Origin of the sequence: uncultured Reyranella sp. (assembly GCF_945957355.1) — a bacterium.
GTDB lineage: Bacteria > Pseudomonadota > Alphaproteobacteria > Reyranellales > Reyranellaceae > Reyranella.
Genome location: NZ_CAMFKM010000003.1, coordinates 272,394 through 327,928, shown reverse-complemented (window position 1 = coordinate 327,928; position 55,535 = coordinate 272,394). Strand labels below are relative to the sequence as shown.

Genomic DNA, 55,535 nt, shown 5'->3' with positions numbered 1-55,535 from the left:
CCGCCGTGAGCTGGCCATCCTCGCCTTCGAGCCCGTGGAGCTGGTACGGCACGACGAGGTCGACCTTGCCCTGCTTCGCCAGCGCCTTGAGCCGTGCCTCGCTGTCGGGCGCGGCGCGGAACCTGTCGCGGCGGTGGATCACCGACACGCGGCCGGCGATCTCGGCCAGCGACAGCGCCCAGTCGACCGCCGTGTCGCCGCCCCCGGCGATCACCACGCGCTTGCCACGAAAGGCCTCGCGCTGGGTGACGTAGTAGAAGACGCTCTTGCCTTCGTAGGCCTCGATGCCCGGCAGCGGCGGACGGTTGGGGCCGAAAGCACCGACACCGGCGGCGATGATCACCGCCTTGGCCTGCAGCACGGTGCCCTTGGACGTCGTCACCCGCCAGAACCCGCCGGTCAGCGGCTCCAGCGCCTGAACCTGCTCGCCCAGGTGATAGACCGGCCGGAAGGCCGCCGCCTGGGCCTTCAGGCGGACGATCAGCTCGGCTGCCTCGATCCGGGGGAAGCCGGGAATGTCGTAGATCGGCTTCTCGGGATACAGCGCCGTGCACTGACCACCGGCATCGTCCAGCACATCGATGACATGGCAGTTCAGGCGGACCATGCCGCACTCGAAAACGGCAAAGAGGCCAACCGGCCCCGCCCCAATGATGATGACGTCGGTCTGCTGCGCGTGTCCGTGGGCCATGGTCACAAATTGGCCCACCTGCTGCGCAAATGAAAGGCCCTTGGCCGCACCTCAGAGGCGCAGAACCAGGGCCGGAATTGGTAGCTGGCGGCGACCTTTGCCGCAAAAGAGGACATCAAGGACTTTGCCGCTCCCCCGGGGAGCCCTAGGGCTAAGGCATGTGAAGCTTTCCGTCGTCTCGACCAAAGCGCGCAGCGCGAAGTGGAAAGACCTTCGCTCCACCAAACGCTGGCTATTCGCGGAGTGAAGGTCTCTCCACTCCGCCTCGACGCTCGGCTTCAGTCGAGACGACGGGTAAACGGGCGACATGCGATAGCCCCCGGGGAGCCCGGGGCATTGCGGCGCAAGGATTTGCCGCAAGTGGCTCCCACCGCTCAGGCGAGTCCATACTGCGGCTCCTGTGCCGGCAAAGGCAAAAGGTGGCTCCTGCCGTCGTTCACGTCAGTCCATGAGTTCAAGGGAGTGTCAGTTTGATGTTTGGTCCTGCCTATTTTCTTTCAGGCGATTCATTCCTGAAAAGAACGGCTGTCGAGGATGCAGCTCGGCAGCGGCTTGCGCCGGTGTTCTCCAGGTGGATCGGCAGAGAGGAGATAAAAGTTCGAAGCGAGGAATTGCCTTCGCGCCTCGATGTATCGGAGCGAGTGGCGCTCCTGGAGAAAATGGTTCCAGCGCATGGCGAAGCAGGGCAGGAAGTGTTGATCGGAAGATCATCCGGCGGCCGCGTGGCGACCGTGTTTGCCATGCGTCGGCCGGTCAAAGCGGTCATCTGCTTCGCTTACCCGTTCCGACATCCGAATAGTGTGTTGGAGCCGATCCGCTTCAGCCACCTCGCGCATATCACGGTCCCTACGCTGATCTTCCAGGGGACGCGGGATGCCTACGGAGCAATCGACATCACCGAAAACTACGCGCTTTCGCCGGCAGTAACCGTGAGATTTGTGGACACCGACCATGATTTTGATTTGCCACCGTCCGGGTGGGACGCGGTTGCCCAGCAGGTGATAAAGTTTCTGGATAGCGTTCAAAGACAGTTGCCGGTCAAGGGGGCGCGTTTCGACGAGGCCTTCTACCTGAGGACTCATCCCGATGTGGCCGCGGCAATTGCCGCCGGGGAGTACGTCTCCGGTGAACATCATTTCAAATTGAAGGGACGTCGGAAGGGTCGACGCTTCCGGCTTCTGGCAGACACCTGAGATTTGAAGTCTGGGTGCAATTCGTCGTTTCGCAAATCGCTGCGAAACCGCCACGCGACGCCCATGCTGGGCACCAAACGTCGATCGGCTCCCTCCGATCAGGCTCTCCCTGCTCCCACCAACCGATTGTGGAAGGTTTTCAATCGGTTGGTGAGGGAGTTGGTAGCTGGGGGCGGACTTGAACCGCCGACCCCGGCATTATGAGTGCCGTGCTCTAACCAGCTGAGCTACCCAGCCACGGGTGCGCGCTTTTATGCGGCCGAGCCTCGATCTGTCAAGAAACGAGCGGCATCGCTCAGGCGCCGACCGGGGCGCCGTCCATGTCGCCCGCCGCCTCCCCCAGGAAGCGCAGGATCGTGGGCGCAATGTCGACGAGGCTCGTCGGCCGGCCGGCCTCGCCCTGGCCGAACGCGGTATGGATGAAGGTCAGGAACGGACGGGTTTCGGCCGGTCCCAGGCCGCCATGGTGGCCGCAGCCGATTTCCGGCGTACCCTCGCCGTCCTCGACCAGCCAACGCGTGCCGGCGACGCCATGGTCGTTGCGTTCGTCGTGACGGGTGGTGTCCACGGCGGCCACCAGCGCGTCAGCCGTCAGGCCGGTCGCGGCCAGCGCCTCGCCGGTCAGGATCGAACCGGCCCACGGTTCACGGTGCATCTTCGGCAACAGATCTTCGACCGCCGCTCTGGCCGCACCCATCGCGTAGATCAGTGCCGAGGTGCCCTGCGACGCGACGCCAACGCGGGCCTCGCTCCGTTCGCGCTCGAGGCCGTTCTCCGCCAGCCAGTTGCCGATATGGACGGAGCGGCCGATCGTCTCGTGGCCGTGGTCCGAACCGACAGCCAGCAACGTATCGAACCGCTGCTCATGCGCCGCCACCGTCTCGACGACCTGCGCCACCAGCCGGTCGGTGATCTCCAGCGCATGGATATGCGCGGGCGAGCCCAGCGGATCGTGGTGCAGGGTGAGGTCGGGGTTCGCGAGCCACAGGATGGCCAACCGGAAGCCGTCGGACGGCACGACCTCTTCGCAGAAGCGCCGGGTCATCTCGATGTCGCCGTCGAGATCGTGGCTCACGTCGAGATGGGCGTCACCGGTGAGCGACGTTCCACCGGGGCCGAACGAGCCGGCGCGGTGCAGCACCGTGCCGAAATGATCGGGATCGAGAAAATACGCCGCACCGGGCGAGACGTTCGAATAGGCGACCTGGCCGCCCGACTTAGCCAGCCGCTCGGCCATCGTGGGAACACGCAGGGTGCGGCCCGTCACGCGGCGCATGGTCTGTCGGAAGGACGGCGCGCCGACATTGTGCACGGTGATGCGGCCGTCCTCGACCAGCGCCATCTGGTTGCCTTCGAGGCCGTGGCGGCCGGGAAAACAGCCGGTCGCGATCGAGGCGGCGGAGACGCGTGTGACCGAGGGAAAGACCGCGCGATGATCGTCGGCGCGGAAATGGCCGGCCAGCAGGCGCGCCAGGGTCGGCGTGTGGGCTTCGCTGACCCACTCGGCACCGAGGCCGTCGCATACGATCAGGATCGCCCTACGGGGCCGGGAAACGTTCATCAGACCATGATAGACCATGCCCGGCCTCGGGAAATCGTCATTCCGGCTGGATGCCTGCCTGCGAAACGATGCGATCGCTCTTCGCCACCTCGTCGCGCACGAACTGGCGGAACTGCTCGGCCGTCGAGCCGACCGGTACCGCACCCTGGTCGCGCAGCGCGCTCTGGACCTCGGCGGCAGCCAGCGCGCCGACGAGCCCGACGCGCAGCCGATCCACGATCTCCTTCGGTGTACCCTTCGGCACCGCGACACCGACCCAGGTGTTGAACTCGTAGCCGGGGAAACCCAGCTCGGCCATCGTCGGCACGTCGGGCAAGGCCTCCGACCTCGCCGCCGAGGTCACGGCGAGCGCCCGCAGCTTGCCCGAGCGGACCAGCGGCACGGCCGGCGGCACGCTGCTCACGGCCATGTCGATGTGCCCGCCCACGGCATCCTGCACCAGCGGACCCGAGCCCTTGTAGGGAATGTGGAGAAACTTTGCCTTGGCCATGCTCGACAGAAGCTCGGCCGCGAGATGCTGCGGGCTGCCGCTGCCGATCGATCCGTAGCTCACCGTGTCGGGCCTGGTGCGCGCGGCTTCGATCAGCTCCTTCAGCGATCGCGTCGAGTTCGCCGGCGCGACGAAGACCAGGGGGAAAGTCGCCACCAGGGTCACCGGCTCGAAGTCGGTGCGCGGATCGTAGGTCATGTTCTTGAACAGGCTGGCGTTGATCGCCATTTCACTCGCCGCGCCGAACAGGACCGTGTAGCCGTCGGCCGGCGCCTTCGCGACGCTCGCGGCGCCGATCATGCCGGTGGCGCCGGGCTTGTTCTCGATGACCACGGTCTGCCCGAGCACGTCGGACAGGCGCGCCGCCATCGCGCGCCCGGTGATGTCGGTGCCGCCGCCCGGCGGGTAGGGAATGATCAGCTTGACCGGCTTGGCGGGATAGTCGTCCGCGCGCGCCCCGGAAGGGGCCGCCGCGGCAAACGCCAGGAGGAGCGCCGCGAGGGAATCGCGGCGCGAGAAAGGACGCTGGGTGTGTTCGCTCGTCATGCCCGGCCTTATCCGGGCAACCGGTGACGCGACGATTACAGCTTCATGGCGAGCGTCGGATGAAGCCGCCGCCCAGCACGCGACTGCCTGTCGCGGCGTCGTAGATCACGCAAGCCTGTCCCGGCGACACGCCGATTTCCGGCTCGGCGAAGCGCACGACCGCCCCCTCCGCCGTCAGCTCGATCTCCGCAGGACGCAAGGACTGGCTGGAGCGCACGCGAACCTGCACCGGCAGACGTCCCTCGTGAGGAAAATCCAGCCAGTTCACGTCATATAGCGTGATCTCGTCACGGCCGAGCGCCGACCTCGGACCCACGACCACGCGGCGGGTCTTGGGCTCGAGGCGCACGACATAGAGGGGATCGTTATCGGTGCCGTCGCGCCCGCCCAGCGCCAGGCCGCGACGCTGGCCAACCGTGTAGCGCACGATGCCCTCGTGACGGCCGACGACATTTCCCGCCATGTCGACGATGTCGCCCGGCTCGACGGCCTCCGGCCGCAACTTCTGGACGACCGACGCATAATTGCCCTGTGGGACGAAGCAGATGTCCTGGCTGTCGGGCTTGTTCGCCACCACGAGATCGAAGCGCCCGGCGAGCGCGCGTGTCTCGCTCTTGGGCAGGTCGCCGAGCGGAAAGCGCAGGAAGTCGAGCTGCTCGCGCGTCGTGCCGAACAGGAAATAGCTCTGGTCGCGCGCCGGGTCGGCACCGCGATGCAACTCCGGTCCCGCCTCGCCCATCACACGGCGGACATAGTGGCCGGTCGCCAGCGCCTCGGCGCCGAGCTCGCGCGCCGTGCGCAGCAGGTCGCGGAACTTGACGGTGCGGTTGCAGGCGATGCAGGGCACCGGCGTCTCGCCGCGCGCATAGGCATCGGCGAAGGACTCCATCACCTCGGCGCGGAAACGGCTTTCATAGTCGAGCACGTAGTGCGGAATCCCGAGACGCTCCGCCACCTGGCGCGCGTCCTGGATGTCCTGGCCGGCGCAGCAGGCGCCCGCCTTGCCCACCGCGACGCCATGGTCGTAGAGCTGCAGGGTGACGCCCACGACGTCGTAGCCCTGCTCCTTGAGGAGTGCCGCCGTCACCGACGAATCCACGCCGCCCGACATAGCGACCACCACGCGGGTATCCGCGGGCGGCTTGTCGAGGCCGAGGGAATTCAGGGAAGAGGGAGGTGACATGGCGCGGCCTATATAGGCTTCGCCCCCTGGCCCCGCCAGCCGCGGCTAATCGCGGCGGTAGCCGCTGTCGCGGACGACCTTGGCGACGCCATTGCGGTCGTAGACGATGGCGACACGGTCGCCCATCTGGATGTCGCCGTCGTCGGGCTGTGCAACGGTCACGCGCTGGCCGTCGTCGCGCTGCACCGTGACTTCGATGCCGCGCCGGGGGGCGTTCTGGTCGATTGCCGTGCCTGCAATGCCGCCTGCCACGGCCCCCAGCAGGCCGCCGACCACCGCGCCGCCCGCCGAGTTGGTGATGGCACCGCCGGCCACGGCACCGCCGACCGCACCCAGGCCGCCGCCAATCAGCGTGCCGTCGCTCACGCCCGAGCCGCGGCTTCCACGCACCTGCACTTCACGGATCGAGACCACCCGTCCCTGCTCACCGCGATAACTCGCGCCTTGCGAGGAAGTGTTGACCACGCCGGGCTGTACCGTGCCGCTGCTGCCATTGCAGGCGCCCAGTCCCAACGCGAGGACGGCTGGAACGAGAAGGCCGACACGCCATGAGCCGAACATCAGAAAGACACCTTTCGCACTCTTCGATCAGAAAACGTGAGGAACTCAATCCGGGTTGCGCGACGTATCCCGCACCACCCGCGCCACACCGCGACCATCCTGCACGATCTGTACGCGGTCACCCAACTGGACGTCCCCGTCATCGCGCTGCGCCACGGTGACGCTCTGCCCGTCGTCACGCTGCACCGTGACCTCGATGCCGCGACCGCCGCTGCGCTGACCGTCGGCGATGGTACCGGCGATCGCACCACCGACCGTGCCGAGCAGCAGGCCGACCAGACCGCCACCCACCGTCTGACTGGTGATGGCGCCGATCGTGGCACCGACGCCTCCGCCGATGATGCCGCCCATCAGGGCCCCGTTGCCGCTACCCGAACCGCCGCTACCCGCCAGACCGACCTCACGAATCGAGACGACGCGACCTTGCCCACCAACCGGTGTGGCGTAGGCGACCTGGGTCGACGCGCCTGGCGGCGGCGGCGCGCTCGCCGGTCCGCCATAGACCGGCCCCGTAGAACTGACGATGCCGGGCTGAACGGCGTTGGACGCACAAGCGCCCAGTCCCGCTGCCAGCACCAGCGGCAGCAGCAGAGGACGCACTCTCGACGCCATCATGGGGACCCCTCCCGGATCATTATGTGTCGCCCATATTTCCGGCCAAATTGCGGCGCCAGGCAAGCGCCGACCTAGTCGCGCTCGTCGATCCAGGCCGCCTGGATCGCTTCCAGGATCTTCTCGTTCGAGCGCGCGGCATCGTCGGCGAAATCCGGCAGCTCCATCACCCAGCGATGCAGGTCGGTGAAGCGCAGGTTGACATTGTCGACGTCGGGATGACGCTCCTCAAGCTCGATCGCGATGTCCTGCACGTCGGTCCAGCGCAACTTGCGGGCCATCGGCCTCTCCTACTTGTCGACCATCATGTTGCGGGTCGCCGCCGGCAGCTTGACCACCAGCCCGTCGAGCGCTTCGGTCATGCGGATCTGGCATCCCAGGCGCGACGTGTGCGTGAGACCGAACGCAAGGTCGAGCATGTCCTCCTCGTCGTCGCTGGCGGGTGCGAGCTTCTCGAACCAGACGTTCTCGACCACGACATGGCAGGTCGAACAGGCGAGCGAGCCCTCGCAGGCGCCCTCGATGTCGACGTGGTTCCGGTGCGCGATCTCGAGCACCGAAAGGCCCAGCGGCGCATCGACTTCCTTGCGCGTCCCGTCCCGCAGGACAAACGTCATCTTCGGCATCTCTCGCTCTCTTGCTCTGCTACTCGCCGACCCGGTTTTCCAGCTCGCCCATGGACATGCCTGACAGCGCCTCCCGGATGCCGCGGTCCATGCGCCGCTCCGCGAAAGGCTTGGCCAGCACCTCGAGCGCCTCGGCCGCTGCATTGATCTCGTCCCGGCTCTCGCCTTCCATCGCCGTTTCCAGCCGCGCCCGCGCCGCATCGATCGCCGCGCGCTCTTCGCCCGACAGCAGTTTGCCATCCTTCGCGAGGGCTGCCTCCAGCGCCAGAATGCCACGCCTTGCCTCGACCCTCGCCTCGGTCAGGAGGCGCAGGTTCATGTCGGCCTCGGCATTGTCCATGCCGTCGTAGAGCATGTCGGCCATGTCCTCGTGGCTGAGGCCATAGGACGGCTTCACCTCAACGCGCTGGGCAACGCCGGTCGTGCGCTCCTCCGCCGAAACGGTGAGCAGCCCGTCGGCATCGACCGCGAAGCTAACGCGGATGCGGGCCGCACCCGCCGTCATCGGCGGAATGCCCGAAAGCTCGAAGCGGGCCAGGCTGCGGCAGTCGGCGACCATCTCGCGCTCGCCCTGCACCACGTGGATCGCCATGGCACTCTGGCCGTCCTGGTAGGTCGTGAAATCCTGCGCGAGCTGCGCCGGGATCGGCGTGTTGCGCGGCACGATCTTCTCGACGATGCCGCCCATCGTCTCGAGGCCGAGCGACAGCGGCGTCACGTCGAGCAGCAGCGTGTCGCCGCCGCCGGTCAAGGCCTCGGCCTGCAGGGCGGCGCCCAGCGCCACGACCTCGTCGGGGTCGATGTCGGTGAGCGGCGGCTTGCCGGTCATTTCGGCGACCTTGGCTCGTACCAGCGGCACGCGCGTCGAACCACCGACCAGCACGACACCCTCTATGTCCGCCGCAGCCATGCCGGCATCGGCCAGCACGTTGCGCGAGATGTCGAGGGTGCGCGCGACATAGGCGCCCACCATCGCGTCGAACCCGTCGCGCGTCAGCGTGTGGAAGGACGGGACGCCGGCGACCTCGAGACGGCCCGAGGTCTGGTCGCGGTCGGAAAGCTGTTCCTTCATGTGGCGGGCCAACGCCAGCGCGGCCTTGACCGCGGTCTCGTCGACCTCGTCGGCCAAGCCATCGCGGGTGCGCTCACCCAGCATGCGCTCTGCGATGGCGCGGTCGAAATCGTCGCCCCCCAGCGCTGTATCGCCGCCAGTGGCGAGCACCTGGAACACGCCCTTTTCGAGCCGCAGCAGCGAGAAGTCGAACGTGCCGCCGCCCAGATCGTAGACCGCGTAGAGTCCCTCGGAGCCCTTGTCGAGGCCGTAGGCCAGTGCGGCCGCCGTCGGCTCGTTGACCAGCCGCAGCACTTCGAGACCGGCAACCCGCGCGGCGTCGCGGGTCGCGGTGCGCGCGGCATCGTCGAAATAGGCCGGCACGGTGATGACGGCCCGTTCGACCGGCATTTCCAGCGCGGCCTCGGCACGGGTGCGCAGGGCCTTCAGGATCTCGGCGGAAATCTCGACCGGCGAACGCGCCCTGCCGCCGATGCGAAGCTTGACCATATCGGTTTCGCCGGTGCCTGGCTCGACCTCATAGGGCAGCACGCCGGCCACGGCATGAAGGTCGGCGGCGCCACGGCCCATCAGGCGCTTGATCGACGCCACAACGTTGCGCGGCTCACTGCCCACCAGAGCGCGCGCATCGTCACCGACCAGTACGCCGCCCGCCTCGGGATAGGCCACCACCGATGGCACCAGCGCCCTGCCCGTCTCGTCGTGCAGCGCCGCGGGTGTCCCGTCGCGCGCGATGGCAACCACGGAGTTGGTCGTGCCGAGATCGATGCCGACCGCCAGCGAGCCCTCGCCGGCATGCGGCAGGGGCGTTTCACCCGGCTCGTGGATCTCCAGCAAGGTCATGAAGTCGACCGTTCAATATTCATGCGTCGTGCCCGCGCTTCCTCGGCGAACTTGTCGAGGTAACGCAGGCGAAGGAGCGTCTTTCTGATGGCGGCCCTGTCGTTTGCCAAGAACAAACTGGCGAGCCCCGCCAGCGCCTTCCGGACATCCTGGCGCGCATCAGCGGCCAGCGTGTCGACCGCTTCGAGCGTTTCGGCGTCATGCAGCGCCTCGCGCGCTTCCATGGCTTCCATCAGCAGGTCCGGGTCGTCGATGGTCTTGCCGTCGCCCGGCAGTTCCACGCCGGCCCGCTCGGCCATGTAGAAGGCGCGGCTGAGCGGGTCCTTCAGGGTGCGGTAGGCTTCGTTGAGAGACGCAGCCTCCGCCGAGGCTCGCGCCCGTTCCTCGGGCGACCGGGAGACGAACCGGTCGGGATGCCACTGCCGCTGAAGCGCGAAATAGGCCCTGTCCAGCGCGGCGGCGTCGAGATCGAGCGCCGCCGGCAGTCCCAGCCGCGCGAAATGATCCATGACCGGTCTTCAGACGTGGAAGGATTCGCCGCAGCCGCAGCGGCCCTTCTCGTTCGGGTTCCGGAACACGAAGCCCGACTTCAGCTTCTCTTCCTCGTAGTCCATCTCGGTGCCGATCAGGAACAGCGAAGCCTTGGGGTCGACCAGAAGCTTGATGCCCTCGGCCTCGATGACCTCGTCCATCGGCTCCTGCTTGTCGGCGAACTCCAGCGTGTAGCTCAAGCCCGAGCAGCCCTTGGTACGCACGCCGATCCGGACGCCCGCCGTCGGCTTGCCACGACCGTCGATCAGCGCCTTCACGCGCTCGGCCGCGAGCGGCGTCACCGTCATGAGCTTCGGACGGGGGCGGCGCGGCCGCGGCGCGGCCGCTGCGGGCTTGGGAGTCTCGGTGGTCGTGGTCATACGAATGTGCTCCGGAATGGCTACTCGGCCGCGTCGGCCTTGTCGTCCTTCTTAGCGGCCTTGGCACGATAGTCGGCAATCGCCGCCTTGATCGCGTCCTCGGCAAGGACAGAGCAGTGGATCTTCACCGGCGGCAGCGCCAGGTGACGCGCGATGTCGGTGTTCTTGATCGCCTCGGCCTCGTCGATCGTCTTGCCCTTCACCCACTCGGTGACGAGCGAGCTGGAGGCGATCGCGGAGCCGCAGCCGAAGGTCTTGAACTTGGCGTCCTCGATCAGCCCGTCGGCGCCGACCTTGATCTGCAGCTTCATCACGTCGCCGCAGGCCGGTGCGCCGACCAGGCCGGTGCCGACATCCCCGGCCGTCTTGTCGAACGACCCGATGTTGCGCGGGTTCTCGTAGTGATCGATCAGCTTCTCGCTGTAAGCCATGACATTCTCCTCAATTCTCGAGCAGCGCCCGAAACGTCAGTGGGCAGCCCACTCGATGGATTTGATATCGATGCCTTCCTGGGCCATCTCCCAGAGCGGGCTCATCTCGCGCAGCTTGTTGACGTGGCGCACGAGCTCATCGACCGCGGTATCGACCTCGTGCTCCGTCGTGAAGCGGCCGAGGCCGATACGCAGCGACGTGTGCGCCATGTCTTCCTCGACGCCCAGGGCGCGCAGCACGTAGCTGGGCTCGAGCGAGGCCGAGGTGCAGGCCGAACCGGACGAAACCGCCAGGTTCTTGATGCCCATCATCAGCGACTCGCCTTCGACATACGCGAAGCTGATGTTGAGGTTGCCCGGAATACGGTGCTCGAGGTCGCCGTTGACGACGATATCCGTGAGCTTGGCCCGCAAGCCGTTCAGCATGCGCTCCTGCAGCTTCTTCAGCCGCTTGGCCTCGGCGTCCATCTCCTTCATGCAGATCTCGGCCGCCTCGCCCAGACCGACGCACAGCGGCGTCGGCAGGGTACCGGAGCGGAAACCGCGCTCCTGGCCACCGCCGACGATCATCGGCACCAGCCGCACCCGGGGCTTGCGGCGGACGTAGAGCGCCCCAATGCCCTTGGGCCCGTAGATCTTGTGACCCGAGATGCTCATCAGGTCGACGTTGAGCGCCTCGACATCGAGAGGGATCTTGCCGGCAGCCTGGGCCGCGTCGGTGTGGAAGAAGACTTTCTTTTCGCGGCAGATCCTGCCGATCTCGGCCAACGGCTGGATGACGCCGATCTCGTTGTTCACGGCCATGACCGAGACGAGGACCGTCTTGTCGGTGATCGCCGCACGCAGCACGTCGAGATCCAGCAGCCCGTCCTTCTGCACCGGCAGGTACGTGACCTCGAAGCCCTGTTGCTCCAGATGGCGGCAGGTATCGAGCACGCACTTGTGCTCGGTCACCGTCGTGATGATGTGGTTCTTCCGGTCCTTGTAGAACTCGGCCACACCGCGGATCGCGAGGTTGTTAGACTCGGTGGCGCCGGAAGTGAAGATGACTTCCTTCTCGTCGGCCCCGATCAGCCTGGCGACCTGGGCGCGCGCCTTCTCCGTGCCTTCCTCGGCTTCCCAGCCGTAGGCGTGGCTGCGCGAACCCGAGTTGCCGAACTTGTGGGTAAAATAGGGCATCATCGCCTCCAGGACCCGCGGGTCCATGGGCGTGGTGGCCTGATAGTCCAGGTAGATCGGCTGATCGTTGCGCCGGATTTGGGTAATGGCTGTCATGCTAACCCCTTGAAACTCCTACGCCGCCCTGGCCCTACGATGGGTGTGGGAAATATCCGACTTATTCACTCGGATATATAGGTCCTGCCATGCGGCAATCAAGCGTTCGATATCGGCCGCCTCGGTATTCCATCCGAGACTGATCCGGATCGCGCAGGCCGCTTCCGCCGCCGGTACGCCCATCGCTTCGAGCACCGGAGACCGCTGCACCTTGCCGGACGAGCAGGCGGCGCCCGCACTGATGCAGACGCCGGCAAGATCGAGCGCCATGACCTGCGTTTCAGCCGGCACGCCGGGCATCGATATGCACGTGGTATTGCCAATCCTCGACGCCCTTGCACCGAAAACATTTGCCCCTGCCGCAATCTGGACAAGGGCAAGTTCGAGCCGGTCACGAAATCCCGATACGTCCAGGCCCGAGGCCGCCTCACTGGCAGCGGCGCCGAAGCCGGCAATGCCGGAGACATTCTCGGTCCCGGCACGGCGATTGGACTCCTGTCCTCCGCCCCGGCGATCCGTCGAGAATGGCGCACCGTTCCGAACCACCAGAGCCCCGACACCGGTCGGGCCACCCAGCTTGTGGGCGGACAGACTCAGGTAGTCGACGCCGAGGCCCCGGAAATCGACCGGCACCTTCCCCGCTCCCTGGACGGCATCGCAATGCACCAGCGCACCGGCCGCTTGCGCCAGGCGCACGATTTCGGCGAGCGGCTGCAGTACACCGGTTTCGTTGTTCGCCAGCATCACCGACACCAGCGCCGGCTCGGCCGGCGCCGCGAGCGCGCGCTCCAGTGCGGCGAGATCGAGAACACCGTCACCATCGACAGGCAGGATTTCCGCCTGCGGCACGGCTTGGCGAACGCTGTCATGTTCGATGGCCGACACCAGCACCCGCCGCCGCCCGGTACCCGCCAGGGCCAGGTTGTTGGCCTCGGTACCGCCCGACGTAAAAATCGTCTCCGTGGCGCGGGCCCCCACAAGCGACGCCACCTCCCGGCGCGCCCTGTCGACGATCGCCCGCGCCTTGCGGCCGGCCGTATGGACCGACGAGGGATTGCCGCCCGCGCGCAGCGCTTCCACCATGGCATCGAACGCCGCCGGCCTCAGGGGGCTAGTGGCGTTGTGGTCCAGGTAAGCGAGAGCGGACATCGGACTTTCGAAACCAACTGGCGAAACTAGCTGGCGGCGGCCAACGAGGATTCGGTGTTCGCCGCCGACGGCGCCTCGATGAACCGCGACGCGAGCTTGCGCTCCAGCACGTCGAGCAGGGTCACCGAGCTCAGGAAGAGGTGGATCTGGTTGCCGAGTTCCTCCCACAGGTCGTGCGTCAGGCACTTGCTGCGGTCGGCCCGGCAGCCGGTCGCGCCCATCTCGGTGCAGCGCGTGGCGCTGATCGGCTCGTCCACCGCCAGGATGATTTCCGACACCCTGGTGTCCGCCGAGCCCCTGGCCAGGCGATAGCCGCCGCCGGGACCACGGACGCTCTTCACGAGACCGGCGCGCCGCAGACGGGCGAAAAGCTGCTCGAGATATGAAAGGGAAATTTCCTGACGGGTGGCGATATCCGACAGGCTGACCGGCTTCGCCTGGGCGTGTCTGGCCAGATCAACCATCGCCATGACGGCGTAACGTCCCTTGGTGCTGAGCTTCACAGCATCCTCCTCACGGCCGGAATCGGCCGGTCTTCGCTATGGAAACGCCTAAAGTTCTTGAAAACCAAGGCGTTGCTACGATATGCCAGCGCCCCAGACAGGGGTTCTGGGAAAAAACCAACTGCGTCGCTCGGACTTAGTAAATCCCAGTGAGTTGGTCAAGTATCGAGAATCCCCATATGCCACTGTCAGATCAGTTACGACCGGAGGGTCGATCAGGGTGAAAAACCGGAGTCTCGATGCCTGACGTGATGTTCACCGGCCCCGAAGGTCGCCTTGAGGGTCGCTATCACCAGAGCAAGGAAGAACGCGCGCCGATCGCGCTGATCCTGCATCCGCACCCGCAATATGGCGGGACGATGAACCACAAGGTCGTGTTCTCGCTGTTCCACGTCTTCGTGAATCGCGGCTTCTCGGTGCTGCGCTTCAATACGCGCGGCGTCGGCCGCAGCCAGGGGCGCTTCGACAACGGCATGGGCGAACTGTCCGACGCTGCCGCGGCCCTCGACTGGCTGCAGGGCATGAATGCCGACGCCAAGTCGTGCTGGATCGCCGGCTACTCGTTCGGCGCCTGGATCGGCATGCAGCTCCTGATGCGCCGGCCCGAGATCGACTGCTTCGTCTCGGTGGCGCCGCCCGCCAATTCCTATGACTTCGCCTTCCTCGCCCCCTGCCCGTCTTCCGGCCTGATCGTCGGCGCGGAGAAGGACGAGGTCGTGCCGCAGGCCGACATCCAGAAGCTGGTGGCGCGCCTGTCGCTCCAGAAGGGCATCACGGTCGAGTCGCGCACCATCAAGGGCGCCAACCACTTCTTCCACGACTCGCTCGACAAGCTCGCGGTCGATGTCGACAAGTACGTCGCCAAGAGCCTGCTCAATCCGCCGGGTCGTGCGACGAGCAACAAGGAGCCCTGATCAGGGGCTGCTGATCAAGGTTGGCTGAGCCGGCCGCCCGTCATCGGATGCGGCACGCCGGTGGTCCCGGGAAACGTCAGCGGCAGGCCGCGCAGGGAACGCACCGCCAGGAATGCGAAGGCCTGCGCTTCCAGCGCATCGCCGTCCCATCCCAGATCCTCTGCCGTCACCACCTTGGCCGCCGTCTCCTCGGCGATGGCACGCAGCAGTGTCGGATTGCGCGCACCGCCGCCGCAGATCACCCATCGTGACACCGGCGCCGGAAAGTGCTTCGCCGCCAGCGCGATGGCGCGGGCCGTGCCGCGCGTCAGCGTCGCGGCGCCGTCGGCAACGCTCAGCCCTTCGGCCCAGGCATCGTTGAAGTCGCCGCGATCGAGAGACTTGGGCGGCGCCTTCGCGAAGAAGCGGTGCTCCGCGAAGCGTTCCACCCTGGCGCGATCGACCTTGCCGGCCGCCGCCAGCGTACCGTCCTTGTCGTAGCGTTGCCCGGCCCGGCGCGCGCACCAGTCGTCGATTGGTCCGTTGCCCGGGCCCGTGTCGAAGGCCAGCAGCGACCCGTCGGCGCCGATCCAGGTGACGTTGCCGACGCCGCCGATGTTCACGACGGCGAGCGGCCGAGTCAGGTCGGCCGCGAGGGCCGCGTGATATACAGGGACCAGCGGCGCGCCCTGCCCGCCCGCCGTCACGTCGGCCGTGCGCAGGTCGTTTATGACCCGCACGCCCAGCGCCCGCGCGAGCGCGGCGCCGTCGCCGATCTGCCAGGTGAAGTGGCGGTCGGGCTGATGCGTGATGGTCTGGCCATGGAAGCCCACGAGATCGATAGTGTCGGGCGCGATGCCCGTCCTTTGGGCCCAGGCGCGAACGGCCGCCACATGCATCTCGGTGACGACCCGTTCGGCGGCTCGCGTCGCTTCGGTCTCCGCCGTGGCGCCGAACGCCGCACGGATAGTGCGGCGGTCCTCGTCCGGATAAGGCACGGTCAGGGTCGGCCCGAACGCGGCCACGCGCTCGCCATCGGTCTCGATCAGCGCCACGTCGACACCATCGACCGAGGTGCCGCTCATCAGGCCAAGGGCCCGCAGGAAGGATGAAGCCATGGGGGGAATGTGTTACACCCCCGGCGCCTTCAGGGACAATCAGCCACGCAACGGACCGAGCGGAAGATGTCGGGTTTCAAGTCGGATTTCATGCGTATCGTGCACGAGCGCGGCATGGTGCATCAGTGCAGCGACACAGCCCGTCTCGACGAGCTGCTCTCGAGCGGCGTCCGCACGGCCTATATCGGTTTCGACTGCACCGCCGATTCGCTGCATGTAGGCCACCTGTTGCAGATCATGCTGCTGCGCTGGTGGCAGAAGAGCGGCCACAAGCCGATCGCGCTGATGGGCGGCGGCACGACCAAGGTCGGAGACCCGTCGGGCCGCGACGAGACGCGCCAACTCCTGACCACGGCGCAGATCGACGCCAACATGGCGAGCATCAAGAGAAGCTTCGCCAACTACCTCACCTTCGGCGAGGGCGCGACCGATGCGGTCATGGCCAACAACGCCGAGTGGCTCGATGGCCTCCTCTACATCCCGCTGCTGCGCGACGTGGGCCGGCACTTCTCGGTCAATCGCATGCTCACCATGGACTCGGTGAAGCTGCGTCTCGAGCGAGACCAGCCGCTGTCGTTCCTCGAATTCAACTACATGATCCTGCAGTCCTACGATTTCGTGGAGCTGAACAAGCGCCACAACTGCATCGTGCAGCTGGGCGGTTCGGACCAGTGGGGCAACATCGTCATGGGCGCCGATCTCGGCCGGCGCATGCAGGGCGCCGAACTCTTCGCCCTCACCTCACCCCTGCTGGCGACGGCGTCGGGCGCCAAGATGGGCAAGACCGCGGCCGGCGCCGTATGGCTCAATCCCGAGCGGCTCTCGCCCTACGATTTCTGGCAATACTGGCGTAACACCGAGGACGCCGACGTCGGCCGCTTCCTGAAGCTGTTCACAGACCTGCCGCTGTCGGAGGTGGCGCGCCTCGAAGCGTTGCAGGGCCAGGAGATCAACGAGGCCAAGAAGATCCTGGCGACCGAAGTCACCACGCTGGCACACGGCCGCGAGGCTGCCGAGAGTGCGGCCGAAACGGCGCGCCGCACCTTCGAGGAAGGCACCAAGGCCGACACGCTGCCCACGGTCGAAGTGCCGCTGGCCAAGCTCAAGGCGGGCATCGCGGCGTTCGAACTGATGCACGAAGCCGGCCTCGCCGACAGCCGGAACGAGGCACGCAAGCTGATCAAGGGCGGCGGCGGGCGCCTGAACGACAAGTCGATCGCCAGCGATACGGTGGTCGTCGGCGAAGGCGATCTCGATTCGGAAGGAACGCTGAAGCTCTCGGCGGGCCGCAAGCGCCACGTGCTGGTGCGCGCCGTCTAGCCTTCGTCAGGGCGCGCGCTGCCCATCCGATGATCCGGCCGGCGGCGGGGCGGCGGGGGCACCGCCCGTGCTGGCGGGCGGGCTGAACAGATCGCGTAGGGCGCCCGGCGCCATCGCCGACATCATGTTCACGTCGGTCTTGAGGTCGTCGAACGGACCATGCAGCTGATAGGAGACGGCGAACATGCCGCCGTCCTTGCCGCCGGTCAGCAGCGGCCCGAGAAGCGGCACGTTCGACAGAATATTGTTCAGCGCGAAGGCCGGCACGACGATGCCGTTGAGCCGCGCCGTATCGTTGCCCAGGTCGATGACACCCTGGGTGGTCAGCCCGATGGATTGACCGCTCGTCCGCCCGTTACGGACCTGGATCAGATCTCCCGTCTTGACCAGATTGGCGCTCAGGCTGTCGAACTGCTGCAGCGCATTCCCGGCGCTGTTCAAGCCGTCAATCGCGGAATTCAGCGTGCCGATGTCGCGACGGGCATTCACGCGCTGGAGCCGGAAGGGCCCCATCTTCAGCGTGCCTTCGAGCGGCGGGTCGGCCCAGGTATCGTTGAACTTCCCTTCGATGTGCAGGTAGCCGTTGACCAGTCCGTCGATCCAGCCCGCCTCCGTCAGCAGCTGGCCGAAATCGGCGACGTAGAAGAACAGCGTGCGGCCCTGCCCGGCCGGCGTCACCCGGAAGGTCGAGCCCTTGCCGCCGCCCATGGTGAGATCCGCCGAGGCCACGCGGTCGCCTCTCATCTCCAGGCGACCGTTGAGGTATCCGAGGGATCCCCGCTTCACGATCACGTTCTGCAACTGGATCGTCGCGCGCGTGCTCTGCCTCGATGTCGACGCCGCACCCTTCGGCTCGCGGGCCGCCGCCTCGTTGCGCGCGTGCAGCATGTCTCGAACGCGTTGCAGTTCGAGCGCCCGCCCCTTCACCGCAATCTCGACACCACCTGCCGTCCGCTGCCAGTCGACGGCCACGTCGGTCTGGTCCAGCCTGACCTGCGGCACGTTGATCTGCTGCACGCTGCCATCGGCTCCGAAGCGCACCTGACCCTTGGTCTGGAGACTCCCGCCCCGGGCATCGAAGTCGGCCGTCGTGATCTTGCCGCCCGCGGCGAGCTTCAACGTCATGGTGGCAACCGCGTCCGTGCCGGCCTCCTTGCTCCAGGCCAGGGGCGCCACCGACAGCTTGGCAGCCTTCATGTCGAAGCGGCCGCCGACCTCGCCCGTCCCGTTCGTCGCGACCTGATAGTTCAGGGTCGTGCCGATGGGGCCGACGACATAGGGTTCGACCGAAGGGAAGCCGGCCTTTTCGACGAGGGCCGCAGGCACCGTGCCCTTGACGTCGTAGCGCCGGCGGAACGGAGCCTTGGCCGCAAACATCTCGCGCCAGGTGACGTCGACCGTGCTGCCATCGAGCTTGCCTTGTCCGACCACACTCAGCTCGGAATTGCCATACTTCACACGCGCCGTGGCGTCCGTGAGATCGACATTGCCCAGTACGTTCTTCAGCGAGAAGGACGTGAGCTGGGCATCGGCTCCGACGTCGATCTCGGCGACCGTCAGGGCATCGATCAGCGGGAAGCTCAGCGACACGTCGACCGCCACTCGACCACCCAGCCGACGATGGTCGTAGAGCGTCTCCTTGGGCAGGCCGAGCTGCGGCCGCGCCAGGAAACGCATGACATCCTGCGCCGAACCGGTGATGGGCAGCCGGATCGCCGCCAGCTGCCCCTCCGGCTTGTCGAGTCCCGTCAGGTCGATCGTGCCGTCGGCCACCGTCAGGTTGACCGCGCCGCCGCGGGCAATATCGAAGTGCAGGCTCCCGCTCTCGTAGCGGGCCTTACCCGAGACGTCCTGCATTTCGGGCATGTGCGGCATGTAGCGCACGGTCAGGCCGCCGTAGTCGAGGAAGGCCACCATGCTGTCCATCCTGATGTCCGCGATGTGGTCGACGGGCGCGGTCGCCGTGAATTCGGCGGCCACGTCGACGGTCCCGGCAGTGATGTTGGCGATCGCCCACTTGCGGCCGCCTGCCGCGAATTCAAGGGGCCAGTAGTCTGCGAGCTTGTCGGCCGGGATCTGCCTGACCTCGGCGCGGCCGACGAAGTGGCGGGTATCGGACACGCGGTGGCCGGTGCCGGTTACGGCCACCCGCGCCGCTCCGAAATCAAAGTCGACCCGCTCGATCTTCGAGGTACGCGCGACGTTGTCGATGCTGAAACGCGCATCCATCGAGCGCACCGGGTGCGCCACCGGCAGAATGCCCGGCAGGGTCACGCTGCCGTTGGCGCCATTGATGTCGACGGCGACGGTATTGACCTCGCCCGTGCCCGTACCCTCGATCTGCAGGCGCCCCGAGAGGGCGAGGTCGACGCCGCGCAGGATGGCCAGATCAGGCGAAAGGTCGGCGAAGATCCAGGGCCTGAAGCCCGACACCTTGGCCTCGAGCGAAATGCGGCTGCGGTCGCGCGTATAGACGCCGGCCAAGGAGAGGTCGACGGGGTCGCCATGGCTGGCGAACCGGGCGTTGGCCGTGATGAAGACTCCCGCCGCGTCGCGCCGGAGTTCCGCGCCGGCGTCCGGCGCGTTCCAGCTGAGACCCGACTTCAGATCCCTGATCGTGACATTGGCTCGTTCGACCACCACCGAATCGAGCTGGCCGATCAGCGACTTGTAGTTGGGCTCCGCCAGAAGCTGGTCGACCAGGATCGCAATCGCCTCCCCCTGCGCGCCACCTTCGCGCGACGTGAAGATGCGCTGGAAGGTCCCGCCCTCCCGGGCGACATCGGCCTCGATGACGGGCCGGATGATGGAGATCGAGGTCGGCAGGAGCATGCCCTGGATGACCGACCGCGGTTCGAAGGTCAGAGCCGCCTCGGGCGCGGTCGCGATGACCTGACCCTGTCCGTTCGTGAACCGAAGGCCGGTGAAGGCCAGGCGGATCGGCCTGCTGATGCCGCTCCATTCGAAATATATCCGGTCGAAGTCGGGATGGATGTCGTTGTCCGGCGCGTCGATCAACCGGGCGATGCGCGGCTTCATGAAGTCGAGGTCGACGGGACCCGCCATCAGCCGCAGCGCCGCCACGACGACCAGCGCGGTTGCGGCAAGCACCAGACCAACCGTAACACGCAGAACTACCCGGCAGGTCCGCTTGACCAAACTCAACTCTTCCGTTTCTTGACGATGACGACACGCTTGGGCAAGCGTGTCACTGCAAATGAGAATTTACCCGTCGACACATTGAATGTCTTGGCTTTCGACTGCCCGCCTTCCACGTCCGCACGATCCGGAGCGGCTCGCCGTGGCGTGGACCCGCTGGGAAGAGCGGGCCGCGCGGCCTGACGATCCCGCGGCCGCCGCGCTGCTCGACGCTCTGTTCGGCAACAGTCCCTACCTGACGGAGACCGCGCTACAGAGCCCGGATTTTATGACCGATCTATGGCGTCGTGGGCCGGATGCCGCCGCTGCGGACCTGATGTCCGACCTCGCCGCGGCCCGAAGCGACGCCGGTGCGGGCGCGACACCGGCCGAGACCGCCTCCCGGCTCCGCCGCCTGAAGCGCCGGGTGGCGCTAGCCGTTGCCGTCGCCGACATCGCCGGCGCCTGGCCGCTCGATCGCATCACCGGCCAGCTGAGCGACTTCGCCTCGGGTTGCCTCTGCGCCCTTACCGACTCGATCCTTCTCCAGCTCGAGCGCGACGGTCAGCTCTCCCTCGGCGGAAAGCCCGAGGCCGCGGCCTTCACGGTGCTGGGCATGGGCAAGCTCGGGGCCGGAGAGCTGAACTACTCCAGCGACATCGACCTGATCCTCTTCTACGACCGCAATGCACCCGCGCTGGCCGGAAACGAGCAACTGTCGCGCCACTTCGTGCGTGCGGCACGGCTGCTGGTCCAGCTCATGTCGGAGACCTCGGCGGAGGGCTACATCTTCCGCACCGACCTCCGGCTGCGTCCCGACCCCGGCTCAACTCCGCTGGCCATGTCGGTCCAGGCGGCCGAACTCTACTATGAGAGCGTCGGCCAGAACTGGGAACGTGCCGCCATGATCAAGGCGCATCCCGTGGCCGGCAACGAAGCCGTGGGCGCCGCCTTCCTCGCCGACATGACGCCCTACATCTGGCGCAAGCATCTAGACTTCGCGGCGATCCACGACATTCATTCGATCAAGCGGCAGATCGATGCCCATCGCGGTGGCGGCACGGTGAAGGTTCTGGGCCACAACGTGAAGCTCGGCCGCGGCGGCATCCGCGAAATCGAGTTCTTCGCCCAGACCCAGCAGCTCATCTTCGGGGGACGCAACCCCTCCCTCAGGCTGCGCGCCACCTGCGAGACGTTGCGCGCGCTCGCGGCCGCCGGCCACATCACGGCCCGGGCGGCGGACGAACTGATCGGGGCCTACGGGTTCCTGCGCCGTGTCGAGCATCGCCTGCAGATGATCGACGACCGGCAGACCCATTCGATCCCGGCCGACGAAGCCGGTGTCGCCGCTGTCGCGACCTTCCTGGGCTACGAGACTTCGATGGACTTCCAGGAGGCGCTGCTGGCGACGTTGCGCCTTGTCGAAAGCCACTATGCCAACCTTTTCGAGGAGGCGCCGAGCCTCGCGGGCCCCGGGGGCAACCTGGTCTTCACGGGGACCGACGACGACCCGGGCACACTGGAGACCCTGAAGTCGCTCGGCTTCCGCGACCCCTCGGCCGCCGCTGGCATCGTTCGGCGCTGGCACCACGGCCGCTACCGGTCGACGGCGACGGCCCGCGCCCGCGAACTGCTCACCGAACTGATGCCGGGCCTGCTGAAGGAGCTGGGGGGCACGGCCGCACCCGACCAGGCCCTACTGAACTTCGACCTGTTCCTCGGCAACCTGCCGGCCGGCGTGCAACTCTTCTCTCTGTTCAAGGCCAACCCGGCCCTGCTCGAGCTTCTGGCGACGATCATGGGCAGCGCACCGGGCCTCGCCGCCCATCTCGCACGCCGCACCCTCCTGCTCGACTCGGTGCTTTCACCCGACTTCTATCGTCCCCTTCCACCGGTCGAGGACATGACGGCGGACCTCTCCGCGACGCTCGCCCGCGTCGACCACGAACAGGACATCCTCGACCTGGCGCGCCGCTGGACCAACGATCGCCGCTTTCAGGTGGGTGTCCAGCAGCTCAAGCGCATCGTGAAGCCGGCCGAGGCGGGCCTTGCCTATTCGGATATAGCCTCCGCCACCATCTCCGCCTTGTGCGATCGCGTCGAACGGCGCTTCGCCGAGACCCACGGCGGCTTCCACGGGCAACGACTGGCGGTGCTGGGCCTCGGCAAGCTTGGCAGCCGCGAGATGTCGGCCACCTCCGACCTCGATCTGATCTTCGTCTACGACATACCGGATGGCATGGAGGCGTCGGACGGCCCCAAGCCGCTGTCGCCGATCCACTACTACACCCGCCTCAGCCAGAAGATGGTGACGGCGCTGACCGCCCACACCAACGAGGGCGCGCTCTACGAGGTCGACATGCGGCTGCGTCCGTCCGGCCGCTCGGGTCCGCTCGCCAACTCGCTGGAAGGGTTCGAGACCTATCATGCGCGGTCGTCGTGGACGTGGGAGCACATGGCGCTGACGCGTATGCGCGTGATCCACGGCCCGCAGGCCCTGGTCGATCGGCTGACCACCATCGTGCGTGCAACGCTCTGCCGTACCCGCGACCCCGAGACGCTGGTTCGCGATGTGGCCGACATGCGCGACCGCATCGCCCAGCACGCACCGCCGAAGAGCCCGTGGGATTTCAAGCACCTGCCGGGCGGCCTGTTCGACATCGACTTCGTGGCGCAGTACCTCGCGCTTCGCCACGCCTGCGCCCATCCCGACATCCTCGACCCTCATCCGGCGGAGATGCTGCGGCGCATGGCGGCCACGGACCTGATCGCACCCGCGGATGCCGACACCCTATGCACCACGCGTACGCTTCTCTCGGACGTCCAGAGCCTGCTGCGCCTCACCCTCAACGGCGACGAGGCCGCGTTCGACGAGAGCCGGGCGCCCGAAGGCCAGCAGCGCCTGATCGCCGCCACCGAGGGAGCCGCCGATCTCGCGGGCCTGCGGGCCCGGATCGAGGCCGAATCGAAGATCGTGCGTGCTATATACGAACGCATCGTGGAGGCGCCGGCCCTGGCGGCCGGCTGGCAACCGAGGAGCAGGAAATGAGCGTCGTCGAAGGCAAGAAGGCCCCGGATTTCACCGCAGCGACCGATGGCGGCGGCAAGCTCAAGCTGTCGGAACTGCGCGGCAAGCCGGTGGTGCTCTATTTCTACCCCAAGGACGACACGCCGGGCTGCACGACCGAGGCCTGCGGCTTCCGCGACGGGGCCGCTGCCTTCAAGAAGCTGAAGGCCCAGGTGGTCGGCGTCTCGAAGGACAGCGTCGCCCGCCACGACAAATTCAAGGCGAAGTACGAGCTCAACTTCCCCCTCGTCTCGGACGAGGATGGAAAGGTCTGCGAAAAATACGGGACCTGGATCGAGAAGAGCCTCTACGGCCGCAAATACATGGGCATCGACCGCGCCACCTTCCTGATCGACGGCGAAGGCGTCGTCCGCAGGATCTGGCGCAAAGTCAAGGTCGCGGGCCACGTCGACGAGGTCCAGGAAGCGCTCAAGGCGCTTTAGCCAGCCCCCGCAGGGCACGGATCGTCTCGCGCAGTCCGAGGTGCAGGACCTTGTCGCGGCGGATCACGATCGCGAGCTTGCGGTAGAGACGCGGCGATAGCGGCCGCATGACGAGGTTTGTGCGGTCGCCCGCCTCCCGGACGGCAACCGCCGGCAGGATGGCGCACCCCAGGCCCGCTTCCACGAGCCGCTTGATCGCCTCGACGCTGCCCAGCGCCATCTTGGGCTTGAGCTCCACACCACCCTGGAAGAACCACTGATCGGCCACCAGCCGCGTGTGCCCGCCGGGCTCGAACATGATCACCGGCAGACGCGCCATGACCGCCGGACTGATCCGCCGCGGCAGTTTCACGCCATCGCGGGCGGTCACCGCCACGAACTCGTCGTCGAGCAAGGGCGTCACCTCCAGGCCACGGCCAGCCGCCGGCAAGGTCACCAGTCCGATGTCGAGCGCATTGTCCTGGACGCCTTTCACGATGTCCGGCGTGTTGCCGGTGGCGATGGTGATCTCCAGCTCCGGCAGGCGCCGGCGCAGCGCGCGCAGCAGCGGCGGCAGGCGGAAGATCGCAGCCGTGGCGCCGGTGCCGAGACGCACGCGCCCGACCTCGCCACTCCCGAACCGCGCCAGCGCTTCGAGCAGCGACGCCACGGCGCCGTCGATCCGGGCCGCGTGGTCCAGCAGTTCGCTGCCCGCCGCGGTCGGCATCGCGCGGCGCCCCATCCGTTCCAGCAGCCGCACGCCCAGCCGCTTCTCGAGCTGGCCGATCTGCTGGCTGATCGCCGGCTGCGTCAGGTTGAGATGCGATGCCGCGGCCGAAAAGGAACCCAGCCGCACGACCTCGGTGAAGGCATTGACGTGATCGAGGTTCAGGCCGCGCATCCCAAACTCCTGCTTATGCTTTTCATAACAAACAGAGATTTTCCTTATGCGCCTGTCGCCCGCAGATTGCACCCATGTCGCGTCGCAGCGGATTGGGAGAGGTCCTCATGGAGATCGGTCGGTACATCGGCGGTTCACCCTGGTCGCGCATCCGCCAGCGCGAGGCCCTGCGCAACCTGGACGACCGGCTGCTTTCGGACATCGGCCTGTCGCGCGAACAGATACTTTCGGAAGGAACGATGATGAGGACGGCCGTCGAGATTCGGGACGCCCGCGAAGGCGACATGCGCTTCGTGCAGGAGATCTACGCCCACCATGTGCTGCACGGGTTGGCGAGTTTCGAGGAGGAAGCGCCCGGCGTCGTCGAAATGATCGACCGGCGCGAAAATGTGCTGAAGCTCGGCCTGCCCTATCTGGTTGCCGAGATGGACGGGCGCATCGTGGGTTACAGCTACGCCTCGCTTTACCGCCCCCGCCCGGCCTACCGGCACACGATCGAGGACTCGGTCTATGTCCGCGACGGCTTCGCGGGCAACGGCATCGGCCGCGAGCTGCTGTCGACCCTGATCAGGCGTTGCGAGGGAGGCTCCTGGCGCCAGATGCTGGCCGTCATCGGCGACAGCGCCAATGCCGGGTCGATCGGCCTGCACGGCAGCCAGGGCTTCCGCCAGATCGGCAAGCTCGATGCCGTCGGCTTCAAGTTCGGGCGCTGGGTGGATTCGATCCTGATGCAGCGGCCCCTCGGGAAGGGCGCCATGGCCCTTCCCTGAGATCCGGATAAAGCTACTTCCCGGCCGGCGACCAGCCGTAGATCTTCTGCAGTGATCCGCCCATCAGGACCTCGCGGTCGCTGTCGGACAGACGGTCGGTCACACGGAAGGCGTCGACGCCCTCCTTGTAGGTGAGCAGCGCCACCGCGCGGGTCCAGTCGGTCCCCCACATGCAGCGATCGAGCGTGAAGGCGTCGAAGATGCGCCCCAGCGGGTCCCAGATGTCCTTGTAGGGGAACTTCTCGTGGCTGAGCGTGCAGGCACCGGTGATCTTCACGACGACGTTGGGGTGCTGCGCCAGCGCCAGCAGCTGCGGCAGCTCGCGCCACGGCTCCTTCGGCGCCGGCGGCGCCATCGGCTGTTCGAGGCCGAGATGATCGATCACCAGGGTGGTGTTCGGGTTGCGCCTGGCCAGCTCGGCCACCTGCGGCAGGCGCCCGCGCGCCATCAGGTTGACCGGCAGGTCGTGTTTGGCCGCGGCCGCCAGCACGCGGTTGATGCCGGGATCGGCCGCATCGGTCGAGATCTCCGGCGTGAACATGATGCGGATGGCGACCGTGCCGTCCATCGCCGCCCAGTCCGCGATCGTGCCCTCGACCTTGGGATCGTTGGCGTTGACCGGCTTGATGACGCCGAACCGGCCGGGATGCGCCTTCTGGACGCCGACGGCATAGCTCTCGTCCCAGCGGTACATCGTGTAAACCGAGACCAGGAGCGCGCCGTCGACGCCGACGGAGTCCATGGCCTTGATCATGTCCTCGGCGGTGACCTCAGGCGGGCCCGCCAGCACGGCCGTCCACGGGCGGCCCGGGTGATTGCGCTCGTAGCAGTGAACCTGGGCGTCGATCGTCGGCATGCGCTTCTCCCGTGGTGAGTTGGCCGACGGTACCGTTGCCCCTGCAATTGTCATCGAAATTCGCGGACACCGCCCACCATGCGGTACGACTGCCATCCCTATGCACTGGGCAAATCCCAGGAGAGTTGTCATCTCGAACGAAGTGATGGACCTTTCGTTTCCATGACCGTCGAAGCAGTGCGCGCGTTCCTCGCCCAAAACGCACCGGACCTGGAAGTCCTGGAACTGGAGGCCAGCACCGCCACCGTCGAGATGGCGGCGCGGGGCCACGGGGTGGCGCCGGCACAGATCGCAAAGACGCTGTCGCTGCGCGTCAGGGACCGCACGTTGCTGATTGTGACCTGCGGCGACGCGCGCCTGAACAATCGCAAGATCAAGGACGTGCTGGGCGGCAAGCCGCGCATGCTGAGCGCCGACGAGGTCGTGTCCCTCACCGGTCATCCGGTGGGCGGGGTCTGCCCTTTCGGCCTGGCAACGCCGCTCCCGGTCTACTGCGACATCTCGCTGAAGACATTCGGGGAAGTCCTGCCCGCCGCCGGCTCGACCAACTCCGCCGTGCGCATCGCGCCGGAGCGCATGGCCACCCTCGTGAATGCCGAGTGGATCGACGTCTGCGAAAGGCCGGAGCCGACATGAGAGTCTTCAGCGCGATCGCGGTGCAGGGCGTGGTCGAGGAACTCGCGCCCACGTTCGAGAGAGTGCATGGCTGCACGCTCGACTTCACCTGGGCAACCGCGCCGCTGCTCCAGAAGCGGCTGCAGGCTGGCGACAAGGCCGATGCGCTGATCCTCAATCGCGCGGTCACCGACATCCTGCTTGCTTCGGGTGAGATCGCCTCCGGCTCCGACGTCGTGATCGCCAGCTCCGCCACCGCCATCGCCGTCAAGACGGGTGCGCCCAGGCCCGACATTTCCACGCCGGAAGCGTTGAAGCGCGCCCTGCTGGAGGCGAAGGCGATCTCCTACACCGACCCCGCCGCCGGCGGCGCGAGCGGTATCTACTTCGCGAAGCTGCTGGAGAGGATGGGAATAGCCGCAGAGATCAACGCCAAGACGAAGTTCCCGCCGCCCTCGGGCTATTCGGGCATGTTCCTGCCGACCGGCGAGGTCGACCTTGCGATCCAGCAGGTCCCGGAACTGCTGCACGTCCCCGGCATCGAGATCGTCGGGCCCCTGCCCGGCGACCTGCACATGGTCACGGTGTTCGTGGCCGGCATTCCCGCCGACAGCATGCAGCCCGCTCTGGCGAAGGCCCTGATCGACCATCTTCGCACGCCGCACGCCACGGCGCTCTTCCGCGCCAGCGGACTCGAACCGGGCTAGGCCTTCGCGACTCTCTGTTCTTCCAGCCGGTCGGTGGCCGGCGGCGGCGTGCGCGAGAGATCGGCAATCTCGGCGCGCAGCTCCGGGGTCATTTCGATGTTCACCGAGGCGAGCGAGTCCTTGAGCTGGTCGAGATTGCGCGCGCCGATGATGGGCGCGGTGATGGCAGGATGCGCGCCGACCCAGGCGATGGCCGCGCTGACCGGATGCAGGCCCTTCTGCCTGCAAAGCGCGACGTACTTCTCCGCGGTCTCGAACGCCCACTCTTCGCCGTAGCGCGCCTCGTACATCTTGTTGGACTTCAGACGTCCCGTGGCTTCGCCGGAATACTTGCCCGACAGCAGGCCGGCGGCCGCCGGACTGTAGGGAATGACACCGATCCCGTTGGCCGCCGCCATCGGCAGCAGCTCGACCTCGGCCTGGCGCTTCACCAGATTGTACATCGGCTGGATGACCTGCAGCCGTGCCCAGTTGTTGCGCTCCTGGATATCGACTGCCCGCTGGGTCTGCCACGCCGACCAGTTGCTGACCGCGGGATAGATCACCTTGCCGGAGCGGACCAGGTCCTCGAGGCCGCGCATCATCTCGTCGATCGGCGTCACCGGATCGAAGCGATGGAGGAACAGCACGTCGATGCGGTCGGTCTGCAGCCGGCGCAGGCTGGCCTCGACGGCCTGCACGACATGGCGCCGGTTGGCGCCGCCCGCATTTACGTCGGGAGCGGTCTTGTTGAAGCACTTGGTGGTCAGTACCAGCTCGTCGCGATGCTCCTTCGCCAGCCGGCCGAGGATCTCCTCGGACCTGCCTTTGTTGTACTCGTTGGCCGTGTCGAAGAAGTTGATGCCGGCGTCGCGCACCGCCTTGTACATCGAAGCAGACGTGGCCTCGTCGGCATCGCCGCCGAAGGACATGGTGCCGAAGCAGAGTTGCGATACGTGGATGCCGGTACGGCCGAGGAGCTTGGTTTTCATGACCGACTTCTACCACGCCAGGAGACGGCACTGCAGCCGCCATGGAAAACCGCTGGGCTTCGCTTTATGAGAGGCTCGAAGAATTCGAGCAGGACGGGTCGTGGCGAGAAAGACAATCACGAAGAAGCCCAACGCAGCGGCGCCGCGGCGCAGGAAGGCCGACCGTCCCAACCTGTCCGAACGCATCCTCGATGTCGCCGAGGAACTGTTCGGGAGGGTCGGCTATGGCGGTGCGACCACGCGCGCCATCGCCAGCCGCGCGCGCGTGAACGTCGGCCAGCTCCACTACTATTTCGAGTCCAAGCGTGCGATCTTCGAGGCGGTGGTGGCGCGGCACGGCAAGGAAGTGACCGAGCGACGGCGTCAGCTCCTGCAGGAGGCACAAGCCCGCCATCCCCGCGGTATCGTCCCGCTCGAAGTGCTGGTCGATGCCCTGGTCCGCCCGCTGTTGATGGCCGAGCCGCGGGCCGGCGGACGGCGAACCTCGATGCAGATGCACGCGCGCCTCTTCACCGATCCCGACGACACCGCCAGCATGGTGCGCGCCGACATCTACGACGAGACCAACGCGCTGTACGTCGATGCCATCCGGCGCGCCCTGCCGAAGATCCCGGCGAAGACCCTTTACTGGCGCTATTATTTCATGATGGGCGCCTACGTCTGGACGCTACTACAGCCCGGCCGCCTCGAGGCGATCTCCCAGGGAAGCTGCGATCCCGCGGACATGGAAGCCGCCATCCGCGAGATCGTGCCCTTCGTCTGCGCCGGCCTCGCCGCCCCGGCCGGGCGTTAGGAAGCCTTCACACGGCTCTTCAGGCGGCAGCGGCATTTGTCGAACTGGTGGAGCTCCACCATGTTGCCGCACGGATCGTTGAGGAAGAGCTGCTCGGCGTCGGGCCCGGTTGCGCCTTTCAGCGACCAGTAGTCCGCGCCGAGCCGGTCGAGTTCGGCCTTGGTCTCGGCGATGTTCTCGACGGCCAGCGCCACGTGCGGCGACGTCGGATCCCTGCCCGGTCCCTGGGCGAAGCGCGAGGGCACGTCACCGCCGATCAGGTGGATCTGGCCGACGTCACCGATGTTGATCCACATGCCGGGAATGCCCGGGATCTCAGGCCGCCCCGTATCATGCTCAAGGCCAAGCACACCGGTGTAGAAGTTCTTGAGGTCTTCGATCGTCTTGTCGCCGGCGTCGATGCGCACGCCGTGGTGGTGAATCTCGAGCACCTTGATGGCCATCTTCTGCTCCTCCCGCGAGCTGCTCCGTTGACGCGAAGTATCGTGATCGCCTGTCACATGGTCAATCGACCAACAAATTAGGTCACTTGACCTGCACCCGCGACACAAGCATCGTTGCAACAAGAACAAGCGCCAAGGCGCCGGGAGGAATTCGATATGCGGACCAAGCGGGCCGCCGACTGGGCACGGTCGGCGACGTTGCCCAACACGCCGGTTTCGTTCACCGGCGTCACCTACGCCCAGATGCTCGACCGCGCCCGCGCCCTCGTGCCGGCGATTGCCGCACGGGCCGAGGAATGCGAAAAGCTGCGCCGCCTGCCCGAGGATACCGAACGCGACCTGCACCGCACCGGCCTGTTCCGCATGGTCCAGCCGGCACGGGTCGGCGGTGCCGACCTGGACGTCGGCATCCTGGTCGACGCCTGCGCGGAGATCGCACGCGTCTGCCCGTCGACCGCGTGGAACCTCGGCAATCTCGCCAGCCATCACTGGATGCTGGGCTACTTCCATCCCGACGCGCAGGACGAGTTGTGGGATGGCTCGCCCGACGTGCTGATCGCCACCTCGCTCATCTTCCCGGCCGGCCGTGGCCGCAAGGTCGAGGGCGGCTACGAGGTCTCGGGGCGCTGGCCGCTCTCCTCCGGCGTCGACAGTTCCGACTGGAACATGCTGGGCTTCATGGTGCGCGAGCGCGACGACGGCCCGCCCGTCGACCAGCGCTTTGCCCTCGTCCATCGCTCGCAGTACGAGATCATCGACACCTGGCATGCGGTGGGCCTGTCCGGCACCGGCTCGAACGACGTCGAGATCAGGAACCTCTTCGTGCCGGACGTGCGCACGATCTCTGCCTGGACGATGAACGGCAAGCCGCACGCCGGATCGACCGTCAATCCCTCGCCCCTGTTCCGCCTGCCCATGCTGGCGCTCGGCCCCTATGTCCTGTCGGGCGTGATGCTGGGCTGCGCTCGGGGCGCCTACGAGACAGTGGTGGGCGCAGCCCGGACGCGCAACGCGACGACGACAGGGCAACCGTTCGGTGCGAGCCAGGCCGTGCAGATCAAGGTCGCGGAGGCGAGTGTCCGCATCGACACGGCCGAGGGGCTGATGCGCCGTGCCTGCGAGCATGCGATGGCGGTGGCCCGCTCAGGCAGTGACGCCGCCCACGAAGACAAGCTGCGCTACCGGCGCGACGCCTTCTTCTCGGCCCGGCTCTGCCTCGAGGCGGTCGACATACTGATGGGCATCGCCGGATCGAGCGGACTCTACCTCGGCGGCTCGATGCAGCGCCTGTTCCGCGATGCGCACGCAGCCAATGCGCATGTGATGTTCTCGACCGACGTCCAGGGTGCATTGTTCGGACAACACGCACTCGGCATGGCCGGGCCACCGCCGCTGCTCTGACGCATCAGCGGCCATAAAGAAGCTCAACGTGTGGGAGGAAGAAGAATGTCAGTGTCATCGTTCATTGCAAGGTTGGCCGGCGCGACGGCTCTGGTCGGACTCTCGGCCTTCGCCGTCCAGGCGCAGACTTCGGGCGAGCCGGTCAAGATCGGCGCCATCGTTTCCGCCACCGGCGCCGGCGCCGGCCTCGGCGTGCCGGAGCGCAACGGCCTGCTGCTGGCCGAGAAGGACATTAATGCCAAGGGTGGCATCAAGGGCCGGCCGATCAAGATCATCGTCGAGGACGACGCGTCCAACCCCGACACCGCGCTCAGCAAGGCCAACGACCTGATCTTCGGCCAGAAGGTCCAGGCGCTGCTCGGCCCCTCCCTCACGGCCAGCACGGTGGCGGTCGGTGGCGTGACGCACGCCAACAAGATTCCGCAGATTGCCTTCACCGGCATCGGCCCGGCGGTCGAGCGCGACCGCAAGTGCGTGGCGCATGTCCTGCCGCCGCAACGCCTCAATGCAACCGCGCTGCTCGAATATGCCAAGAGCATCAAGGCGACCAAGGTCGGCGTGCTGCATGACGCCGGCTACGGCAACGTCGTGATGGCCGAATTGAAGCCGCTCGCCGACAAGTACGGCGTGAAGCTGGTCGCGGTCGAGAAGTTCGAGATCGGCGCCACGGACACGACAACCCAGGCGGCCAAGGTCAAGGCCTCCCAGCCCGACGCGGTGTTCATCATCGCCACCTCGGCCACGCCGTTCCGCAACGTCAAGCAGATCCAGATCGCCCAGCCGGTGATCGCCGCCATCGGCTCCTCGTCCTACGAGTACGTCAACGCGATGGGACCGGCCGCCGACAACATCGTGATCCCCGAATTCGTGGTCGGCGAGGATCCGCTGCCGCACCAGAAGGCGTTCGTCGAACTCTACCGGCAGACCTACAATTCGACGCCGAAGAACTACGAGGCGGCGGCCTGGGATGCCGCCCACATCATCGCCGCGGCCCTCAACAAGGCCGGCGCCGATGCCACCGGCGAGAAGCTGTGCGACGCGATGAAGGCGCCCTACAGCGGCGTATTGGCCAACTACGACTTCTCGGCCGACGACATGACCGGCATTCCGATCTCGAGCTTCGTCTTCTCGAAGCTGGTCGGCGGCAAGTACACGCGCACGCCGTTCCGCGTCGCGCAGTAACGGATCGACAGCGGCGCAGGCCTCCTCGGCGGATTCCTGCGCCGCGCCTTGTTTGCGCGGAAGCATCTCTTCATGACACTCAGCCTGGTCCTTCAGGCGCTCTTCGCGGGCGTGACGAACGGCATCGTCTATGCGCTCGTCGGCATGGGCCTCTCCGCCATCTTCAAGGGCAGCCGCGTGATCAACGCCATGCAGGGCGAGTTCGCGGTCATCGGCGCCATGACCACCGTATTGCTGCTCACCAAGGCGGGCTGGCCCTATGCCGCCGCCATCGCCGGCGGTGCGATCGCCGGCGCCCTGGTCGGCGCCTTCATCGAGGTCGCCTTCGTGCGCTACATGGCGAAGAAGAACGCGAGCGAGGACAGTTTCCTGCTGCTCACCATCGGCCTCGCCCTCTCCCTGTCGGCCAGCATCCTCTATTTCGTCGGGCGTGACGGCCATCTGCTGCCCCCACTGGGCGGCGAGGGCGTTCTGATCGTCATGGACGCGGTCATCCAGTTCCATGCGTTGTGGCTGATCGCCATCGGTATCGGCGCCACCCTGGCGCTGCGCGCCTTCTATCACCGCACCACGATCGGCCTGTCGATGATGGCGGCCTCGATCGATGCGGACGGCGCGGCGACCACCGGCATCAACGTCGCGCGCATGCGCACCTTCACCTTCGTGCTGGGCGGCCTGCTGGGAGCCCTGGGCGGCATCCTGGTCACCCCGCTGATCGCGGTCGACTACCAGCTCGGCCTCAACCTCACGCTCAAGGGCTTCGCCGCTGCCGTGCTGGGGGGGCTGACCAACCCGCTGGGAGCCGCCGTCGGCGGCATCACCCTGGGACTGGTCGAGTCGCTGGCCATCATCGGCATCTCGTCGAGCTACAAGGACGTCGTCGCCTTCTCCGTGCTCATCGTCATCATGATCCTGATGCCGCAGGGCATCCTCGGCCGCGCCGGCCGGCGGGGAGGCTGAGCGCATGAGCTCACGCACCCTCCTCTGGCTGGTCCCGTGCCTCATCGTCTGGGCCGTGCTGCCCTTCATCGTGCCGCGCAACATCGCCGATCTTCTCGTCTTCACCGGCATCTACACGGTCGCCGGCCTCGGCATCGGCCTGCTGCTGGGCCATTGCGGCATCGTCAACCTGGCGCAGGCGACCTTCTACGGGCTCGGCGCCTATGCCAGCGCCTACTGCACGGTGATGATGGGACTGCCCAGCATCGTGGGCTTCTTCGCGGGCGCCGCCATCAGCATGGCGCTGGCCTATGTCATCGGCCGGCCCATCCTGCGCCTGACCGGCTACTTCCTGGCGCTCGGCACGCTGGCGCTCAGCGCCATCGCGAGCGCGCTGTTCTTCGAGTGGGACTGGCTGACCGGCGGCACCCTGGGCATCGGCGGCATCCCCAAGCTCGACCTGTTCGGCTTCCTGCTCGATCGGCCCTCGCGCTACTACTTCTTCGTCTGGATCGTGGCCTTCGCCTGCATGGCTGTGGCGCACAACCTGGTCGACAGCCGCACCGGCTTGATGCTGCGCTCGATGCGCGATTCCAGCACCGCGGCGGCCGCCCTCTCGATTGACCTCCAAACCCTGCGCACCAAGGTGTTCGTCGTCTGCGCCCTGTTCGGCAGCCTGGCCGGCAGCCTGTTCGCCCACCACGCCTCGTTCGTCAGCACGCAGAGCTTCACCGTCGACCGTTCGATCAGCTTCCTGCTGATCCCGGTGATCGGCGGCGCGACCTCGATCCCCGGCATCGTGGTCGGTGCCCTGTTCGTCACCTTCCTGCCCGAGCTGCTGAGCAAGCTGGGCGATATCCATCAGATCCTTTTCGGCCTGGCGCTGGTCGCCGTCGTCGTGCTGATGCCGGAGGGGCTGGTCGGGGCGTTCGGCAAGCTGCGGACACGGTTCGCGAAGCGGGGCGGCGGTCATGGCTGAGCCCCTCCTCGCCCTCAGGGAAGTCGGTCATTCGTTCGGCGGACTTTCCGTGCTGCGTTCCGTCACCTTCGACGTACCCGAAGGCGGCATCATCGGCCTGATCGGGCCCAACGGCTCGGGCAAGACCACCTTGTTCAACATCGTGACCGGCTACATCCGGCCACTCACCGGCACGATCACCTATCGCGGCGCCGTGCTGGGCCGCGACACGATCCAGCAGCGCGGCCTGCAGGGCCTCGTCCGCACGTTCCAGACACCGCAGGTCTTCGAGCAGATGACCGTGCTGGAGAACGTCATGGTGGGCTGCACCAAGCTCACGCGCACCACCATGCTGCAGGACCTGCTGCGCACCCCCGCCGCGCGCGGCCAGATGCGCGAAATCCGCGAGCGCGCCGAGGCGGCCTGCGAGCGCTTCAGCCTGACGGCGTTGCGCGACCTGCCGGCCGCGAGCCTCACCGCAGGCCAGCGCCGCATCCTGGAGATCGCCCGCGCCGTGGCCGGCGAGCCGCGCCTGCTGCTGCTCGACGAACCGTCGTCCGGCCTCAACGTCCAGGAGATCGACGACCTGCGCGACTGGATCGTGCGACTGAACGAGGAAGGCATCACGGTCCTTCTGGTGTCGCACGACATGGGCCTGATGACCGTGGCCCGCACCGTGCACACGCTCTATTTCGGCGAGATCATCGCCAGCGGCGACATGGCCGCCATCCAGCGCGACCCGCGGGTCCGCGAAGTCTATCTCGGGGTCTGAACCGTGCTGGAAGTGACCTCCGTCTCCGCCGGCTACGGCGCCCTCACCGTCCTGCGCGACGTCTCCCTCAGGGTCGGCGACGGCGAGGCCGTGGCCCTGGTCGGCGCCAACGGCGCGGGCAAGACCACCCTCGTCCGCACGGTCTGCGGCCTGCTGCGCGCCCGTGGCGGCCGCATCGTCAAGAACGGTACCGACATCACCGCCACCCCGGCGCATGACCTGGCCAAGCACGGGCTGGCCGTGGTGCTGGAGAACCGCCGCCTGTTCGGCGAGCTGTCGGTGCGCGAGAACCTGATCCTCGCCGAAACGGTCGGCCGCAAGGTGCGCGGTGCCGACCTGCGCTTCTCGTGGGACGAGGTGACGGACCTGTTCCCCGTGGTGAAGGAGCGCATGGCCTCGCCTGTGGAACTGCTGAGCGGCGGCCAGCAGCAGATGGTCGCGATCGCCCGCGCGCTGCTGCTGCAGCCCGACCTGCTCATCATGGACGAACCCTCGACCGGCCTCGCCCCCAAGGTGGTCAAGGACATCCTGCTGGTCATCAAGGCGCTGCGCGAGCGCGGCATGGGCCTGCTCCTGATCGAGCAGAATGTCGGGATCGCCTCGGAGATCACCGACCGCGCCTATGTCATGTCGGTCGGCAGCATCGTCCACGAGATCGGCCCTGGCGAATGGCAGACCTTCCTCACCGACGAGAGGCTGGTAAATGCCTATCTCGGCTGAGGCTGCCGCGCCAACATGCGGCGGAGCGATTGCAGGGCTGGCGCGTTACCTTCGGATGCGCGCCTTGTTCTCCATCACCCGTCTGGTCTCCATATGGGAGCTGTTGCGGGGCAGTTTCTGGTTCCTGCCGAGCATGATGGCGGCGGGCGCCGTGCTGCTTTCCTTCGCTGCGGTTCAACTCGACGCGGCGATGGAGGCGGACGCCTACGGCCGCTTCGAGTTCATCTATCTCTTCGGGCCCGAAGGCGCGCGCGCCATCCTGTCGGCGGTAGCGACCTCGATGATCACGGTCGCGGGCCTCACCTTCTCGATCACCATGTTGACCCTGCAGCTCGCTTCGTCGCAGTTCGGACCGCGCCTGCTGCGCAACTTCATGCGCGACCGCGGAAATCAGCTGGTGCTCGGTACCTTCATCAGCACCTTTGTCTATTGCCTGCTCGTACTGCGCACCGTGAAAGGCGTCGAAGGGTCGAGCTTTGTGCCGCATCTGGCGGTGGCGATCGGCGTCATGCTGGCCGTGGCAGGCCTCGCTGTATTGATCTACTTCATTCACCACACCGCGACCTCGATCCGCATCGAGACCCTGCTGGCATCACTGGCAGCCGAAACCGGGGCAACGATCGACCGCCTGTTTCCGGAGCGGCTGGGAAATGAGGACCCGGAGGATGCCGGGCAGGCGCCGGACTTCGATCGGGGGCGCGTCATCTGCGCGAATGCCAGTGGCTACGTCCAATCGGTCGACAATACAGCACTGCTTCGCCTCTCCACCGAAGAGGATCTGATCGTTGACGTGGTCGCACGGCCCGGCAGCTTCGTGACCGAGCGCGATCCGCTGTTGCGCGTTCTCGCGCCCAGGGCCCTCCCCGAAAACAAGGCAGACGCGCTGCGCTCGACCCTCATCGTCGGAATCGAACGCACCCCCTACCAGGACCTCGACTTCTCCATCCGGCGGATCGTCGAGATTGCCCAGCGCGCCCTCTCTCCTGGAACCAACGACCCGACGACTGCGCTCTACTGCATCGACCGGCTACGCGAGGCTACGGTTCGGCTTGCCGAGCGCAGGACTCCCTCGAGCTTTCGGCATGACGATCGAGGCCGGTTGCGCATCGTGGCCGAGCCCGTGTCTTTCGAAGCGGTCGCGGTCGGGGCTTTTGGCGCCGTGGCACTCTATGCCGGCATCGATTCCGACGTACTGAAGGCGCTCGTCTCGGCGCTCGACGCGGTGATCGCCGCTGCGGAAGGCAAGGACCGCGCGCAGCTCGTGGCGCTGCGCCGGGCTTTGCACGAACGGCTAAGCAGGGACAAATGACGGTGCTCGCGCCCTTCGATGTCGCGGCGGCCGTCGTCGTGTGTGCGGCGGTGTTCGGATACGTCAATCATCGCTTCATCGGGCTGCGTCAGACGACCGGCCTGACGATCATGGGCGCGCTGGCCTCCCTGGCCATCGTTGCCGTGAACGCCCTGTGGCCGGGGCTGTCGCTTCCACGTCAACTCGTCGAGAGCATAAGGTCCATCGATTTCCACACGACGGTCATGGACGGGCTTCTGTCGTTCCTTCTGTTCGCCGGCGCCCTGCACATCGACCTCCAGACGATGCGGCGCTCGGCCTGGGCGATCGCTCTCATCACCATCTCCGGCGTACTCCTGTCGACCGCCCTCATTGGCGGCGCGGTATGGCTGGCACTTGGCCTTGCCAGCATGAGCCTGCCGTTGATCTGGTGCCTCGTCTTCGGCGCGCTGATCAGTCCGACCGACCCCGTCGCCGTCCTGGGGATCCTCAAGTCGGCCGAGATACCAGCCACGCTCGAAGCGACGGTGGCCGGCGAGAGCCTGTTCAACGACGGTGTCGGCATCGTCGTGTTCACTCTGCTCCTGGGCATGGCGACGGGGGCGGAGGAAGTGAGTGTCGCGGGCGCAGCTAGCCTGTTCGCGGTGGAGGCGCTGGGCGGCGCGGCCCTCGGATTTATTGCCGGCTGGACGGCGTTCCTGGCTCTGCGGTCGATCGACGATCACAATCTCGAGGTCCTCATCACCGTTGCCTTGGTGATGGGCGGCTATGCGCTGGCCCACAGCCTTGGCGTCAATGGCCCGATCGCCATGGCCGTCGCCGGGCTCATCATAGGCAATCACGGCCGCCGCCTCGCCATGAGCGACAATACGCGCGAGCACGTAAACAAGTTCTGGTCGCTGATCGATGAGACCCTGAACGCCGTGCTGTTCCTCCTTATCGGCATCGAGGTCATCGTCGTACTGGAGGATTGGCGCCTCCTCCTCATCGGCATGGTGGCGGTGCCGTTGACCCTCGCCGCGCGGGCGATCTCTGTGGGCCTGCCAATGCTGGCGCTGAGGCATGGGCAAAGCCTGCCGCCGGGTTCTTACTCGATCCTGGTGATCGGCGGCGTGCGCGGCGGCATCTCGATCGCGCTAGCACTCGCATTGCCGGACGGGCCTGAAAAGCACGTCATCGTGCTGGCGACCTATGTCGTCGTGATGTTTTCGGTGATCGTGCAGGGCGCGGTGGTTGGCGCGACGGCACGCCGGCTCTTCGCGCCCTGAAGCGGACGCAACATTTGAGCCGCCCCGATTTGCGCAAGACAGACAGACAGCGGCCGGCTACGCAGCATCGAGGGCATGTGCGACGTGGTGACCGGCTCTCCTGTGGCGCTGACCTCGGCCTCTGCCTGATTCCGACGCCCCTCGCCGCAAGAAGCGCTACTTGCGGCCAATGCCGGTCTGGAGACTCACTGTCTCCCCAGCGGCACCGCCGGCATCGAAGGCAGCCGGCGAAATCATGCGCCCAGGACCGGCCTCGACGGTGCGCAGCTTCAGGCCGAGCTTTTCCAGCTCGGTGTCGACGACAGCGGCCTTCAGCACGACGAGCCCGCGGCCGCTGCTCCGGATGACCTCGTCGCGCTCCGCCTTCATCGCCATCAGCCGGTCGGCGATGGAGGCGCACATGCCAAGCGCGAAGGAGGCATTGGCCAGATGACGTTCCTGGTGGCGGAAGCGCCTGTAGTCGGCCGAGACCTTGTAGCGGCCAAGCTCGGCCCGAACCGCGCCATCGATCAGTTCGGTGAGGTAGTGCGCCACCTCGACGTCGGCCGGCAGGCCGAAGAAGACGTAGCGCGCCTCGCCGGCCGCATTTTTCTCGCGCCAGACCCGGCAGTCGCAGAAGGCGGCGATGGCGCCGATGCACTCGTCGATCGGGATGCGCTTCTTGAGCCGGGTCTCGTAGACCCGCTCCTCGCACTGCGTTTCGCGGATCTCGACGTCGCTCAGCGACAACTCGTAGCGGGCGAGCAGCTCGGCCACCTTGGCCGCCGCCGCCAGCGCCTCGCCTTCGGTGCAGCCATTGTCGATCGTCTTGGCGCGCAGCGCCTGGATGCGGCCCCGGAGCTTGTCGAGGGCCGAAGCGTCCGGCGGCGTCACGGGCGCGGTGCGGGCGGCGTCGCGCGCTTCTTGCGGAAGTGGAGATAGAGCGCGAAAGCAACGCCGATCGCCAGGCCCGGCAGCGCCGAGGCGACAGCGAGGGAGGCGATACCCATCTCGCAGCCGCCCGAATCGCCCGGCGTGCCGCAGCGGGAATCGAGGCTGTACGCGAGCGTGAGCCCCACGATCCCGACCACGATGGGCGTCACGACGATGCCCAGCAAACCGAAGCCCAAGATCTTCAGAGTGAGTCCGAGCATCAGCCGGCCACCCGGCGTGCTGCTTCCTCGAAGCGTTTGCGGCGCATCCCGGCGCGCGGATCGTCCATATCCGGGATCATCGGCTCGGGTACCCATCCGTCGCGGCCGGGCACGTAGGCGCGATTGGTCTGCTGGGGATTGCGGTTGACCAGGGGCCGCGCATGCATCGGATGGCGCAGGCTGCGCACCTCATGCTCGATCTCGAACAGCGCCTTGCCGGTGGCCGGATCGGCGATGTGCTGGAACCGGTACTGGTGCTGGTTGCTCTCCTCGGTCACCAGTCCGCGCTCGACCAGCGCCCGATAGGGCCCGGAGAAATTCGCGACATAGACCTGGATATGATGCCCGTCATAGGCCTCGGGCGCGGCATCGCTCTCACGGAAGATCAGTTCCTGGCCGATGCCGACGGAAACATGCGCTGCCGATCCCTCGACGCGTGCACCGGTCGCGAAGACATCGCGATAGAAGCCGGCGATCCCCCCGGCCGCGCCGCGGGGCACATCGAACTCGACATAGGCCATGCCCAGTCCCATGCCGTCGAAGCGCGCCGACGGCTCGTGACACAGGATGCGATTGCCCCAGGGACAGCTCACCGCGACATGGTCTTCGCGCTCGGCGAAGGCAAAGCGCGTGTCGCCGAGCATGCCTTTCACCCGGTCGAGACGTTGCAGCAGCGCCTCGCGGTCGGGAATCACGAGCCCGACCCGCCCCCGCAGGCGCTGCGCTCCGGCCATCGTCGGCAGGTGGAACTGGCTGCGCCCGACATTGACCCACATATTGTCGATGCCGGTCATCATGTAGGGATCGCGCGTCAGGCCGAGCCCCGTCATGTAGAAGACCGTCGCCAGTCCCTGGTCGGCGATCCCGAGATTGACATGCTCCAGCGCCACGATGTTGCCGAGGTCCTCGGCGCTGCGGTCGTACTGTCTGGCACCCGGCTTGGTCATGACCTGCCCTCCTCAACCGGCCGCAGTATAGAGGCTGGCGGACGTGGCTGTCAGACGGCAATGCGGCCTGCTCAGACCTTGATGTCAGCCTTCCTGATGATCTCACCGAACGACACGCGCTCGCGTCCGATGGTGGCCTGGAATGTCTTCGTGTCCTGGAAGCTCGAGTAGTTGCCGCTCGCCACCAGCTTCTCGTTCAGGGCCGGGTCCTTGACCGCCTCGCCGATCGCCGCGGACATCCTGTCGATGGCGGCCTGCGGCGTTCCCCTGGCCGCCAGGATGCCATACCAGGCATCGCCGCCGATCTTGCCCAGCCCCTGCTCCTTCAGGGTGGGTATGTCCGGCTTACCGGGCCAGCGCTTCTCCCCCAGCACGGCAAAGCACTTCAGGCGGCCGGCGGCGATGTGCGGCAGGGTCGTCGGGTCGAACTGCACCTGGATCTGGCCTGACAGCAGGTCGTTGGTCGCCGGGGCGCTGCCCTTGTAGGGCACGTGAACCATCTTCACGCCGGCCTCGATGTTGAAGATCTCGCCGTAGAGCTGGGTGATGGTGGCGAGCCCTGCCGAGCCGAAATTGACCTTGCCGGGGTTCGCCTTGGCGTAGGCGATGAATTCCTGGAGGTTGTTGGCCGGTACCTGCGGGTTGATGCCCATCCCCATCCACGAGGTCGCGGTGCGCGCCACCGCCACCAGGTCCTTCGACGTATCGTAAGGCAGCGGCTGGAGATGCTCGGTGATGCAGACCATCGCCGTGGTCGTCGTCAGGAAGGTATAGCCGTCGGCCGGCGCGCTCTTGATGACGTGCTCGGCGCCGATCGCGCCGCTGGCGCCGGCCTTGTTGTCGAACAGGATGCTCTGCCCCAGCAACGCACCGGCGCGCTCGAGTACGATGCGCGTCGTGACGTCGGAGGGGCCGCCCGGCGGATAGGGAATGACGACGCGGATCTGCTTGTTGGGCCAGTCATTCTGCGCCGACACGATGGATGGCGCCGCGACGAGGCCAGCAGCGGTGCCGCCGAGAAAAAGTCGCCGTCCGACCTTCGCCGGAGTCTTCCTGCGGTTGTCCATGGTCGTTTGCCCTCCCAGGCACTTGTTTTGCCGGAAAGGCTACACCAACTGTCAGGAAAGGCCAGCCGGCGGCTCCTCGCCGCTACGCTCGAACAGGAAGTGGCCGCATCGTCCGGCCGTGCGGAAGGCGGAATCGCGGCCAATAAACGAAACAAGCGCAATAAACGAAACAAATGAAACGGATGTCGCACCCCCTCCATCGCCAGCCTGCTAGCGTTGCCAGCAGACTCGTCGCCAGAGGCCGAACAGACCGACGCCGAGCGCCAGGGTCGCACCGATCAGAAAGCCGGTGGCGTAGCCGCCCGTCAGCGACAGGGCGGCGCTGAACAGCAGCGGCAGGATCAGGGCGCCGGCATCGCCGAAGGCCAGGACCGCGCCCGTGGTGGCGCCGATCCGGCCGACCGGCGACAGGCGCGCCACCTCGGCCAGCAGCACGCCGTGCCAGCTCACGCCGGTCACGCTCAGCGCCGTGGCGATTGCGGCCGCGGCCCAGGTCGGCCAGCCGGGATCGATCGAAGCCGTGAGAACGGCAGCGCCGGCCATGCCGATGCCGAGGAAGGCCAGCAGGGTCGCCGGCGGCACGAAGCGCGAGGCGAGCCAGCCCCAGCCGATGCGCGCCGGGACCGCGACGACGATGGCGATGGCGAAGACCTGGCCCGCCCGCTCGAGGTCGTAGCCCAGGCCGCGCACCAGGTAGAGCACGAAGAAGCCGGTGAAGAGCGACTGCAGGCCTACGAAGCTGAACATCGCGACGCACAACATGCGCAGCGCGGGATCGCGCAGGACGCCGAGCACATTAGCCCGGATGTCGGCCGGTGAAAGCGGCTGGGCAGGATTGCGATCGACGTCGAAGCCCGCGCGCAGCGGCTGCAGCGCCAGCACGATCAGGAAGGAGGCCAGTGCAATGACCAGCAGCGCCACCCGCCAACCGGCCTCGACCACCAGCGCCGGCGCCACCACACCGGCCAGCATCAATCCGACCGGCACGCCGCACTGCTTGATCGAGAAGACCAGCGGCGCCAGGTGCCGGGGTGCCAGCCGACCGAGGAGATGCGAACTCGACGGCGTCGAAACCGCCTGCCCGAGCCCGCCGATGAAGGCGCCGGCTGCGAAGAGCGGCAACCAGCCCGCGGTCGTGATCGCGAGGCCGACGCCCAGCGCCGCCATGCCGACCTGCGTCATGCGCACCGCTCCGTACCGCAGGATGAATCCGCCGCAGCCCACAGTCGTCAGGAAGGCCGCGACCGAACCGATCGCGAGATAGACGCCGACCAGTGCCGCTTCGATGCCGAGATCGACCACGATGGCCGCGGCGATCAGCGGTACCGTCGACCGTCCCAGGGTAGCGAAGGTCTGCTGCACCGTCATGGCGCCGAGCGCGACGTAGAGTGGACTGGCGATGAGGCGGCTCCGACGAGGTGGTCATCAGAGTGGCGCCCACCGCTCAGAATGCAAACAGATTGTCCCGGAAATGCGCGTGCGAGTACGCAGTGCGAACCAGGCCGCGCCGTTGCAGTTCCGGCACCAGCCCGTCCGTGATCTCCGCGACATAGCGACGGCTGAGCGGCCCGCTGAACATGAAGCCGTCGCCGCCCACCCGCTCCATCGCCTCTTCCATCACGTCTGCGACGCGCCGGGTCGTTCCAGCCACCGCGTGCTCGAAGCCGAAGCTGTAGTTGCTCGCCACCTCTCGCAAGGTGCGGCCCTGCGCCAGGAAGCGCTTCAGCGTCCCCTGCTGGCCGTTGGTCGTGAGCTCGGCCAGCGGCGCATCGAGATCGAAGGTCGAGAAGTCGATGTCCGTGAGGCTGCCCATCATAGCCAGCGTGATCTCGGGCGCGGCCTCGCGCTGCGCCTTCCGGCGACGAACGCGCTCTTCCGCTTCCTCGTTGGTCTCGCCCAGGGTCGGCGATACGACGAACAGCACCTTGCAGCTGTCGGGGTCGCGACCTTCTGCGGAAAGGCGCGCGCGCATGTCGTCGCGAAACGCCTTCATCTCCGCGACCGTACCGAGGGCTGCGATCACGATGTCCATGTGCCGGGCGGCGAAGGCCTTGCCCTGCGGTGAGCCGCCGGCCTGGACCAGCACCGGCCGTCCCTGCGGCGGCCGCGCGGTGTTGAGCGGTCCGCGTGAAGAAAAGAACCGGCCCTTGAAATCGACGGCATGGACCTTCGCGGGATCAACGAAGGTGCCGGACTTCTCGTCCATGACGATCGCGTCGGCTTCCCACGACGACCAGAGCTTCGTTGCCAGCGCCACGAATTCGTCGGCCATCTCGTAGCGCAGGTCGTGTTCGAGATGCGCGTCCAGTCCGAAATTCTGCGCCGCCCGTTCCGCGGTCGAGGTCACGAAGTTGCAGCCCACACGGCCCTTCGACATCAGGTCGAGCGTCGCGATCAGGCGGGCCAGCAGGAACGGCGGATAGAAGCTGGTCGAGATGGTCGGCACGATGCCGAGGTGCCGCGTCGCCTGCGCGATCAGCGGCACCAGCGGCAGCGGATCGTTCTTCGGCGCGCGCAGGGCCCGCTTGAGATAGAAATCCATCGAGCCGCCGTAGTTGTCCGGCACGAACAGCGAGTCCTCGAGCAGGAGGCAATCGAAGCAGGCGCGTTCCAGCGCCTTGGCCAGTTCGACATGAAGGTCTGGCTGTGCCCATTCGCGCGCATCGACACCGGACCAGGGCTGGCTCCAGCCGTGCACGCCGAAACTGTTGCCGAGAAACCAGCCGAGATGGAATTGCCGTGCCGCCAAGGTGCGCCTCTCCGCCGTTGCCCGGAGCGGAGATGCAATCGACGGACCAGCTAAGGCGTCAGGCCTTCACCGTCATGTCCACGGTGCGCGCCTTGTGGGCGTAGAGGTCGATCTTGGCCCACATGCGGGCCAGCGCAACCTCGTCCGCTTCCTTCTCGGTCGCATAGGGACCGTGCCAGGCCATCGTTTCGGGCACCGGCTTGTTCCAGTTCGCCCGGCGGTCCTCTATCTGATACTCGGCTTCGAACACGAACCACATACCCGCCATCGTCGGCTCCTGCTCTTTACGCGGCTTCCTTGTCCTTGCCCTCGCCCACGCGGGCGGCGAGCGAGGCGGCCATGAACTCGTCGAGGTCGCCGTCGAGCACCTTCTGCGGGTCCGATCGCTCCACGTTGGTCCGCAGGTCCTTCACCATCTGGTAGGGCTGCAACACGTAGGAGCGGATCTGGTGACCCCAGCCGATGTCGGTCTTGTTGGCCTCAGCCTCGAGACGCTCGGCCTCGCGCTTCTGCAGTTCGACCTCGTAGAGGCGCGCCTTCAGCATCTGGATCGCCTTGGCGCGGTTCTGGTGCTGCGAGCGCTCCTGCTGGACGGCGACGGCAATACCGGTCGGCAGATGGGTGATGCGCACCGCGGAATCGGTCTTGTTGACGTGCTGGCCGCCGGCGCCCGACGCACGATAGGTGTCGACCCGAAGATCCTTATCGACCAGTTCGATCTCGATGTTGTCATCCACCTCGGGGTAGACCCAGACCGAGGCGAACGAGGTCTGGCGCCGCGCATTGCCGTCGAACGGGGAGATACGCACCAGCCGGTGCACGCCGCTCTCGGTCTTCAGCCAACCATAGGCGTTGGGACCCTCGACCTTGTAGGCGCAGGACTTGATGCCGGCCTCTTCGCCGGCACTTTCCTCGAGCCAGCTCACCTTGTAGCCGCGGCGCTCGGCCCAGCGCGTGTACATGCGAGCCAGCATCTCGGCCCAGTCCTGCGCCTCGGTGCCGCCGGCGCCGGCGTTGATCTCGATATAGGCGTTGTTGGCGTCGGCCTCGCCCGACAGCAGCGTCTCGAGCCGCGCCGCCTTGGCCTCACCCGTCGCCTCGCGCAGCGCTTTCTCGCACTCGGCGATGGTGGCCTCGTCCTTCTCGGCTTCGGCCATCTCGATCAGGCCGACATTGTCGTCGACTGCCGCCCGCAGGCGCTTGATCGCACCGATCGACGCTTCGAGCCGGGTGCGCTCGCGCATCACCTTCTCCGCTTCCTTCGGATCGTTCCACAGCGCCGGATCCTCGGCGCGCGCGTTCAGCTCATCGAGACGTACGACCGCACGGTCGTAGTCAAAGACGCCTCCTGAGGAGTTCGAGCGACTCCTCGATCTCGTTCACCATCGCTTGGGCTTCGGCGCGCATCACGGATCCGTTTCGAGCTGACTAATAGGTCTCGCCGGTGCCCGAGAGACCCGGACGCCGGGGGCTGCCCGCCTGCTGCGGGCCCTGCGTGGGGTCTATAGCGGAATAAGGGGCCGATCCGTCAAGCGGTGTGACCATATAGCCATCCGATCCCGGCTCGGTATTCGGCTTGAACACCTCGTCGATCGTGCCGCCCTCGTAGCTGAAGCGGACCATGCGCAGGCCCGGCGGCACGCGGAACGGCGTCGGCGGCTTGCCCTTGAAGATTTCCTTGGCGATCGCTTCGTAGATCGGCACGGCATTGCCGCCGCCGGTCTCCTGCGCGCCCAATGTCCGCGGCTCGTCGAAACCGATGTAGACGCCAACGGTGATATCGGGCGTCGAGCCCAGGAACCAGTTGTCGTGCGCGTCGTTCGTCGTGCCGGTCTTGCCGGCGATCGGACGGCCGAGCGCCGCCAGGCGTCCCGCCGTGCCGCGCGTCGTGACGCCCTGCATCATGCTGACGACCTGGTAGACCGATGCCGGATCGTGGAAGGGCTTGCGCGAATCGACGAGTTCCGGCGCAGCGGGCGTGGCATTCCCCGCCGTCTCGCCGCAGCCGCGGCAGGTGCGCGGCTCGTGGCGGTAGACCGTCTTGCCGTTACGATCCTGAACCCGGTCGACCAGCGAGGGCGTGATCTCGAGCGCGCCGTTGGCCAGCATCGCATAGGCCATCGTCATCCGGAGCAGCGTCGTCTCGCCGGCGCCAAGCGCCATCGGCAGGTAAGCGCCCATGTGATCCGTGACGCCGAACTCCTTGGCGACATCGACGACGCGCTTCATCCCGATCTGCTGCGCCATGCGCACTGTCATCAGGTTGCGCGACAGTTCGAGGCCACGGCGAACGGTGGTCGGTCCCAGCATGTCGCCGCCGTAGTTCTTCGGCGTCCACAGCGGCTGGCCGTAGCCCGGATCGTAGACGAACGGCGCATCGAGCACGATCGAGGCCGGCGTAAAGCCGGCGTCCATCGCGGCGAGATAGACGAACGGCTTGAAGGCGGAGCCCGGCTGGCGGGCGGCCTGGACGGCGCGATTGAACTGGCTGCGGCCGTAGGACCAGCCGCCCGACATGGCCAGCACGCGGCCGGCCTGGGTGTCCATCACGACGACGCCACCCTCGACGTTGGGCACCTGGCGCAGCGCATAGGTCTTCGGCGGATAGGGCTTGGCGTTGGCACCGGCCGGCTTCTCGACCTTCTCGACGACGATCACGTCGCCCACCGAGACGACGTCGCGCGGGCCGCGCGGCGCGCCGCCGACCGTCTGGTTCTGCAGGGTCGGGCGCGCCCAGGTCATCTCGGCGAAAGGCACCGTGCCTTCCCCCCCGTCCGGCAGTCCGACCAGCTGGACGGACTGCGCGTCGACCTTGCTGACGACCGCAAGCTGCCAGGTCGGCGGACCGGCCAGCGGCCGCCGCTGGACGAGTCGGGCAAACTCCTCCTCCCAGACGCTCATGTCGGGGATCTTGGCGTAGGGCCCGCGCCAGCCGTGGCGGCGGTCGTAGGCGATCAACCCGTCACGGAGGGCGTTGTCGGCAACCGCCTGGATGGCCGGATCGAGAGTCGTACTGACGGTGAGGCCGCCTTCGTAGAGGCCCTTCTCGCCATAGGCCGCCATCAGATTGCGCCGCACTTCCTCGGCGAAGAAATCGGCCTGCGCCACTTCCGTGGTGCTGCGGCGACGATACTGCAGCTTGTCGGCCTTGGCGGCCTGCGCCTCGGCGGCGGTGATATAGCCGTCCTCCATCATGCGATGGAGCACGTAGTCACGCCGGGCGTAGGCTTCCTTCTCGTTGCGCACGATGTTGTAGCGGTTCGGCGCCTTGGGCAGGGCCGCGAGATAGGCGATCTCGGAGAGCGACAATTCGTCGAGCGACCGGTCGAAGTAGTTGAGGGCCGCTTGGGCCACGCCGTAATTGCCCGAGCCGAGATAGATCTCGTTCAGGTAGAGCTCGAGAATGCGCGCCTTCGAGTAGGTCTCCTCGATGCGGAACGCGAGGATGGCCTCGCGGATCTTGCGCGAGAGCGTCGCCTGGTTGGTGAGCAGGAAGTTCTTGGCGACCTGCTGCGTCAGGCCAGACGCACCTTCGGGGCGCTTGCCCGGGTTGGCCACGTTTGCCACCACGGCACGCAGGACGCCGATGAAGTCGATGCCGGGATGGGTGAAGAAGCGCTGGTCCTCGGCCGCGACGAAGGCCTCGAGCACCCGCTTGGGCATGGCGTCGACCGGCACGAAGACGCGCTTCTCGCGCGCATACTCGGCCAGGAGCTTGCCATCGGAGGCATAGAGCCGGGTCAGGGTCGCCGGCTGGTAGTCGGCGAGCTGCTTGTGGTCGGGCAGTCCGTGGCTGAAGTGCCAGAAGAGGCCTGCAACGGTGCCGGTGCCGACGATGAGGGCGGCGGTGGCAAAAGCCAGACTGATCTTGATGAAGTTGAGCACGGTCACTTTCTACGCGGCAGCCAGAAGGCCTTCAACGTCGCAGGATGGCTCCTACTTACGCCTTTCTTGTGGCGCCGGTTCCGAAATAGGCATCAACCGAGGCCCTCAGTGCCCGGGCGAGCGCCATCTGGTGCTGACGCACGGTCAGCAGCTTTTCGTCCTGTGGGTTCGAGAGATAGCCCAGCTCGACCAGCGCCGCCGGGATCTCGGGCGAGGTCAGCACCGCAAAGCCCGCCTGCCGGTGCGTTCGCGGCAGCAGGCGGACGCCGTTGCGGGCGAAGGTGGCGACGACCGTGTCGGCCAGCCGCCGCGAGTCGTTCACCGTGCCGCGCTGGCTCATCGCCACCAGGGTCTGCGCCACGTTGTCCGGTTGCTCCGACAGCCTCATGCCTGAAATCACGGCACCGGCGCGATTCTCGCGAGCGGCGAGCGCCGCCGCCTCCCGGTCCGTCGCCTCTTCCGAAAGCGTGTAGACCGAGGCCCCGCGCACATCGTGGTCGCCATGGGCATCGGCATGCAGTGACAGGAACAGATCGGCCCTCGCGGCCTGCGCCCTCGCCACGCGCTCGCGCAAGGGCACATAGGCGTCGGTATTGCGCGATAGCAGGACCCGGTAGCGATTGCCGGCCAGCAGCTCACGCTGCAGGTCGCGTGCGATTGCCAGGACGACGGTCTTCTCCTGCGTCCCGCGGCCACCAAGCGCGCCTGGATCGCGGCCGCCATGCCCGGGATCGAGGAAGACCAGCTTTGGCTTGTCCATTTGCATGGGCGGCGTAGGCTTGGCCATCGACTTTGGCCGCCTCTTCGATGGGGCCGCCAGAGCCCTTCCCGAGCCCATTCCAAGCACACTCACGCCGGCCAGAACGGCGAGCAGATGACGGCGACGGAAGTCGGACATGGCAAACGCCAAGGATCAAGAGGGATGAAAATTGATTGAATATTGTTAAAGCAATATCAGAAAGGTGACTGTAATTCCAAATATTTTCAATAGCTTAAAAGATCAAATTCAGACGACACAATCTTTTGATTGTCGACCCCTTTCCAACCCCGTATGTTGCGTACGCGAGCAGTCGCCGTCGTTCGTAGCGCGCCTTAGGGTCGCGCTCCGACGGCAGTTTCCGAGCCGGGCTGGCCTCGCGCCCTTGCAAGACAATTGGGGGCGCGGCCGGTCTGCGGAGAGACTGTCAGGCAGGCGGTGGCTATCAGGAAACTCGAGGTTGGCAGGACCCAGTCGTGGTCCGGCGGCGCGAAGCTTCCCCGTCTTGGCCTGAGTTGGTCGTTCGACGGGTCGATGACGCACCGCTCCCCTCGCACGACGGAGGCGGCATGGCCGCCGGTCGCTCGCACCGGTTGGGATCGGACGCCTCGGAGCGAGCCCATGGCAAGGCGTATGCTCATCGATGCAAGTCACCCGGAAGAAACCCGGGTCGTTGTGGTCGATGGAACGAGACTTGAAGAATTCGACTTCGAAACTGCGAGCCGCAAGCCCCTCAAGGGCAACATCTACCTCGCGAAGGTCATCCGCATCGAGCCGTCGCTCCAGGCGGCCTTCGTCGAGTATGGCGGAAACCGGCATGGCTTCCTGGCCTTCTCGGAGATCCATCCCGACTACTATCAAATTCCCGTCGCCGACCGCGAACGGCTGATCGCCGAGCAGCAGCGGCTGCACGCCGAGGCCGAGGATGACGAGCCGCGGCACAGCAACCGGGTCGATCGCACCGACATCGAGGAAGCTCGCGCCGACATCATTGAGGCCGCCGCGGATGACATCATCAAGGCGGCGGCCGTCCCGGGCGACGCCCCTGTGGTCGAGGCGTCCGCTGTCGAAGCGGTTGCGGCCGAGGCGCCTGCGCCCGACGCCCCGGTCGCCGAGGCCGCGCCCGCCGATCCGATCGTCGCCGAAGCGGCGCCGGTCACAGATGCCGTGCCGGTCAGCGAGCCCGAGCCGCAGGCCCAGCCCACGGAAATCCCGGTCGAGCGTCTCGACGGTCCGGTTCACGTCGAGACCGCCGAAGTCCCTGCTTACGAGCCAGCGGCCGTGCCCGCGACCGACGGCGAGACCGCCGTTGCTGAAGGTGCCGAGTCGACATCCGAACAGCCTGCCGAATTGAATGGCGAGGCCTCCCCGTCCGAATTGACCGATCAGGCCGAGGCGCCGCAGCCCGACGTCACGGTCGAGACGCTGGGCGGTGACGAGGTGGTAGTCGAGGAGCGCGAGACGCGCGAGCGCCGCCGCCGCAACCCGATCCGCCAGTACAAGATCCAGGAAGTCATCAAGCGCCGGCAAATCCTGCTGGTGCAGGTGGTCAAGGAAGAGCGCGGCAACAAGGGCGCCGCCCTCACCACCTACCTTTCGCTGGCCGGCCGCTATTGCGTGCTGATGCCCAACGCCGGCCGTGGCGGCGGCATCTCGCGCAAGATCTCCAATCCCTCCGACCGCAAGCGCATGAAGGAGATCCTGAGCGATCTCGACGTGCCTCAGGGCATGGGCGTGATTCTGCGCACCGCCGGCCTCGAGCGTTCCAACATCGACATCAAGCGCGACTACGAATACCTGTCGCGCCTCTGGGATTCGATCCGCGAGATCACCATGCGCTCGACGGCGCCGGCGCTGATCTACGAGGAAGGCGATCTCATCAAGCGGTCGCTGCGCGACATCTACGACACCGACATTGCGCAGGTCCTGGTCGAGGGCGAGGCGGGCTTCCAGGGCGCCGCCGAGTTCATGCGCCAGCTGGTGCCGCATCAGGCCAACAAGGTCGAGCTGTATCGGGAGCCGATCCCCCTCTTCCACCGCTACCAGGTGGAATCGCAGTTCGACGCGATGCATTCGCCGACCGTGCAGCTGCGTTCGGGCGGATACATCGTGATCAACCCGACCGAGGCGCTGGTCGCCATCGACGTCAACTCGGGCCGTTCGACCAAGGAGCGGAACATCGAGGAGACGGCGCTCCGCACCAACCTCGAGGCGGCCGAGGAGATCGCCCGCCAGGTCCGCCTGCGCGATCTCGCCGGCCTGATCGTGATCGACTTCATCGACATGGAGGAGACACGTCACCAACGCCAGGTCGAGCACAAGGTGAAGGACTCGATGCGCAGCGACCGCGCGCGCATCCAGATCGGGCGCATCTCCGCGTTCGGCCTGCTCGAGATGTCGCGCCAGCGGCTGCGCCCCAGCCTGCTGGAGCACTCGACCGAGGTCTGCCCGCATTGCGCGGGCACCGGCCGCATCCGCTCTCTGGAGTCCGCAGCGCTTCACGCGCTGCGCGCCGTCGAGGAGGAAGGCGTGCGTCGCCGGGCCAGCGAGATCGCCGTCAGCGTCCCGCCGAACGTCGCGCTCTACCTGCTGAACCAGAAGCGCCATTCGCTGTCGGAGATCGAACAGCGCTACGGCTTCACGGTCATCGTCGAGGCCGACGAGGATCTTCATGCCGCCGATTGCGAAATCGAGCGCGTGCGCTCGCGCCGCGAGGATCACCGCAACAACGACCGGCCTGCGCCAGAACTGGCGCGCGCCAGCTACGAGGAGACGTCCGGCGACGAAACGTCCGATGACGAATCCGACGGTAGCGAGGCCAGCGAGGGCGGCGAGCGTGACGAAGAGCGCAACGCCGGCGAGGAAGGCGAAGGTCGCGGCCGAGGCCGTCGTCGTCGCCGCCGCCGCCGCGGTGGTCGCCGTGAGGACGGCGAAGGTTCCGATCGTCCGCAGGAGGCCGGCGAAGCACGCGAGGGCGATGAAGCCCCGTCCGACGAGCCGCGCATCAATGGTGCTGCCGAGGACGATGCCGAGGACAGTGCGCCCGAGGGTGACGCCGACACGGCCAGTGCGAGCGAGGACGGCGCCGAGGGCGATCGTCCCGAAGGCGATGACCGCAACGGAAGCCGCCGCCGGCGCGGTCGCCGCGGAGGCCGCCGCCGCCGCCGCGAACCCGGCGAAGGCGAGGCGATGCAGGGCGATGAGCAGGCCGCAGAGGGAGATGGCCAGACTGCGGAAGGATACGCCGACGACCGAGGCGACGAGCGCGCGGAGAACGGCCACGATACGAGCGAGCCGACCAGCCACGAGCCGCCCCCTTCGCCCCCGGCGCCGCTGGGGAGCATGCCGGTCGAGCAGATGCCGGTCGACAGTGCGCCTTTTGATCCGGGCCCGCCGGTGAACGTGGAAGCGGCCCCGCCGCCGCCCCCCGCTCCCGAGCCGGTGGTCGCCTCGGCGCCGCAGCCGATCGCCATTCCCGAGCCGGAACCCGTCCCCGCGCCACCTCCGCCGCCGCCGGTCCCCGTGATCGACGCGCCGCCGGAGAAGCCCAAGCGCGGCTGGTGGCGCCGCTAGGCATGACGCAGACGATGCGTCGCCGCTCCCTGATCGCTGGCGCCTGCGCGCTGCCGTTCAGTGGTGCGGCGAACGCGGATGCATTCCCGAACGGCCCGTTTCGCATCATCGTGCCGTTCGGTCCGGGATCGGCCACCGACCAGAGCGCCCGTAACGTGGGCGAAGGGCTGAACAAGGCCTTCGGCGTCCCGGCCGTCGTCGAGAACAAGCCCGGCGCCAACGGAGCGATCGCCGCCGAAGTCGCAGCCAAGGCCAAGCCGGACGGCCAGACCATCTTCGTCTGCTCAAACACCGCGGCGGCTTCCAACGTCGCGCTGATGAAGTCCCTGCCCTACGATCCGTTGAAGGATTTCGAGCCGGTCACGATCATCGGCCGCGCGCCGGTCTTCATGATCGTGAACCCGAAGGTCGAAGCGAAGACGGCCCCGGAGTTCGTGGCCCTGTGCAAACGCCAGCCGGGCAAGATCAATTTCGGCTCCGGCAGCGCCTCGACACGGATCTCGGGCGAGCTGCTCAAGGCCAAGGCCGGCATCGACATGCTGCACGTCCCCTACAAGAGCACGCCTGCAGCGCTCCAGGACACGATGGCCGGCCACGTCCAGATGTGCTTCGCCGACCCGGTGACCAGCCTGCCGCAGGTCAAGGCCGGCACCGTGCGCTGCCTCGGCGTCGGCAGCCGCGGCCGCTACAAGCTCACGCCCGACATCCCGACCCTGATCGAGCAGGGCATCCCCGACTTCGAGTTGATGACCTGGACAGGCATCCTCATGCCGCGTGGCGTGCCCCAGCCGGTCATGACGAAGCTGCGCGAAGCCATGCTCAAGGCCATCACCGATCCCGTCTATGTGGAGCGGCAGGCCCAGGGCGGTTCGGAGATCGCTCCTTGCTCTTCCGACGAGATGCGACGGATTATGGTCGCCGAGATCGAGCTCTATCGCGAGATGATGAAGGTCGCCGGCATCGAGCCGGAGTAGCGTTGCCGCCACGCTTGCCCGGCCTGCCACATCGATGTATTCAATTGAATACAACGACATGGCACATCCCCGATGGACACCGCCACGGCCGCAGGTCGCCTTCAGGCTCTCGCCAATCCGGCACGGCTCAGGATCTATGAAATCCTCTCACAGGCCGGCGAGGAAGGGCTCACCGTCGGCAGCGTCCAGGATCTCCTAGGGATCAACGCCTCGACCCTGTCCCACCATCTGAAGACACTGGTTACGGCCGGCCTCGTTACGCAGACGCGCGCGGCAACCAGCCTGGTCTGCCGGCCCAATCACGACGCGATGGACCGGCTGTTCAGCTATCTCGCACGCGAGTGCCGCCCCCCGCCCAAGCGCAAGGCCGCCTAGCCCGCCGGGCGGGCTTCCGTCATTCCGAGGATCGTGCGGCCGATTTCAGCCATGCTATCGCGCGGCAGCGAGAAGGACAGGACCGTGGCGCCGACTTCGACGGTCAGTACCCCCTTGTCGTCGGGCCCTATTCCCAGCGACACGCCATGCAGCGGCAACGGCTGGGCCTGGTAGGTTTCGCTGAAGGCGGTGAACTTTCCCTTGAGCGCGGCCTTCCCGCCCAGGATCAGTAGCAGTGTCAGCAAGTGCTGGAGATCGACCGTGGGGAACACCAGCTCGATCCGCCCGTCCCGTTCCGTTTCGACGTTCAGCAACAATTCCCGGCCATCCGGCGTCACGTCGCCGGTGACGTAGGATACCTGCCGAATCTTGCGGCTGGGATCGCGGAACGGAAATACCTCGGCCAACGGTCTCTTTCCCTTCGTTATATTCAATTCTATATATCGAAGGTCGCAAATCGGCGAGCACTTTTCCCAGCAAACCAAGAGGGGCGCACCATGCAGCACGCGAAACATTTCTACATCGATGGCCAGTGGGTCGACCCGATCAAGCCCGCCCAGCTCGACGTCATCGATCCCTCCACCGAGGAGGCCTACGTCCAGATCTCGGTCGGCAGCGCCGCTGACGTGGACCGCGCCGTGGCCGCCGCCAAGGCCGCCTTTCCGAGCTTTGCCCGCACCAGCCGCAAGGAGCGCCTGGACCTGCTGCGTGCCATCCTCGCCGAGTACAACAAGCGCCGGGACGATGTCGGCGACGCGATCTCGCGGGAGATGGGGGCGCCGCTGGAGTTCGCGCGCACGATCCAGGCGGGCCGCGGCACCGCGCATCTGGAGCGCATGATCTCGGTGCTCGAGACCTATCCGTTCGAAGCGGTCGAAGGCACGACCCTGATCACACGCGAGCCGATCGGCGTCTGCGGCCTCATCACGCCGTGGAACTGGCCGACCAACCAGATCGCCTGCAAGGTGCTGCCGGCGTTGGCCGCCGGCTGCACCATGGTACTGAAACCGTCGGAAGAAGCACCGATCGACGCCATCGTCTGGACCGAGATCATGCACGCCGCCGGCACACCCAGGGGCGTCTACAACATGATCCAGGGCACTGGCTCCGTGGTCGGCGAGGCGATGTCGAGCCATCCCGACATCGACATGATGTCGTTTACCGGCTCGACCCGCGCCGGCATCCGCGTCGCCCAGGCCGCCGCCGTCACGGTAAAGCGCGTCGCCCAGGAACTGGGCGGCAAATCGGCCAACATCCTGTTGCCCGACGTCGACTTCCAGATGGCCGTCACCAAGGGCATCAACAGCATGATGGTGAACTCGGGCCAGTCCTGCACCGCGCCCAGCCGCATGTTTGTGCCACAGGACCGTCACGACGAGGTGAAGCAGATCGCCAAGGCGGCGGCCGAGAAGTTCGTGGTCGGCAACCCGCAGGATCCGGCCACCCGGCTCGGCCCCGTGGTCAACGAAGCCCAGTTCAACAAGATCCAGGGGCTGATCCAGAAGGGCATCGAGGAAGGCGCGGAGCTGGTGACCGGCGGCCCCGGCCGTCCGGAGAACCTGAACCGCGGTTACTACGTACGCCCGACCGTGTTCGCGGGCGTGACCAACGACATGACGATCGCGCGCGAGGAGATCTTCGGGCCGGTCATCTGCATCCTCCCCTACAAGGATGAGGAAGAGGTCATCCGTCTCGCGAACGATACGGTCTACGGCCTCGCCGCCTACGTGCAGGGCAGCGATCTCGAGCACGCCCGCAAGGTCGCCTCGCAGATGCGGGCCGGCAACGTCCACGTGAACTATCCGATGGGCGATACCGCCGCGCCATTCGGCGGCTACAAGCAGTCGGGCAACGGCCGCGAATACGGCAAGTGGGGTCTCGAGGAA

Annotated in this window: 53 protein-coding genes and 1 tRNA gene (2 of these 54 cut by a window edge); 21 read left to right on the top strand and 33 right to left on the bottom strand. The window is 66.9% G+C overall.

The window, feature by feature from the left end:
* Nucleotides 1–691, bottom strand: the 5' portion of a protein-coding gene (locus tag Q0Q48_RS07255) for an NAD(P)/FAD-dependent oxidoreductase (RefSeq protein WP_295136081.1). Its footprint begins 332 nt before the window's first position; 691 of the gene's 1,023 nt are visible here — the first part of the coding sequence; it begins with the start codon at nucleotides 689–691; its stop codon lies off the left edge, out of view.
* Between the two features lie 473 nt (nucleotides 692–1,164).
* On the opposite strand from Q0Q48_RS07255, the gene Q0Q48_RS07250 reads away from it, so the two are divergent.
* Nucleotides 1,165–1,884, top strand: a complete 720-nt coding sequence (locus tag Q0Q48_RS07250; RefSeq protein ID WP_295136079.1) for an alpha/beta family hydrolase — start codon at nucleotides 1,165–1,167, stop codon at nucleotides 1,882–1,884.
* Between the two features lie 160 nt (nucleotides 1,885–2,044).
* On the opposite strand, the gene Q0Q48_RS07245 is transcribed toward Q0Q48_RS07250, so the two are convergent.
* The 15 genes from Q0Q48_RS07245 to Q0Q48_RS07175 form a co-directional block, all read right to left on the bottom strand.
* Nucleotides 2,045–2,121, bottom strand: a tRNA-Met gene (locus Q0Q48_RS07245).
* A gap of 58 nt (nucleotides 2,122–2,179) precedes the next feature.
* The gene (locus Q0Q48_RS07240; protein ID WP_295136077.1) at nucleotides 2,180–3,445 is read right to left on the bottom strand and encodes an alkaline phosphatase family protein; all 1,266 of its coding nucleotides are present in this window, start codon (nucleotides 3,443–3,445) and stop codon (nucleotides 2,180–2,182) included.
* 37 nt (nucleotides 3,446–3,482) lie between these two features.
* On the bottom strand, nucleotides 3,483–4,481 hold the full coding sequence (locus Q0Q48_RS07235) for a tripartite tricarboxylate transporter substrate binding protein (protein WP_295136075.1): 999 nt from the start codon (nucleotides 4,479–4,481) through the stop codon (nucleotides 3,483–3,485).
* A gap of 43 nt (nucleotides 4,482–4,524) precedes the next feature.
* Nucleotides 4,525–5,664, bottom strand: coding sequence for a tRNA 2-thiouridine(34) synthase MnmA (gene mnmA, locus Q0Q48_RS07230; protein ID WP_295136073.1), 1,140 nt, complete (start codon nucleotides 5,662–5,664; stop codon nucleotides 4,525–4,527).
* Nucleotides 5,665–5,709: 45 nt separating this feature from the next.
* The gene (locus Q0Q48_RS07225; protein WP_295136071.1) at nucleotides 5,710–6,225 is read right to left on the bottom strand and encodes a hypothetical protein; all 516 of its coding nucleotides are present in this window, start codon (nucleotides 6,223–6,225) and stop codon (nucleotides 5,710–5,712) included.
* Between the two features lie 45 nt (nucleotides 6,226–6,270).
* Entirely contained in the window at nucleotides 6,271–6,840 is a 570-nt protein-coding gene (locus Q0Q48_RS07220) for a hypothetical protein (protein ID WP_295136069.1), read from the bottom strand.
* Between the two features lie 71 nt (nucleotides 6,841–6,911).
* Nucleotides 6,912–7,118, bottom strand: a complete 207-nt coding sequence (gene iscX, locus Q0Q48_RS07215) for a Fe-S cluster assembly protein IscX (RefSeq protein ID WP_295136067.1) — start codon at nucleotides 7,116–7,118, stop codon at nucleotides 6,912–6,914.
* Nucleotides 7,119–7,127: 9 nt separating this feature from the next.
* The gene (locus Q0Q48_RS07210) at nucleotides 7,128–7,463 is read right to left on the bottom strand and encodes a ferredoxin family 2Fe-2S iron-sulfur cluster binding protein (protein WP_295136066.1); all 336 of its coding nucleotides are present in this window, start codon (nucleotides 7,461–7,463) and stop codon (nucleotides 7,128–7,130) included.
* Between the two features lie 19 nt (nucleotides 7,464–7,482).
* Entirely contained in the window at nucleotides 7,483–9,378 is a 1,896-nt protein-coding gene (hscA, locus tag Q0Q48_RS07205) for a Fe-S protein assembly chaperone HscA (protein ID WP_295136064.1), read from the bottom strand.
* Nucleotides 9,375–9,887, bottom strand: a complete 513-nt coding sequence (gene hscB, locus Q0Q48_RS07200) for a Fe-S protein assembly co-chaperone HscB (protein WP_295136062.1) — start codon at nucleotides 9,885–9,887, stop codon at nucleotides 9,375–9,377. The genes hscA and hscB overlap by 4 nt, the downstream gene beginning before the upstream one ends.
* A 9-nt stretch (nucleotides 9,888–9,896) precedes the next feature.
* A complete protein-coding gene (locus Q0Q48_RS07195) occupies nucleotides 9,897–10,289 on the bottom strand; it encodes an iron-sulfur cluster assembly accessory protein (protein ID WP_295136060.1) in 393 nt (130 codons plus the stop codon).
* A 20-nt stretch (nucleotides 10,290–10,309) separates the two neighbouring features.
* Nucleotides 10,310–10,720, bottom strand: coding sequence for a Fe-S cluster assembly scaffold IscU (iscU, locus tag Q0Q48_RS07190; RefSeq protein WP_295136058.1), 411 nt, complete (start codon nucleotides 10,718–10,720; stop codon nucleotides 10,310–10,312).
* Nucleotides 10,721–10,756: 36 nt separating this feature from the next.
* A complete protein-coding gene (locus Q0Q48_RS07185; RefSeq protein WP_295136055.1) occupies nucleotides 10,757–11,995 on the bottom strand; it encodes an IscS subfamily cysteine desulfurase in 1,239 nt (412 codons plus the stop codon).
* 18 nt (nucleotides 11,996–12,013) lie between these two features.
* The gene (locus Q0Q48_RS07180; protein ID WP_295136053.1) at nucleotides 12,014–13,144 is read right to left on the bottom strand and encodes a cysteine desulfurase family protein; all 1,131 of its coding nucleotides are present in this window, start codon (nucleotides 13,142–13,144) and stop codon (nucleotides 12,014–12,016) included.
* 26 nt (nucleotides 13,145–13,170) lie between these two features.
* Nucleotides 13,171–13,647 (bottom strand): Rrf2 family transcriptional regulator, encoded by a 477-nt coding sequence (locus tag Q0Q48_RS07175; RefSeq protein ID WP_295136051.1) that lies wholly within the window; start codon nucleotides 13,645–13,647, stop codon nucleotides 13,171–13,173.
* 239 nt (nucleotides 13,648–13,886) lie between these two features.
* Between Q0Q48_RS07175 and Q0Q48_RS07170 the strand changes: the two genes are divergently transcribed.
* Nucleotides 13,887–14,561 (top strand): alpha/beta hydrolase, encoded by a 675-nt coding sequence (locus tag Q0Q48_RS07170; protein WP_068193634.1) that lies wholly within the window; start codon nucleotides 13,887–13,889, stop codon nucleotides 14,559–14,561.
* Nucleotides 14,562–14,575: 14 nt separating this feature from the next.
* On the opposite strand, the gene Q0Q48_RS07165 is transcribed toward Q0Q48_RS07170, so the two are convergent.
* A complete protein-coding gene (locus tag Q0Q48_RS07165; protein ID WP_295136048.1) occupies nucleotides 14,576–15,658 on the bottom strand; it encodes an anhydro-N-acetylmuramic acid kinase in 1,083 nt (360 codons plus the stop codon).
* A 66-nt stretch (nucleotides 15,659–15,724) separates the two neighbouring features.
* Between Q0Q48_RS07165 and tyrS the strand changes: the two genes are divergently transcribed.
* Complete coding sequence (tyrS, locus tag Q0Q48_RS07160; RefSeq protein ID WP_295136046.1) at nucleotides 15,725–16,978, top strand: tyrosine--tRNA ligase; 1,254 nt, start codon at nucleotides 15,725–15,727, stop codon at nucleotides 16,976–16,978.
* Between the two features lie 6 nt (nucleotides 16,979–16,984).
* On the opposite strand, the gene Q0Q48_RS07155 is transcribed toward tyrS, so the two are convergent.
* Complete coding sequence (locus Q0Q48_RS07155; protein WP_295136044.1) at nucleotides 16,985–20,089, bottom strand: AsmA-like C-terminal domain-containing protein; 3,105 nt, start codon at nucleotides 20,087–20,089, stop codon at nucleotides 16,985–16,987.
* Nucleotides 20,090–20,222: 133 nt separating this feature from the next.
* Here Q0Q48_RS07155 and Q0Q48_RS07150 point away from each other — a divergent pair, with 133 nt between their 5' ends.
* Together Q0Q48_RS07150 and bcp are read left to right on the top strand one after the other, a co-directional pair.
* Nucleotides 20,223–23,165, top strand: a complete 2,943-nt coding sequence (locus tag Q0Q48_RS07150) for a bifunctional [glutamine synthetase] adenylyltransferase/[glutamine synthetase]-adenylyl-L-tyrosine phosphorylase (RefSeq protein ID WP_295136042.1) — start codon at nucleotides 20,223–20,225, stop codon at nucleotides 23,163–23,165.
* Entirely contained in the window at nucleotides 23,162–23,626 is a 465-nt protein-coding gene (bcp, locus tag Q0Q48_RS07145) for a thioredoxin-dependent thiol peroxidase (protein ID WP_295136040.1), read from the top strand. The genes Q0Q48_RS07150 and bcp overlap by 4 nt, the downstream gene beginning before the upstream one ends.
* Here bcp and Q0Q48_RS07140 read toward each other — a convergent pair.
* A complete protein-coding gene (locus Q0Q48_RS07140) occupies nucleotides 23,613–24,506 on the bottom strand; it encodes a LysR family transcriptional regulator (protein ID WP_295136038.1) in 894 nt (297 codons plus the stop codon). The two genes, bcp and Q0Q48_RS07140, sit on opposite strands and share 14 nt — an antisense overlap.
* A 74-nt stretch (nucleotides 24,507–24,580) precedes the next feature.
* Between Q0Q48_RS07140 and Q0Q48_RS07135 the strand changes: the two genes are divergently transcribed.
* Complete coding sequence (locus Q0Q48_RS07135) at nucleotides 24,581–25,276, top strand: GNAT family N-acetyltransferase (protein ID WP_295136036.1); 696 nt, start codon at nucleotides 24,581–24,583, stop codon at nucleotides 25,274–25,276.
* Nucleotides 25,277–25,289: 13 nt separating this feature from the next.
* On the opposite strand, the gene Q0Q48_RS07130 is transcribed toward Q0Q48_RS07135, so the two are convergent.
* Nucleotides 25,290–26,132, bottom strand: a complete 843-nt coding sequence (locus tag Q0Q48_RS07130; protein ID WP_295136034.1) for an amidohydrolase family protein — start codon at nucleotides 26,130–26,132, stop codon at nucleotides 25,290–25,292.
* 162 nt (nucleotides 26,133–26,294) lie between these two features.
* Here Q0Q48_RS07130 and Q0Q48_RS07125 point away from each other — a divergent pair, with 162 nt between their 5' ends.
* Nucleotides 26,295–26,768: a YbaK/EbsC family protein gene (locus Q0Q48_RS07125; RefSeq protein WP_295136032.1), complete on the top strand. Its 474-nt coding sequence runs from the start codon at nucleotides 26,295–26,297 to the stop codon at nucleotides 26,766–26,768.
* Nucleotides 26,765–27,454 carry a substrate-binding domain-containing protein gene (locus Q0Q48_RS07120; RefSeq protein ID WP_295136030.1) on the top strand — a complete coding sequence of 230 codons (690 nt, stop codon included), beginning with the start codon at nucleotides 26,765–26,767 and terminating at the stop codon, nucleotides 27,452–27,454. Before Q0Q48_RS07125 ends, Q0Q48_RS07120 begins: the two co-directional genes overlap by 4 nt.
* Here Q0Q48_RS07120 and Q0Q48_RS07115 read toward each other — a convergent pair.
* Nucleotides 27,451–28,425 (bottom strand): aldo/keto reductase, encoded by a 975-nt coding sequence (locus Q0Q48_RS07115; protein WP_295136028.1) that lies wholly within the window; start codon nucleotides 28,423–28,425, stop codon nucleotides 27,451–27,453. The two genes, Q0Q48_RS07120 and Q0Q48_RS07115, sit on opposite strands and share 4 nt — an antisense overlap.
* Nucleotides 28,426–28,525: 100 nt before the next feature.
* Between Q0Q48_RS07115 and Q0Q48_RS07110 the strand changes: the two genes are divergently transcribed.
* Nucleotides 28,526–29,218 carry a TetR/AcrR family transcriptional regulator gene (locus tag Q0Q48_RS07110; protein WP_295136026.1) on the top strand — a complete coding sequence of 231 codons (693 nt, stop codon included), beginning with the start codon at nucleotides 28,526–28,528 and terminating at the stop codon, nucleotides 29,216–29,218.
* On the opposite strand, the gene Q0Q48_RS07105 is transcribed toward Q0Q48_RS07110, so the two are convergent.
* Entirely contained in the window at nucleotides 29,215–29,661 is a 447-nt protein-coding gene (locus tag Q0Q48_RS07105; protein WP_295136024.1) for a VOC family protein, read from the bottom strand. The two genes, Q0Q48_RS07110 and Q0Q48_RS07105, sit on opposite strands and share 4 nt — an antisense overlap.
* A 156-nt stretch (nucleotides 29,662–29,817) precedes the next feature.
* Between Q0Q48_RS07105 and Q0Q48_RS07100 the strand changes: the two genes are divergently transcribed.
* The 8 genes from Q0Q48_RS07100 to Q0Q48_RS07065 all read left to right on the top strand — a co-directional run bounded on the left by Q0Q48_RS07100 (nucleotide 29,818) and on the right by Q0Q48_RS07065 (nucleotide 38,189).
* Nucleotides 29,818–31,062, top strand: a complete 1,245-nt coding sequence (locus Q0Q48_RS07100; protein ID WP_295136023.1) for an acyl-CoA dehydrogenase family protein — start codon at nucleotides 29,818–29,820, stop codon at nucleotides 31,060–31,062.
* 45 nt (nucleotides 31,063–31,107) lie between these two features.
* The gene (locus Q0Q48_RS07095) at nucleotides 31,108–32,244 is read left to right on the top strand and encodes an ABC transporter substrate-binding protein (protein WP_295136022.1); all 1,137 of its coding nucleotides are present in this window, start codon (nucleotides 31,108–31,110) and stop codon (nucleotides 32,242–32,244) included.
* A gap of 72 nt (nucleotides 32,245–32,316) precedes the next feature.
* Nucleotides 32,317–33,204 carry a branched-chain amino acid ABC transporter permease gene (locus Q0Q48_RS07090; RefSeq protein WP_295136021.1) on the top strand — a complete coding sequence of 296 codons (888 nt, stop codon included), beginning with the start codon at nucleotides 32,317–32,319 and terminating at the stop codon, nucleotides 33,202–33,204.
* Nucleotides 33,205–33,208: 4 nt separating this feature from the next.
* Nucleotides 33,209–34,162: a branched-chain amino acid ABC transporter permease gene (locus Q0Q48_RS07085; protein ID WP_295136020.1), complete on the top strand. Its 954-nt coding sequence runs from the start codon at nucleotides 33,209–33,211 to the stop codon at nucleotides 34,160–34,162.
* Nucleotides 34,155–34,913, top strand: a complete 759-nt coding sequence (locus Q0Q48_RS07080; protein ID WP_295136019.1) for an ABC transporter ATP-binding protein — start codon at nucleotides 34,155–34,157, stop codon at nucleotides 34,911–34,913. The genes Q0Q48_RS07085 and Q0Q48_RS07080 overlap by 8 nt, the downstream gene beginning before the upstream one ends.
* A gap of 12 nt (nucleotides 34,914–34,925) precedes the next feature.
* Nucleotides 34,926–35,633 (top strand): ABC transporter ATP-binding protein, encoded by a 708-nt coding sequence (locus Q0Q48_RS07075; RefSeq protein WP_295136018.1) that lies wholly within the window; start codon nucleotides 34,926–34,928, stop codon nucleotides 35,631–35,633.
* A gap of 64 nt (nucleotides 35,634–35,697) precedes the next feature.
* Nucleotides 35,698–36,942, top strand: coding sequence for a DUF2254 domain-containing protein (locus Q0Q48_RS07070; RefSeq protein ID WP_295136017.1), 1,245 nt, complete (start codon nucleotides 35,698–35,700; stop codon nucleotides 36,940–36,942).
* Complete coding sequence (locus tag Q0Q48_RS07065) at nucleotides 36,939–38,189, top strand: sodium:proton antiporter (RefSeq protein WP_295136016.1); 1,251 nt, start codon at nucleotides 36,939–36,941, stop codon at nucleotides 38,187–38,189. The genes Q0Q48_RS07070 and Q0Q48_RS07065 overlap by 4 nt, the downstream gene beginning before the upstream one ends.
* Before the next feature lie 156 nt (nucleotides 38,190–38,345).
* On the opposite strand, the gene Q0Q48_RS07060 is transcribed toward Q0Q48_RS07065, so the two are convergent.
* The 10 genes from Q0Q48_RS07060 to Q0Q48_RS07015 all read right to left on the bottom strand — a co-directional run bounded on the left by Q0Q48_RS07060 (nucleotide 38,346) and on the right by Q0Q48_RS07015 (nucleotide 48,730).
* A complete protein-coding gene (locus tag Q0Q48_RS07060; protein WP_295136014.1) occupies nucleotides 38,346–39,062 on the bottom strand; it encodes a DUF2786 domain-containing protein in 717 nt (238 codons plus the stop codon).
* Nucleotides 39,059–39,322, bottom strand: a complete 264-nt coding sequence (locus Q0Q48_RS07055) for a hypothetical protein (RefSeq protein WP_295136012.1) — start codon at nucleotides 39,320–39,322, stop codon at nucleotides 39,059–39,061. The genes Q0Q48_RS07060 and Q0Q48_RS07055 overlap by 4 nt, the downstream gene beginning before the upstream one ends.
* On the bottom strand, nucleotides 39,322–40,269 hold the full coding sequence (locus tag Q0Q48_RS07050) for a hypothetical protein (RefSeq protein WP_295136009.1): 948 nt from the start codon (nucleotides 40,267–40,269) through the stop codon (nucleotides 39,322–39,324). Before Q0Q48_RS07050 ends, Q0Q48_RS07055 begins: the two co-directional genes overlap by 1 nt.
* Nucleotides 40,270–40,340: 71 nt before the next feature.
* A complete protein-coding gene (locus tag Q0Q48_RS07045) occupies nucleotides 40,341–41,336 on the bottom strand; it encodes a tripartite tricarboxylate transporter substrate binding protein (RefSeq protein ID WP_295136005.1) in 996 nt (331 codons plus the stop codon).
* A gap of 210 nt (nucleotides 41,337–41,546) precedes the next feature.
* Complete coding sequence (locus Q0Q48_RS07040) at nucleotides 41,547–42,704, bottom strand: MFS transporter (RefSeq protein ID WP_295136002.1); 1,158 nt, start codon at nucleotides 42,702–42,704, stop codon at nucleotides 41,547–41,549.
* Between the two features lie 76 nt (nucleotides 42,705–42,780).
* On the bottom strand, nucleotides 42,781–44,085 hold the full coding sequence (locus Q0Q48_RS07035; RefSeq protein ID WP_295135999.1) for an NtaA/DmoA family FMN-dependent monooxygenase: 1,305 nt from the start codon (nucleotides 44,083–44,085) through the stop codon (nucleotides 42,781–42,783).
* 58 nt (nucleotides 44,086–44,143) lie between these two features.
* Nucleotides 44,144–44,353 (bottom strand): hypothetical protein, encoded by a 210-nt coding sequence (locus tag Q0Q48_RS07030; RefSeq protein WP_295135996.1) that lies wholly within the window; start codon nucleotides 44,351–44,353, stop codon nucleotides 44,144–44,146.
* Between the two features lie 16 nt (nucleotides 44,354–44,369).
* A protein-coding gene (gene prfB, locus Q0Q48_RS07025; protein ID WP_295136345.1) for a peptide chain release factor 2 occupies nucleotides 44,370–45,492 on the bottom strand; the annotation gives its coding sequence in 2 pieces (ribosomal slippage) (nucleotides 44,370–45,422 and nucleotides 45,424–45,492; 1,122 coding nt in all).
* Nucleotides 45,493–45,513: 21 nt separating this feature from the next.
* Nucleotides 45,514–47,970 (bottom strand): penicillin-binding protein 1A, encoded by a 2,457-nt coding sequence (locus tag Q0Q48_RS07020; RefSeq protein WP_295135994.1) that lies wholly within the window; start codon nucleotides 47,968–47,970, stop codon nucleotides 45,514–45,516.
* 55 nt (nucleotides 47,971–48,025) lie between these two features.
* Nucleotides 48,026–48,730 (bottom strand): N-acetylmuramoyl-L-alanine amidase, encoded by a 705-nt coding sequence (locus Q0Q48_RS07015; RefSeq protein WP_295135991.1) that lies wholly within the window; start codon nucleotides 48,728–48,730, stop codon nucleotides 48,026–48,028.
* A 618-nt stretch (nucleotides 48,731–49,348) separates the two neighbouring features.
* Here Q0Q48_RS07015 and Q0Q48_RS07010 point away from each other — a divergent pair.
* The 3 genes from Q0Q48_RS07010 to Q0Q48_RS07000 all read left to right on the top strand — a co-directional run bounded on the left by Q0Q48_RS07010 (nucleotide 49,349) and on the right by Q0Q48_RS07000 (nucleotide 53,649).
* Nucleotides 49,349–52,300 (top strand): Rne/Rng family ribonuclease, encoded by a 2,952-nt coding sequence (locus Q0Q48_RS07010; RefSeq protein ID WP_295135988.1) that lies wholly within the window; start codon nucleotides 49,349–49,351, stop codon nucleotides 52,298–52,300.
* Nucleotides 52,301–52,302: 2 nt separating this feature from the next.
* On the top strand, nucleotides 52,303–53,274 hold the full coding sequence (locus Q0Q48_RS07005; protein WP_295135985.1) for a tripartite tricarboxylate transporter substrate binding protein: 972 nt from the start codon (nucleotides 52,303–52,305) through the stop codon (nucleotides 53,272–53,274).
* Nucleotides 53,275–53,346: 72 nt separating this feature from the next.
* A complete protein-coding gene (locus tag Q0Q48_RS07000; protein WP_295135982.1) occupies nucleotides 53,347–53,649 on the top strand; it encodes a metalloregulator ArsR/SmtB family transcription factor in 303 nt (100 codons plus the stop codon).
* Here Q0Q48_RS07000 and Q0Q48_RS06995 read toward each other — a convergent pair.
* Nucleotides 53,646–54,056 carry a hypothetical protein gene (locus Q0Q48_RS06995; protein ID WP_295135979.1) on the bottom strand — a complete coding sequence of 137 codons (411 nt, stop codon included), beginning with the start codon at nucleotides 54,054–54,056 and terminating at the stop codon, nucleotides 53,646–53,648. The genes Q0Q48_RS07000 and Q0Q48_RS06995 overlap by 4 nt on opposite strands.
* 90 nt (nucleotides 54,057–54,146) lie before the next feature.
* Between Q0Q48_RS06995 and Q0Q48_RS06990 the strand changes: the two genes are divergently transcribed.
* Nucleotides 54,147–55,535: the 5' portion of an aldehyde dehydrogenase family protein gene (locus Q0Q48_RS06990; RefSeq protein WP_295135977.1), read on the top strand. The gene runs 42 nt beyond the window's last position; the window shows 1,389 of its 1,431 coding nt (coding positions 1–1,389); the start codon lies at nucleotides 54,147–54,149; its stop codon lies off the right edge, out of view.

What these genes read in the sequence shown, in the direction of transcription:
- Q0Q48_RS07250 (WP_295136079.1), top strand. Translation starts at nt 1,165, where the DNA reads ATGTTTGGTCCTGCCTATTTTCTTTCAGGCGATTCATTCCTGAAAAGA.
- Q0Q48_RS07240 (WP_295136077.1), bottom strand. Translation starts at nt 3,445, where the DNA reads ATGAACGTTTCCCGGCCCCGTAGGGCGATCCTGATCGTATGCGACGGC.
- Q0Q48_RS07235 (WP_295136075.1), bottom strand. Translation starts at nt 4,481, where the DNA reads ATGACGAGCGAACACACCCAGCGTCCTTTCTCGCGCCGCGATTCCCTC.
- mnmA (WP_295136073.1), bottom strand. Translation starts at nt 5,664, where the DNA reads ATGTCACCTCCCTCTTCCCTGAATTCCCTCGGCCTCGACAAGCCGCCC.
- Q0Q48_RS07225 (WP_295136071.1), bottom strand. Translation starts at nt 6,225, where the DNA reads ATGTTCGGCTCATGGCGTGTCGGCCTTCTCGTTCCAGCCGTCCTCGCG.
- Q0Q48_RS07220 (WP_295136069.1), bottom strand. Translation starts at nt 6,840, where the DNA reads ATGATGGCGTCGAGAGTGCGTCCTCTGCTGCTGCCGCTGGTGCTGGCA.
- iscX (WP_295136067.1), bottom strand. Translation starts at nt 7,118, where the DNA reads ATGGCCCGCAAGTTGCGCTGGACCGACGTGCAGGACATCGCGATCGAG.
- Q0Q48_RS07210 (WP_295136066.1), bottom strand. Translation starts at nt 7,463, where the DNA reads ATGCCGAAGATGACGTTTGTCCTGCGGGACGGGACGCGCAAGGAAGTC.
- hscA (WP_295136064.1), bottom strand. Translation starts at nt 9,378, where the DNA reads ATGACCTTGCTGGAGATCCACGAGCCGGGTGAAACGCCCCTGCCGCAT.
- hscB (WP_295136062.1), bottom strand. Translation starts at nt 9,887, where the DNA reads ATGGATCATTTCGCGCGGCTGGGACTGCCGGCGGCGCTCGATCTCGAC.
- Q0Q48_RS07195 (WP_295136060.1), bottom strand. Translation starts at nt 10,289, where the DNA reads ATGACCACGACCACCGAGACTCCCAAGCCCGCAGCGGCCGCGCCGCGG.
- iscU (WP_295136058.1), bottom strand. Translation starts at nt 10,720, where the DNA reads ATGGCTTACAGCGAGAAGCTGATCGATCACTACGAGAACCCGCGCAAC.
- Q0Q48_RS07185 (WP_295136055.1), bottom strand. Translation starts at nt 11,995, where the DNA reads ATGACAGCCATTACCCAAATCCGGCGCAACGATCAGCCGATCTACCTG.
- Q0Q48_RS07180 (WP_295136053.1), bottom strand. Translation starts at nt 13,144, where the DNA reads ATGTCCGCTCTCGCTTACCTGGACCACAACGCCACTAGCCCCCTGAGG.
- Q0Q48_RS07170 (WP_068193634.1), top strand. Translation starts at nt 13,887, where the DNA reads ATGCCTGACGTGATGTTCACCGGCCCCGAAGGTCGCCTTGAGGGTCGC.
- Q0Q48_RS07165 (WP_295136048.1), bottom strand. Translation starts at nt 15,658, where the DNA reads ATGGCTTCATCCTTCCTGCGGGCCCTTGGCCTGATGAGCGGCACCTCG.
- tyrS (WP_295136046.1), top strand. Translation starts at nt 15,725, where the DNA reads ATGTCGGGTTTCAAGTCGGATTTCATGCGTATCGTGCACGAGCGCGGC.
- Q0Q48_RS07150 (WP_295136042.1), top strand. Translation starts at nt 20,223, where the DNA reads ATGTCTTGGCTTTCGACTGCCCGCCTTCCACGTCCGCACGATCCGGAG.
- bcp (WP_295136040.1), top strand. Translation starts at nt 23,162, where the DNA reads ATGAGCGTCGTCGAAGGCAAGAAGGCCCCGGATTTCACCGCAGCGACC.
- Q0Q48_RS07140 (WP_295136038.1), bottom strand. Translation starts at nt 24,506, where the DNA reads ATGCGCGGCCTGAACCTCGATCACGTCAATGCCTTCACCGAGGTCGTG.
- Q0Q48_RS07135 (WP_295136036.1), top strand. Translation starts at nt 24,581, where the DNA reads ATGTCGCGTCGCAGCGGATTGGGAGAGGTCCTCATGGAGATCGGTCGG.
- Q0Q48_RS07130 (WP_295136034.1), bottom strand. Translation starts at nt 26,132, where the DNA reads ATGCCGACGATCGACGCCCAGGTTCACTGCTACGAGCGCAATCACCCG.
- Q0Q48_RS07125 (WP_295136032.1), top strand. Translation starts at nt 26,295, where the DNA reads ATGACCGTCGAAGCAGTGCGCGCGTTCCTCGCCCAAAACGCACCGGAC.
- Q0Q48_RS07120 (WP_295136030.1), top strand. Translation starts at nt 26,765, where the DNA reads ATGAGAGTCTTCAGCGCGATCGCGGTGCAGGGCGTGGTCGAGGAACTC.
- Q0Q48_RS07115 (WP_295136028.1), bottom strand. Translation starts at nt 28,425, where the DNA reads ATGAAAACCAAGCTCCTCGGCCGTACCGGCATCCACGTATCGCAACTC.
- Q0Q48_RS07105 (WP_295136024.1), bottom strand. Translation starts at nt 29,661, where the DNA reads ATGGCCATCAAGGTGCTCGAGATTCACCACCACGGCGTGCGCATCGAC.
- Q0Q48_RS07100 (WP_295136023.1), top strand. Translation starts at nt 29,818, where the DNA reads ATGCGGACCAAGCGGGCCGCCGACTGGGCACGGTCGGCGACGTTGCCC.
- Q0Q48_RS07095 (WP_295136022.1), top strand. Translation starts at nt 31,108, where the DNA reads ATGTCAGTGTCATCGTTCATTGCAAGGTTGGCCGGCGCGACGGCTCTG.
- Q0Q48_RS07090 (WP_295136021.1), top strand. Translation starts at nt 32,317, where the DNA reads ATGACACTCAGCCTGGTCCTTCAGGCGCTCTTCGCGGGCGTGACGAAC.
- Q0Q48_RS07085 (WP_295136020.1), top strand. Translation starts at nt 33,209, where the DNA reads ATGAGCTCACGCACCCTCCTCTGGCTGGTCCCGTGCCTCATCGTCTGG.
- Q0Q48_RS07080 (WP_295136019.1), top strand. Translation starts at nt 34,155, where the DNA reads ATGGCTGAGCCCCTCCTCGCCCTCAGGGAAGTCGGTCATTCGTTCGGC.
- Q0Q48_RS07065 (WP_295136016.1), top strand. Translation starts at nt 36,939, where the DNA reads ATGACGGTGCTCGCGCCCTTCGATGTCGCGGCGGCCGTCGTCGTGTGT.
- Q0Q48_RS07055 (WP_295136012.1), bottom strand. Translation starts at nt 39,322, where the DNA reads ATGCTCGGACTCACTCTGAAGATCTTGGGCTTCGGTTTGCTGGGCATC.
- Q0Q48_RS07050 (WP_295136009.1), bottom strand. Translation starts at nt 40,269, where the DNA reads ATGACCAAGCCGGGTGCCAGACAGTACGACCGCAGCGCCGAGGACCTC.
- Q0Q48_RS07045 (WP_295136005.1), bottom strand. Translation starts at nt 41,336, where the DNA reads ATGGACAACCGCAGGAAGACTCCGGCGAAGGTCGGACGGCGACTTTTT.
- Q0Q48_RS07040 (WP_295136002.1), bottom strand. Translation starts at nt 42,704, where the DNA reads ATGACGGTGCAGCAGACCTTCGCTACCCTGGGACGGTCGACGGTACCG.
- Q0Q48_RS07030 (WP_295135996.1), bottom strand. Translation starts at nt 44,353, where the DNA reads ATGGCGGGTATGTGGTTCGTGTTCGAAGCCGAGTATCAGATAGAGGAC.
- Q0Q48_RS07015 (WP_295135991.1), bottom strand. Translation starts at nt 48,730, where the DNA reads ATGGACAAGCCAAAGCTGGTCTTCCTCGATCCCGGGCATGGCGGCCGC.
- Q0Q48_RS07010 (WP_295135988.1), top strand. Translation starts at nt 49,349, where the DNA reads ATGGCAAGGCGTATGCTCATCGATGCAAGTCACCCGGAAGAAACCCGG.
- Q0Q48_RS07005 (WP_295135985.1), top strand. Translation starts at nt 52,303, where the DNA reads ATGACGCAGACGATGCGTCGCCGCTCCCTGATCGCTGGCGCCTGCGCG.
- Q0Q48_RS07000 (WP_295135982.1), top strand. Translation starts at nt 53,347, where the DNA reads ATGGACACCGCCACGGCCGCAGGTCGCCTTCAGGCTCTCGCCAATCCG.